46 protein-coding genes are annotated in these 57,671 nt (G+C 42.3%); 17 read left to right on the forward strand and 29 right to left on the reverse strand.

What is annotated here, in order from left to right; genetic code table 11:
* Window positions 1-28: 28 nt before the first annotated feature.
* Window positions 29-2,257 (reverse strand): TonB-dependent receptor domain-containing protein, encoded by a 2,229-nt coding sequence (locus HUZ36_RS10895; protein WP_176032854.1) that lies wholly within the window; start codon window positions 2,255-2,257, stop codon window positions 29-31.
* 139 nt (window positions 2,258-2,396) lie between these two features.
* Between HUZ36_RS10895 and HUZ36_RS10900 the strand changes: the two genes are divergently transcribed.
* Window positions 2,397-2,870, forward strand: a complete 474-nt coding sequence (locus HUZ36_RS10900; protein ID WP_176032855.1) for a DUF4920 domain-containing protein — start codon at window positions 2,397-2,399, stop codon at window positions 2,868-2,870.
* A gap of 7 nt (window positions 2,871-2,877) precedes the next feature.
* Here HUZ36_RS10900 and HUZ36_RS10905 read toward each other — a convergent pair whose 3' ends face one another.
* The 5 genes from HUZ36_RS10905 to HUZ36_RS10925 all read right to left on the reverse strand — a co-directional run bounded on the left by HUZ36_RS10905 (window position 2,878) and on the right by HUZ36_RS10925 (window position 7,552).
* Window positions 2,878-3,366, reverse strand: coding sequence for a hypothetical protein (locus tag HUZ36_RS10905; protein ID WP_176032856.1), 489 nt, complete (start codon window positions 3,364-3,366; stop codon window positions 2,878-2,880).
* Between the two features lie 117 nt (window positions 3,367-3,483).
* Entirely contained in the window at window positions 3,484-4,170 is a 687-nt protein-coding gene (locus HUZ36_RS10910; protein ID WP_176032857.1) for a glycine-rich domain-containing protein, read from the reverse strand.
* 289 nt (window positions 4,171-4,459) lie between these two features.
* Window positions 4,460-6,226: a class I poly(R)-hydroxyalkanoic acid synthase gene (gene phaC / locus HUZ36_RS10915; RefSeq protein ID WP_176032858.1), complete on the reverse strand. Its 1,767-nt coding sequence runs from the start codon at window positions 6,224-6,226 to the stop codon at window positions 4,460-4,462.
* A 60-nt stretch (window positions 6,227-6,286) separates the two neighbouring features.
* Window positions 6,287-6,634 carry a phasin family protein gene (locus tag HUZ36_RS10920; protein ID WP_125253982.1) on the reverse strand — a complete coding sequence of 116 codons (348 nt, stop codon included), beginning with the start codon at window positions 6,632-6,634 and terminating at the stop codon, window positions 6,287-6,289.
* A gap of 168 nt (window positions 6,635-6,802) precedes the next feature.
* Window positions 6,803-7,552, reverse strand: coding sequence for an acetoacetyl-CoA reductase (locus HUZ36_RS10925; RefSeq protein WP_176032859.1), 750 nt, complete (start codon window positions 7,550-7,552; stop codon window positions 6,803-6,805).
* 388 nt (window positions 7,553-7,940) lie between these two features.
* Between HUZ36_RS10925 and HUZ36_RS10930 the strand changes: the two genes are divergently transcribed.
* Complete coding sequence (locus HUZ36_RS10930; RefSeq protein ID WP_147391344.1) at window positions 7,941-8,489, forward strand: hypothetical protein; 549 nt, start codon at window positions 7,941-7,943, stop codon at window positions 8,487-8,489.
* A 446-nt stretch (window positions 8,490-8,935) separates the two neighbouring features.
* Window positions 8,936-10,708 carry an AIPR family protein gene (locus HUZ36_RS10935; RefSeq protein WP_176032860.1) on the forward strand — a complete coding sequence of 591 codons (1,773 nt, stop codon included), beginning with the start codon at window positions 8,936-8,938 and terminating at the stop codon, window positions 10,706-10,708.
* Between the two features lie 340 nt (window positions 10,709-11,048).
* Here the strand turns inward: HUZ36_RS10935 and HUZ36_RS10940 are convergent, their stop codons facing one another.
* Entirely contained in the window at window positions 11,049-12,566 is a 1,518-nt protein-coding gene (locus HUZ36_RS10940) for a winged helix-turn-helix domain-containing protein (RefSeq protein ID WP_176032861.1), read from the reverse strand.
* Window positions 12,567-12,704: 138 nt separating this feature from the next.
* On the opposite strand from HUZ36_RS10940, the gene HUZ36_RS10945 reads away from it, so the two are divergent.
* Complete coding sequence (locus tag HUZ36_RS10945; RefSeq protein WP_176032862.1) at window positions 12,705-14,147, forward strand: serine hydrolase; 1,443 nt, start codon at window positions 12,705-12,707, stop codon at window positions 14,145-14,147.
* A 38-nt stretch (window positions 14,148-14,185) separates the two neighbouring features.
* Here the strand turns inward: HUZ36_RS10945 and HUZ36_RS10950 are convergent, their stop codons facing one another.
* Window positions 14,186-15,814 carry a methyl-accepting chemotaxis protein gene (locus HUZ36_RS10950; protein ID WP_176032863.1) on the reverse strand — a complete coding sequence of 543 codons (1,629 nt, stop codon included), beginning with the start codon at window positions 15,812-15,814 and terminating at the stop codon, window positions 14,186-14,188.
* A 617-nt stretch (window positions 15,815-16,431) separates the two neighbouring features.
* Between HUZ36_RS10950 and HUZ36_RS10955 the strand changes: the two genes are divergently transcribed.
* The 3 genes from HUZ36_RS10955 to map all read left to right on the forward strand — a co-directional run bounded on the left by HUZ36_RS10955 (window position 16,432) and on the right by map (window position 17,934).
* Window positions 16,432-16,806 (forward strand): rhodanese-like domain-containing protein, encoded by a 375-nt coding sequence (locus HUZ36_RS10955; protein ID WP_128732700.1) that lies wholly within the window; start codon window positions 16,432-16,434, stop codon window positions 16,804-16,806.
* A 155-nt stretch (window positions 16,807-16,961) separates the two neighbouring features.
* Complete coding sequence (locus tag HUZ36_RS10960; protein ID WP_128732699.1) at window positions 16,962-17,162, forward strand: ParD-like family protein; 201 nt, start codon at window positions 16,962-16,964, stop codon at window positions 17,160-17,162.
* 1 nt (window position 17,163) lies between these two features.
* Complete coding sequence (map, locus tag HUZ36_RS10965; RefSeq protein WP_176032864.1) at window positions 17,164-17,934, forward strand: type I methionyl aminopeptidase; 771 nt, start codon at window positions 17,164-17,166, stop codon at window positions 17,932-17,934.
* A gap of 163 nt (window positions 17,935-18,097) precedes the next feature.
* Here the strand turns inward: map and HUZ36_RS10970 are convergent, their stop codons facing one another.
* The 4 genes from HUZ36_RS10970 to HUZ36_RS10985 form a co-directional block, all read right to left on the reverse strand.
* Window positions 18,098-18,904 carry a methyltransferase domain-containing protein gene (locus HUZ36_RS10970; RefSeq protein ID WP_176032865.1) on the reverse strand — a complete coding sequence of 269 codons (807 nt, stop codon included), beginning with the start codon at window positions 18,902-18,904 and terminating at the stop codon, window positions 18,098-18,100.
* Between the two features lie 20 nt (window positions 18,905-18,924).
* A complete protein-coding gene (locus HUZ36_RS10975) occupies window positions 18,925-19,680 on the reverse strand; it encodes a Nif3-like dinuclear metal center hexameric protein (protein ID WP_176032866.1) in 756 nt (251 codons plus the stop codon).
* A 127-nt stretch (window positions 19,681-19,807) separates the two neighbouring features.
* A complete protein-coding gene (locus HUZ36_RS10980) occupies window positions 19,808-20,881 on the reverse strand; it encodes an efflux RND transporter periplasmic adaptor subunit (protein WP_176032867.1) in 1,074 nt (357 codons plus the stop codon).
* A 28-nt stretch (window positions 20,882-20,909) separates the two neighbouring features.
* A complete protein-coding gene (locus HUZ36_RS10985) occupies window positions 20,910-24,005 on the reverse strand; it encodes an efflux RND transporter permease subunit (RefSeq protein ID WP_176032868.1) in 3,096 nt (1,031 codons plus the stop codon).
* Between the two features lie 291 nt (window positions 24,006-24,296).
* On the opposite strand from HUZ36_RS10985, the gene HUZ36_RS10990 reads away from it, so the two are divergent.
* A complete protein-coding gene (locus HUZ36_RS10990; protein WP_128730797.1) occupies window positions 24,297-24,761 on the forward strand; it encodes a hypothetical protein in 465 nt (154 codons plus the stop codon).
* Window positions 24,762-24,827: 66 nt separating this feature from the next.
* Here HUZ36_RS10990 and HUZ36_RS10995 read toward each other — a convergent pair whose 3' ends face one another.
* From HUZ36_RS10995 to dinG, 7 genes are all read right to left on the reverse strand, one after another.
* Entirely contained in the window at window positions 24,828-25,622 is a 795-nt protein-coding gene (locus tag HUZ36_RS10995; protein ID WP_147389979.1) for an NPP1 family protein, read from the reverse strand.
* A 100-nt stretch (window positions 25,623-25,722) separates the two neighbouring features.
* A complete protein-coding gene (rsmS, locus tag HUZ36_RS11000; RefSeq protein ID WP_128730799.1) occupies window positions 25,723-25,884 on the reverse strand; it encodes a pleiotropic regulatory protein RsmS in 162 nt (53 codons plus the stop codon).
* Window positions 25,881-26,153 carry a late competence development ComFB family protein gene (locus tag HUZ36_RS11005; protein ID WP_125252383.1) on the reverse strand — a complete coding sequence of 91 codons (273 nt, stop codon included), beginning with the start codon at window positions 26,151-26,153 and terminating at the stop codon, window positions 25,881-25,883. The genes rsmS and HUZ36_RS11005 overlap by 4 nt, the downstream gene beginning before the upstream one ends.
* A gap of 28 nt (window positions 26,154-26,181) precedes the next feature.
* On the reverse strand, window positions 26,182-27,087 hold the full coding sequence (locus HUZ36_RS11010; RefSeq protein WP_128730800.1) for a histone deacetylase family protein: 906 nt from the start codon (window positions 27,085-27,087) through the stop codon (window positions 26,182-26,184).
* Window positions 27,087-27,686, reverse strand: coding sequence for a primosomal replication protein (locus tag HUZ36_RS11015; protein WP_125252381.1), 600 nt, complete (start codon window positions 27,684-27,686; stop codon window positions 27,087-27,089). The genes HUZ36_RS11010 and HUZ36_RS11015 overlap by 1 nt, the downstream gene beginning before the upstream one ends.
* Complete coding sequence (locus HUZ36_RS11020) at window positions 27,683-28,462, reverse strand: TSUP family transporter (RefSeq protein WP_125252380.1); 780 nt, start codon at window positions 28,460-28,462, stop codon at window positions 27,683-27,685. Before HUZ36_RS11020 ends, HUZ36_RS11015 begins: the two co-directional genes overlap by 4 nt.
* Window positions 28,463-28,464: 2 nt before the next feature.
* A complete protein-coding gene (gene dinG, locus HUZ36_RS11025; RefSeq protein WP_125252379.1) occupies window positions 28,465-30,534 on the reverse strand; it encodes an ATP-dependent DNA helicase DinG in 2,070 nt (689 codons plus the stop codon).
* A gap of 165 nt (window positions 30,535-30,699) precedes the next feature.
* Between dinG and HUZ36_RS11030 the strand changes: the two genes are divergently transcribed.
* From HUZ36_RS11030 to HUZ36_RS11045, 4 genes are all read left to right on the forward strand, one after another.
* The gene (locus HUZ36_RS11030) at window positions 30,700-33,036 is read left to right on the forward strand and encodes a DNA polymerase II (protein ID WP_176032869.1); all 2,337 of its coding nucleotides are present in this window, start codon (window positions 30,700-30,702) and stop codon (window positions 33,034-33,036) included.
* Window positions 33,037-33,534: 498 nt separating this feature from the next.
* A complete protein-coding gene (locus HUZ36_RS11035) occupies window positions 33,535-36,300 on the forward strand; it encodes a TonB-dependent receptor plug domain-containing protein (protein ID WP_176032870.1) in 2,766 nt (921 codons plus the stop codon).
* Window positions 36,301-36,504: 204 nt separating this feature from the next.
* Window positions 36,505-36,756 carry a hypothetical protein gene (locus HUZ36_RS11040; RefSeq protein ID WP_128730805.1) on the forward strand — a complete coding sequence of 84 codons (252 nt, stop codon included), beginning with the start codon at window positions 36,505-36,507 and terminating at the stop codon, window positions 36,754-36,756.
* Window positions 36,757-37,435: 679 nt separating this feature from the next.
* Complete coding sequence (locus HUZ36_RS11045) at window positions 37,436-40,318, forward strand: TonB-dependent receptor plug domain-containing protein (RefSeq protein WP_176032871.1); 2,883 nt, start codon at window positions 37,436-37,438, stop codon at window positions 40,316-40,318.
* Between the two features lie 131 nt (window positions 40,319-40,449).
* Here the strand turns inward: HUZ36_RS11045 and HUZ36_RS11050 are convergent, their stop codons facing one another.
* Window positions 40,450-42,786 (reverse strand): DEAD/DEAH box helicase, encoded by a 2,337-nt coding sequence (locus tag HUZ36_RS11050; protein ID WP_176032872.1) that lies wholly within the window; start codon window positions 42,784-42,786, stop codon window positions 40,450-40,452.
* Between the two features lie 111 nt (window positions 42,787-42,897).
* Between HUZ36_RS11050 and HUZ36_RS11055 the strand changes: the two genes are divergently transcribed.
* The gene (locus HUZ36_RS11055; protein WP_147389986.1) at window positions 42,898-43,728 is read left to right on the forward strand and encodes a M90 family metallopeptidase; all 831 of its coding nucleotides are present in this window, start codon (window positions 42,898-42,900) and stop codon (window positions 43,726-43,728) included.
* 216 nt (window positions 43,729-43,944) lie between these two features.
* On the opposite strand, the gene HUZ36_RS11060 is transcribed toward HUZ36_RS11055, so the two are convergent.
* The 6 genes from HUZ36_RS11060 to HUZ36_RS11085 form a co-directional block, all read right to left on the reverse strand.
* Window positions 43,945-45,759 carry a DEAD/DEAH box helicase gene (locus tag HUZ36_RS11060; protein WP_176032873.1) on the reverse strand — a complete coding sequence of 605 codons (1,815 nt, stop codon included), beginning with the start codon at window positions 45,757-45,759 and terminating at the stop codon, window positions 43,945-43,947.
* 130 nt (window positions 45,760-45,889) lie between these two features.
* Window positions 45,890-46,153 carry a GrxA family glutaredoxin gene (locus HUZ36_RS11065; RefSeq protein WP_010378880.1) on the reverse strand — a complete coding sequence of 88 codons (264 nt, stop codon included), beginning with the start codon at window positions 46,151-46,153 and terminating at the stop codon, window positions 45,890-45,892.
* Window positions 46,154-46,245: 92 nt separating this feature from the next.
* On the reverse strand, window positions 46,246-46,524 hold the full coding sequence (locus HUZ36_RS11070) for a peptidylprolyl isomerase (protein ID WP_128730060.1): 279 nt from the start codon (window positions 46,522-46,524) through the stop codon (window positions 46,246-46,248).
* A 60-nt stretch (window positions 46,525-46,584) separates the two neighbouring features.
* Window positions 46,585-48,648 (reverse strand): TonB-dependent receptor plug domain-containing protein, encoded by a 2,064-nt coding sequence (locus tag HUZ36_RS11075; RefSeq protein ID WP_176032874.1) that lies wholly within the window; start codon window positions 48,646-48,648, stop codon window positions 46,585-46,587.
* Between the two features lie 109 nt (window positions 48,649-48,757).
* On the reverse strand, window positions 48,758-49,240 hold the full coding sequence (locus HUZ36_RS11080) for a TlpA family protein disulfide reductase (protein ID WP_147389649.1): 483 nt from the start codon (window positions 49,238-49,240) through the stop codon (window positions 48,758-48,760).
* An 82-nt stretch (window positions 49,241-49,322) separates the two neighbouring features.
* Complete coding sequence (locus HUZ36_RS11085) at window positions 49,323-51,044, reverse strand: GNAT family N-acyltransferase (RefSeq protein WP_176032875.1); 1,722 nt, start codon at window positions 51,042-51,044, stop codon at window positions 49,323-49,325.
* Window positions 51,045-51,159: 115 nt separating this feature from the next.
* Here HUZ36_RS11085 and HUZ36_RS11090 point away from each other — a divergent pair, with 115 nt between their 5' ends.
* Both HUZ36_RS11090 and HUZ36_RS21860 read left to right on the forward strand, forming a co-directional pair.
* The gene (locus tag HUZ36_RS11090; RefSeq protein ID WP_176032876.1) at window positions 51,160-52,086 is read left to right on the forward strand and encodes a 2-hydroxyacid dehydrogenase; all 927 of its coding nucleotides are present in this window, start codon (window positions 51,160-51,162) and stop codon (window positions 52,084-52,086) included.
* A 101-nt stretch (window positions 52,087-52,187) separates the two neighbouring features.
* Complete coding sequence (locus HUZ36_RS21860) at window positions 52,188-52,319, forward strand: hypothetical protein (RefSeq protein ID WP_263972618.1); 132 nt, start codon at window positions 52,188-52,190, stop codon at window positions 52,317-52,319.
* A gap of 63 nt (window positions 52,320-52,382) precedes the next feature.
* Here the strand turns inward: HUZ36_RS21860 and smrA are convergent, their stop codons facing one another.
* On the reverse strand, window positions 52,383-52,964 hold the full coding sequence (gene smrA, locus HUZ36_RS11095) for a DNA endonuclease SmrA (RefSeq protein WP_176032877.1): 582 nt from the start codon (window positions 52,962-52,964) through the stop codon (window positions 52,383-52,385).
* Window positions 52,965-53,055: 91 nt separating this feature from the next.
* Complete coding sequence (locus HUZ36_RS21750; protein WP_088530084.1) at window positions 53,056-53,295, reverse strand: hypothetical protein; 240 nt, start codon at window positions 53,293-53,295, stop codon at window positions 53,056-53,058.
* Between the two features lie 361 nt (window positions 53,296-53,656).
* On the opposite strand from HUZ36_RS21750, the gene HUZ36_RS11100 reads away from it, so the two are divergent.
* Together HUZ36_RS11100 and HUZ36_RS11105 are read left to right on the forward strand one after the other, a co-directional pair.
* Entirely contained in the window at window positions 53,657-55,264 is a 1,608-nt protein-coding gene (locus HUZ36_RS11100; protein WP_176032878.1) for a diacylglycerol kinase family protein, read from the forward strand.
* 267 nt (window positions 55,265-55,531) lie between these two features.
* On the forward strand, window positions 55,532-57,157 hold the full coding sequence (locus HUZ36_RS11105; protein WP_176032879.1) for a methyl-accepting chemotaxis protein: 1,626 nt from the start codon (window positions 55,532-55,534) through the stop codon (window positions 57,155-57,157).
* 137 nt (window positions 57,158-57,294) lie between these two features.
* Here the strand turns inward: HUZ36_RS11105 and HUZ36_RS11110 are convergent, their stop codons facing one another.
* Window positions 57,295-57,663, reverse strand: coding sequence for a hypothetical protein (locus HUZ36_RS11110; RefSeq protein WP_125252348.1), 369 nt, complete (start codon window positions 57,661-57,663; stop codon window positions 57,295-57,297).
* Window positions 57,664-57,671 lie beyond the last annotated feature (8 nt).

The following is a 57,671-nucleotide window of genomic DNA, read 5'->3' on the forward strand; positions in this document are numbered from 1 at the left end:
ATAGACCGCTTAATTAAGAAAATTGATATTAAAATTGGTATCGCACTGTCATTTTAATATTACGACCAAGCTCCGCAGGATCATTGGCTTCACTTGCAGGTGCACGCAAATAGCGCTTATCAGTGAGGTTGTCTACCCCTAAGCGAGCGGAGAAATTTGATAAGCCTCCTGTTCCTTGATACTTGGCATTGAGATTGTAAACAGTATAGGTTTTTGTACCAAACCCTCGCTCTAACATCGCATCATCAAGGCGTTGCTGTGCTCGGTAGTGTAATAGTTGCAGACCTACGTTAATGTTCTCATTTAATTGATAGTTGCTGTTCCAAGTGAGCTTGTCAGCTGGCGCTTCTGAGTAGGGTTGCGACTGATAATCTATTGTGCCGAGATAAAAGTTAGGTACCCCTTCTACATCCATATTCATAGACGCGTACCCCAGGTACATATCAAGTGCAGCAAAGGAGTAGTGCGCCTCAATCTCAACACCATGACTAAATAATTTACCGATATTTTTGGCACTATAATCACGGTGTGTTGCGACGGGAATACCGTTGCTGGGCTCTGGACCTGGCGACCCAAGTTGTTTGGTACCATTGGCATCTATGTAATACATAAATGGAACATTATCGATGTAGTTATCTACTTCGGTATCAAAATACATAACCTTGATACTTAGGTTTTCAGCATAGTGTAAATTTTGCCAATTTAGTCCAAAGCCTATCTCGTAGTTTTGTGATTCTTCCGCTTGTAAATCTGGTTGCGGTTCACTGAAACATATCTTTCCACCAATGTGGCAACGCCATTCATCTTTTTTGTACAGCTCTTGCAGTGAGGGGGCTCGAAAGGCCTGCGCTGTTTTTGCGTACAAATTAAGGTGCTCAGCAGCTTTAATTGTGACACCAAGTTCACCTGAAAGTGCGGAGTCATCATTATCTTGATAGCCGGTAAAATGATCACTAGAGCGGCTGTAATGATCGAATCTTACGCCCCCTGTAAGTAGCAATTTGTCTTGCCACCACTGGCTTTGATCGATTATAGAAATTGACCAATTGGATGCGTCGCTATCACCGTAGTAGGTTGAAAGGTTGGCAGGGTTATCATCCCATTGTTGCTGGTCAAAGCTCTCCGCTTCATATTGGGCCTCAATTGCGAGCTTGTGTTTTACCTTGCCGGTAAAGGTTGATAAGTTCGCCACGCGCAAGCCATGGCGTTTACTCTCACCCGTTTTAGCACTGTCGTAATTGATTTTATTGCTGCCACGCTCGATAAATCCTTTGGTGATTTCGTCATAGGTCTTACGAGAGAAAAACGCTTGGACATCTAGGTCGATTAAGTCATTGTCGGCCTGATAGGTATAGTTAACCATTCCTTCAAGATAATCATTTTTGTAGTCTTCAGCGAGGGTGGGGTAGGCAATTGCCAAGTCCATACGCTGCGCATATGGTTGATCGATTGACTCGGTTTTACTGTAGTCGACTTTACTTGTGAGGCTGTGGTGATCGTTAATGTACCAAGTATTTTTTAGCGCAACGTTTTGTCGTTTGGATTCGTTTTTGATTTTACTGATACGTTGAATATCATCTTCTTCATCAGTATGTTCGTCAGCGACAACATCAATGTCACTATACTTTACTTGTCCGAAAGACAATACGGTATCGCTGTGATCATTTAAGTGGAATATACTGACATTGACATCATTTGCGTCAGCAACAGATAAGTGTGTTACAGACACACTAGCTCCAAGCCCTTGATTATCTTGCAGGTAATCAGCTGCACTTTTAGTGACTAAGCGTATGCTGCCGCCAATGGCACCTGAGCCAACAGTTAGCGAGTCAGCACCTCTTAACACTTGTATTTGTTTAAGCTGATCAGGATTAATGCCAAGGGAGTTAATTTGTGCAATATTTTGGCTACCATCAGAATCAATCTTACGTTTTACATTATCGACGGAGATATGAACCCGCTCACCGTACAGTCCTCTAATTGCAGGCTGTCCTGATAGCGGCGTCACACTGCCTGAAAACTCGACATTGGGTAGCGTTTTAAGTATTTGATTTAGATCTGCGGCTTGCTGCCTTGCGATTTGTTCTTTGGTTAGTGCCGAGACTGATGCGGCAACATCATGATTTTGGGTAGTTAACTTATGACCAAATACCTCAATTTTTTCGATAGTAGTTGATGAGGTGTCAGACGCTGCTGCATCAGCGGAGGCACCATAAAGCGCTGCAAAAATGCAGAAGGAGAGAGTAGAGTATTTCATTTATTAATCCTTAATAAAAACAATTACTATTTGCAGTTGCGGCGTGGATGTTAGATGTTATAAGATCTAATTGCAATAATTAATTACTTATAGTTATATGATTTATAAGGTAAACAGAATTTATTTTTAAGGAGAAAATATGAATAAAATACGTACACTATGTGCGCTATCAGTACTGGTACTTAGTCTGGCAAGCGAAGCTAAAAACATTGAGTTTGGTGGTGGCGCTGATTTGAATAAGCTTGTTGCGGCTACAGAGGTACTTGAAAACGTGAATGAGTTTAAAGAACGTGAGATCACAGTATCAGGCAAGGTAACTAAAGTCTGTAAGAAGCGTGGTTGTTGGATGACACTGCAAGTCGATAACGGTGAAAGTTTGAATGTTAAAGTCCGAGATGGTGATATGGTATTTCCGATGTCAGCAATCGGTAAGCGTGCTTTTGCGACCGGTAGAGTTGAACATTTTAAGCTGGATATTGCAAAAACTAAGCGCTATCTTGCGCATAAAGCGCATGAAAACGGCGAACAGTTCGATGAAACTAAAGTCATAGAGGGAATGGAGCTTATCAGGCTAAAACCGGATGCAGTAACAATTATTCAAGAGAGTGAGTAGGCTGACATCACTTCACCAAAACAGCGTACTCGAAGTCGGTGCGCTTAGACGTGGGGCTGATGACAACCTGATAGGTTTGTGCCCCTAACATAACGTAATTTACTTTGCCTACTTTGAGTGGCTTTGGCGTACTGTCTAAGTCCATCAACCACACACCAGTTTCTGTATCTGGGGCTAAGTTTATTAACGTTCTACCGACATTATTAGGTATGTACAAAGCCGCATTACCGCTTTTGCCCCAAATAGCTTTTAGCTTGCTACTCTCAGATACCAAAGTGTAGTTGGCAGGACCTGAGGGGCGCATATCGGTTTGGTTGACGACTTCACACTGTTCACATTGTATCGAGGTTGCCGATAGATGGGTTTGCAGTTGGCCATTAAAAATAATACCTTCAGCCGCAATTTTCCATATTGGCTGCGTTTCGCTCAGTTGATTGCATCCAAAGAGCAGCAGTGCAGACAAGGCGAGGCTGTAATGTTTATTTATAATGGACACCGGATCACCAAATTACAATAAGTTAAACCGGTACAAATAGTAGCTAATCTTTGCTGTTAATATAAGTGTGCAACGTTAACGAATGTAAAGAGCCTCTATTTTAGTGGAGGGATCAAGCTAGCTGCTACAACCACTACCACAGCTGGAACCACTACTACAACTGGATGCTGAACTATCAGCGCCATCAGCGTTACCATCACCACTTTTTAGTGTCGTACAGCCGATGTTTCCGGCATAAATGGCGAGCGTATCGTCATGTTTCGGTTCAGTTTGATCTGATTGAAATTCAGCTGTTGTATAGTAATACCCGTCGGGTATGTGTAGCTGTGCATCTAATGCAAATAGGATGGGCAGTTGATGTGGTTTTCGTGGCGAAATGCTGGCAATACTGCAACAGGCTCGCCAAGTTTTACGAATACTGAGCTGTGCTTTATTACTGCCTTGCATTGCTTCTGATGGGCAATGATGTAGAAACCTGCCAAAAGCTTGTTGGCAGAACTCATGGTACGTTTTGGTATGCAAAATAAACTCATGCCAGAGTGTATCTACTACTTTTGAGGGCATAGCGAGAGATTGGCCTTTGAGCAATAAATTAGCAAGAAAAAATTGCTTCAAGCCGGATTCTACTTGCGCCAGATCTGTATCTGATAGTGTGGGGTGATACTTACGTAATTTAGGTCTAAGGAAGGTTAGATTGTAATTTTGAATGTACGTTCGACGACGTGTGTCAGTTTTTACCTTTTTATAATGCAATAAGGCAATTAAAACAGCCACTCCAATTAAAGCGTAGATAAAACCTAGCATGTACTTTCCCTATATTTTTGAGAGTTAGCATGACGAAACTCACTAAGGGTGTCAATAATGAAAGCATTTGGTTGAGGGATAAAACTTGAGAGGCTGAGTTTATAGCAGTAGAGATTGGATGCTGTAATACCAATTAGCGTTAATACTTACTCAATTTGACGGAGTAAATCTGACGCTAACTGCGTTAAAACTTCTTATTTAGAACAACTAAATAACCTGAGCACCTTTTGTAAATCCAAATTGCTAGGCACGCATGAATTACTCATGCTCAGGTTATTTATCGTTGAGACTAAATAACGCGTTTGACATATTCGCCTGGTGCATCATAAATACCAGGCTGTTCATCGCTTTGCGCAGCCCTTGCTGGTACAAGTTCTGGTGCTAATTGGTGTAACCACTGTGTCCAGTGAGGCCACCAAGAACCAGTTTGGTGCTGTGCTGATTCAAACCACTGAGTTGGGTCGTCGTTATCTTGCCCGTCAAACCAAAAACCGTACTTATTTGCATCTGGCGGATTGATCACTCCTGCAATATGACCCGATTCGCCAAGCACAAAGGTCACTGAACTACTGAGCCTTTTAGCCCCTTCGTATGTCCCTTGCCAAAGCGCAATATGATCGTCACGCGTAGAGAGAAAGTAGACCGGTTGCTTTACTTTGCCAAGGTCAATTTTAGTGCCTCGGATATTCACTGCTTTGTCTTCGATAAGACCGTTATTGAGATATAGCTCACGTAAGATAAAGTTGTGGCATGCTGCGGTTAGGTTTGTACTATCACTATTCCAATAGAGCAGGTCCAAATCCGCAGGTGTTTTGCCTTTCAGATAGTTGTTGACGAAGTAATTCCAGTACAGGCTGTTTTCTCGCAGCATACTAAAAGAAGTGCCAAGCAAGTGGCCTGACATTACACCATGCTGATTGTTGTACTGCTCAAGTGCACTAATGGTTGGCTCATTGATAAAAGCGCCTATCTCTCCAGGTTGCGAGAAATCTAATATAGTCGTCAGCAGGGTGGCACTTTTCACTCTTTGCTTCATGCGCTTTGCTGCAATATAAGCCATGCAAGTCGTCAGTAAAGTACCGCCAATACAGTAACCCATAGCATGGACTTGGGTTTCGCCGGTTTGTTTTTCTGTTTGCTCTAAAGCGCATAACACGCCGTCAACAACGTAGTCATCAAAAGCAATGTTAGCCATACTTGGATCTGGGTTTTTCCAAGAGATCATCAAAACCGAATAACCCTGTTTGAGTGCCCATTTGACCAGGGAATTGTCAGTTCGTAAGTCAAGTATATAGTACTTATTAACAAAAGGAGGCACGATCAATAGCGGTGTTTTGTGTACTTCTTCAGTACAAGGGTGATATTGGATCAGCTCAAATAAATGGTTTTGAAATACCACTCTACCTGGGGTACAAGCGAGATCCTCGCCAAGGGTATAAGCATTCTCATTGGTCATGCTTATACGCAGCATTTCTGAACTTTTGGCCAAATCTTTTTTCAGTAGTGCTAGACCGTCAAACAAGTTTTGGCCGTTACTCTCAAGCGTTAGCCTAAGCAATTCAGGGTTGGTTGATACAAAATTGCTTGGTGACATCGAATTTACTGACTGTCTGGCAAAAAACGCCAATCGCTCTTTGAGTTTAGGATCAAGGCCCGGGGTATTTTCAATGGTATTTTGCAGTGATTGCCCAAACCAAAGGTAGCTCTGTTTTAGGTAGTTAAACCACGGGTTTTCCTGCCAATCTGCATCAACAAAACGTTTATCTCCACGCTCTGGACTAACAACCTGCGCTTTTTCTCCTGTTGTGTGTGGCATAAAACTATTTTGGAAAATAGCGAATTGAGTTTGCCACCATTCACTTTGTTGTTTTAAGAAAGAATCAGGCTGTTGGTTGATGGCACTGAGCCAGCTCTGAAAATCAGCTTGGTTTTGTTCATTCAATGCCTGTTGCAATGGATGCGCTTTACCTAGGTTGGTGGCGGCCAGTTGCCACAATTCTTGATTATATTGCCACCATGCGGTCAACCCTTGCTCAATATTTGCTTGAGTGCCCATACCGGAAAATCCTTTATTTTTTGAACGGGTAAGGCGACCGAGATCGCCCAGTGTTAGAGGTTATTGCGCTTTTGCTGTTTTTAGTGTTTCTTTGCTTAGAGACTCTAGGCTGTCTTTAAACTCTTGACCTAATTGCGAAAGCTTTTGACCGTCTTGGATCATTTGCTGGCTGAGTACGTTTAGGGCAGTTAACTGACTTGCATTAAAGTCCATCATCGACTTTGCATCTTTGATTTCAGTCGCTTGCTTTAATTGCTCAATTGAGGTTTTAGTGAGTTGCTCTGCACTATGAAGCTGGATTTTAGAGAGCGCTTCGATATTTTTTGCAACAATTTGATTGAACTGTATTGCTGGCGCGAAAAATTGCTCGGTTTGCTCGTTGAATGTTTTAAATAAATCGCTGTACATGATCGTTTCCTTGTTTTGGATTGAGTTAACGCAATAAATCTTGTGAAATCTGGGCTTTAAAAAAGCCAGTACATTTCTTCTCAAAATCTCAGAGTAATAAATTGGTTTTATATAAACCACAATGCCACCAAACATCAGGTACAGCTCATTCCTTTGGTGGTTGCGATATTACTGCATGTATAATCCGCCATTAAGAGAGAGTGTCTCTCCTGTGATATAACTCGCCTGTTTTGATGCCAAGTAGGCTACCGCAGCGGCAACTTCGTCAGGAGTCGCCAGCCTTTGCATGGGCACTTGTGCTTTTATGCTGTTCAATACATCTTCACGCATAGCGCTTACCATGGGCGTTTCTGTATAGCCGGGTGCAACAGCATTGACGGTAACGCCACTTCTAGCACCTTCGTAGGCTAGGGCTTTAGTAAAGCCAATCATGCCAGCTTTAGCGGCAGAATAGTTTGTTTGACCAAACTGGCCTTTTAGTCCATTTACGCTAGAGATGTTTATGATACGACCTTGGCGGTTGGCACACATTGCAGAAAAAACAGGGTTTGTCACATTAAACAAAGAGTTTAGGTTAGTGTTTATGACTTCGCTCCACTGCGTATGTGTCATCTTCTTAAATGCAGAATCTCTGGTAATACCCGCGTTATTGACCAGTAAGTCTATGTTGCCAAACTCTTGTAACACTTGCGTCATCGCAGTGTGGCAATGTTCGGCATTGGTGACGTCTAAAAATAACGGCTTTACGTTTACTGGGTTGATTTGCAACGTATTTAGCCAATTATCAAAGTCAGCCTCATTGCGTCTTTCGCTCGCAACGGCGATAACAAAGAAATCTTTTTCAATGAGTGTTTTTGTAATAGCAGAACCAATACCACCAAAGGCACCGGTAACTACTGCAATATGCTTGTTTTCCATAACGCTCCCGCGAAAAAAGAGGCTATACCAACATACTTCCTAGCCGAGTTAGCTTAACTATCATTTTTGCGCGCTTTTATGACAAATTAGTCGCGAGTTTGTGTCAGTTTGAAGACAGTGGAAACTAAATTAGGAACGAAAATTTAAATAGCCCGAACGTGGGGTAAAAGTGAGTTAGTCAGCTAAAACACCTAAGCGCAAAAGGCGTAATAGCTGCTAGAGAACAAGTTACTACCCCTAGTTCAGGGTAAATAGTCTTAAGTTTATTTTTGATTGACCGATAAAGTAAAACGGAGCTGCGAATAAACGGGGCACAAGGAGATCTAACATTAATTACTTACCCCTGCCGTCAGCATCAAATTAATCGTATTGATCCCAAGGAGTGAAAATGGATATTCGAATACATCAGGGAAGCTTATCACCAAGAGTACCTGACGTTATGTCTAAATCATCAGCTGCATCTCAACCTGTGTCACAAAACGCTCAGTCATTACCTCAAAGTGAAGTTGAAAATGAGAATGAGCAAGATCAGCGTGTGGTGCTCTCAAAGGAGCTTGATGAAGAGGCAACGGGTTATAAGGAAGATAATCCAGTCTTTAAAGAAGACTACGAAAACTTAGAAAAAGCGATGGATCTTATTCAAGCGCAAATTCATACATTGCAAGAGCGTATTGATAAGCTGATGCAATCCCGAGAACAGCGTTTTATGAAAATAAACCACCAACAAGATATTACGCCCGATGACGGAGCCGTTATTGCAGAGCATGTCGGCAGCAAAAAGTATCGTGATAATACGGTGACCGATGAAGTAAAAGAACTTGAGAAGCAACTATCAGAGTTAAAAGGGCAAGAAGCGCAGCTGCGTACTCAGATGTTAAAGGCGATTTTGGCAGAGCGAGAGCGGTTAGAAGAGCTCAAAAGTAAGGGTAAACTGTAAAGTACAGCGAAAAGCTCCCTGCTACTAGTGAATTATTGAAAGTGAATCAGCCTTGCCAACTAGAGACAAGAACTTGGGCATATAAGAGCAGGACTATCCTCAAAATGCCCTAAAGTGAGAAAGAAATAAGCTAATGTATAGTAGCTTACCCCCAAATCTTACCGTTTAAATGAGTGGGTCTATTAGACTCGCCTGACAGGCCGCTTTAAGCGCATAGGTGATGGTTGTGAATGCTACCGCAACTCAACAAAGTGGCCGTTCAACCAACTCATTTTTGCCCCAAAATAATTCAGCACAACAATTTCAAGCACTATGTATTTCCTAATATTGACCAAGTTATACTAATGTCGCAATATGTGCTTAATTGACTAATGTTTTTTAGTTCAACGATAGTATGTAGTTAATATGATCAATTCTACATACATCACTTGATATTCAGGAAATTTATGGCCTTCGTTACAGATTTAACACCAGAGGATAATGCAACCTCTGCCGCTGCAACCGCTAACTTGATGGCAACAAGATTAGGTACAACATTGCGAGAACGCTTTGAATCTTTTATTCATAAACGTGAATGCTCTACAGATCAATCCGACTACAACACAAAAATGGCGAGTCGAGCTATAGCGGCATTTGTTGTTCATCACTTAGGGCAAGTCGATGATAATGTTGCTGGATCTGCTGTGTGCGATAGTTCACAGGATGGTGGGATTGATGCTATACATGTAAACCATACGGAAAAGACGGTTGTTGTTGTACAAGCAAAATTTTCTCAATCAGGTAGCTCAACTTGGACAAACGCAGATTTCCTAGTTTTTAAACAGGCATGTGATCACTTAATAGAAGAAGAATACGATCGCTTCGATCCTATTCTGAGAAACAAACGTGAAGACATAGGTCAAGCTCTTAATTCTATTGACTATAAGTTTCTCTTTGTTATGGCTCATACGGGGAAGCGTGGGGCCGCAAGTACGATTCTATCTGATATGCAGCAGTGGCAGCATGAACTAAACGAAGCTGCATCTTTAGAATCTATACCACCCAATCATGAACTACCATTTCAGGTTCACTTAGTTTCTTCCGAAGATATTACTCAATGGCGACATGCGCAGACATCAGCAACCGTAGATCTAGAAGACATCGAGCTAGAGCAATATGGTAAAATTGACAATCCATACACCGCATTTTTCGGTGTAGTTAGTGGGGATCAAATCGCTGAATGGTGGCAGCAACACTCATCGAAATTGTTTACTAAGAATATTCGTAATTTACTAGGTAATACAGAAGTCAATGAGTCCATCAAGCAAACGGCATTAAGCGACCCAGAACATTTTTGGTTCTATAACAATGGTATTACTGTCCTTGTCCGTTCAGTTGAGCCTCATCGACGTAATAAAACTAACCAACGGGACATGGGGCGATTTAACTTTCGAGATGTAAGTGTGATAAATGGTGCTCAGACAGTCAGTAGCATTGGATCTTTAGAGGGTATTGATGAGGAAACTTTAGCGAATCTAAAAGTTCAAGCTCGATTCATACAGATACCAGACGGAGCATCTGATGACATTATTAACTCCATCACTAGAGCTAATAACCATCAAAACCGAGTTCTTGGTAGAGACTTTGCCTCTCAACATCCTCAACAAGTACGCTTGCGCGATGAACTAATAATTGAAGATTACACATATCAACTACTTAGAAGCGATATCTCTAGTGATTTATTGGGTGACAAGAGTATCGATATTGATGAAGCCTTGGATGCGTTAGCTTGCTTAAGTTGTAGACCATCGACTTTAGCATTATTAAAGAGCCAACGTGGTAAGTTCTTTGAAAACTTAGAAGGTTCAGCATACAAAGCAATATTTAACTCATCTGTTAGTGGGATTAAATTAATAAATGCTGTTATACATCATAGAGTTATCGAGCGTCGAATTAAAGAGTTGCTAGGTCAAACTAATCGACAGTCAGATAAGAAAAAGTACGGAATTCTCACTCATGCTAATCGTGTGTTTGCTGGACACATATTAAAATCTACACCAAATTTACAGCGTGCCACAAATATTCTTCAAGTCGATGAAACACATATTGCTGATGAGTTGACCCGTATTTTATCAGTTACAGAAACACTAATTGAGTCTGAATATCCAACGGCATATCCTGCTCGATTCTTTAGTAATGTGGATAAAATAACTCTCACATTAGAACGAATCAATCAATGATGACATTGCATTGTAGTGGTTAGCAAAACGAGCCACTACTTTGTAGTTAATTGTCGCATTTGGTATATCTTAAGTTATCCGAAATTTTGGCTGCGTCCCAATCAATGTAACTTGGAATTGTCCAAATACGAGTTGAGTGAGTGTCTAATATCGCAATTAGATTTAAGATATTAACTTGCTGCTGAGCAGCCGAGTTTGGCACGATGCAACTGTAAGATATACTCCTTAAAATTGAGTAAGTATTAAGATGAACTGGTATAAGCTCGTTCGTTTTTTGCCAGCCTTAAGCAGGGTTATCTTTATCATTCGTCCCCACTTATCGTTAGATCATGTATCGTGGCTACTTTGGGGTGCGCTTAACCCTTCTCTTTAAGTTTGAGACATTGAGTTGCTGGATAATGATATCTATCAAGTGAGCTTGCTCTGCTGTGAGGTTGAAGGGTAATGCTTTAAACCTAAATTCATCACTAAACCCCAGTAAAATAGCCTGTTTGAAATAGCGCTTGGCCTTAACATTGTGTTGATGGTAAAGGCTAATAAGACCAAGGCTAAATACTAACTCAGGATCTTGGTTACCAGCTTCAATGAGAGTGAGGATGTCATTTTGGTATCTGTTTATCAATTTAGGCTGAGCGGTGAGTAATGATAAATATAATCGGCTAAATAAAGCATATTTCCCCTGTTTTTCAACAGTCAGCGATAAAGTGTCAACGGCTTGTTTATGATGGTATTCACTAAGATAAGAAAGGGCGGTGAACCAATTTAGCGCTTGAGAATGTGAAGCGGTGCTGGCTAATACATTAAGTTGTTGAGTCGCTGTTTTATGTTTTCCTTGTTGCTGCAAAAGCTTTATGTATTCCAGTTGCACCCAAGGAGATGCTTTTACTATGGGACTTACATTGTTATAAACGTTTTCAAACCACTGAGTCATATACATTTTGCGTAGGCAGTTGAGATAGGTAGCAACGATCTTTGGTTCGCTAGAGGAGCTTTCGTAGGCTTGGCGTGCTAACGGGTAGGCATTAATGGTATTGCCTTGTGACAAGTAGGACTCGGCTAAGTTTGCTTTAAGTAAAGGCCAGTCAGGCGTATCAGCGACCATTTCTGTGAGTTGCTGTTGTGCCAGACTATAGCGACCTTGTAGCGCATGGGCTTGAGCTTGAAGTCGCTGCGCTGATGGGCTGGTAGGGGTTAAATCAAGCGCTTTTTTTGCATTTATTAAACTTTGTTCGAGGGCATCTTCAGCTTGATTATATAATTTATAGTCATCCAGTAATGCTTGGCTTAAGCCTTTATAACTATCATTTACAGCTGGCGAGGTATTAATGCTTTGCTGATACAGCGTGATGGCACGTAAATTATCTTCTGCGGTTTCCTGCGCAACATGTTGCTGCGCCACACTCAGCACCGTAACAGTGTTTTCTGCATGCTTTAATGTTGTGAGGAAGTATTGATAAATTCCTAACGCGAAGAGTAGGGCAAAACTAATTGCTGACACCGTGATAATCGAAAACCGTTTTGTGGTCGGCACCAGTGGCTGGTGATTCACTTTCTCTACAGTTGCACTAAGGCGGTATCCAAAGCTGCGTTCAGACACAATATACTCTGGCTGGATGGCATCATCGTTAAGCTGTTTTCTTAATCTCGCTATTTGTTTTTTTATTGCATCATGGGTCACTATTCGCCCAAGCCATACCTGCTGTTCTAGTTGCTGATAAGTCACAAGGTCGGGTGCATGTTCAATTAGGGTGAGCAATAATCTATGGCTCAGAGGTGTCAGTGTGTGACAGGTTTCATTATGGCTGATGGTGCGTGAACTGACATCAAAATGCCATTTTTGATTCAATTGATACTGCAATTTATAAATCCTATTTTTATTATTTTATTGATTTAAAAGCTTTTAATTTTTATGTCACTTAAAGTCACTCAAGCACACTAGCAAGCCAGCAACAGATCCGTAGAGTAAGGTGTGTCATCATAATAAACAAGGATTTACATGAAAGTACTCGTTAATTTACTGTTGTTTTTGTATTTATTTTCCCTGTCTGCTGATGCAGCAGAGCCGTTACAACAGAAGCTAGATAGTTATATCGCGCAGTATCATCAGATTAAAGAGTTCGATGGTGCGGTTTTGATTGCGCAAGGGTCAGACATTTTATTACAGCAGGGTTATGGATTTGCCAATATTGAGTGGCAAATAGCAAACCAGCCCAGTACTAAATTTAAGCTTGCATCGGTGACAAAACAGTTTACGGCTGTTTTGGTTTTACAACAGGTGGAACGAGGTCGTATCAACCTCGATGCTAATATTGTTAGCTATCTGCCGGAGTATCGAAAAGATACTGGAAGGCAAATTACCATACGGCAATTACTTAATCATACGTCGGGTCTTCCTGATGTATTTAGACATCCAGAATTTCGTCGTGTACAAAGCCATAACCCTTACCACAGAGATGAATTTATCAAGATATTCTGTTCGGGTGATTTACGGTTTAAGCCAGGCTCGGCATTTCGTTACAGCAATGCCGGTTACACCATACTTGGGCGGATCCTTGAACGTGTGACAGGAAAAAGTTACTGGCAACTACTTGAAACGCACATATTGTTGCCACTTGATATGAAAGATACAGGATTTGCCGACCATGAGAAATTGATTAAAGGCCTAGCTAGTGGTTACGATACGACGCTAGCGGGCGTAAAACACGCGGACTTTATAGATATGAGCGTGCCTTTTTCAGCAGGTGCAATGTACTCAACAGTGCAAGATATGTATAAATGGGACCGTGCGCTTTATCACGACAAGTTATTAACTCCAGAGCTAAAATCATTGCTGTTTATCCCCTCCAAGCATAGAAATTATGGCTTTGGTTGGGAAATAAACGAACAAGAGGTAGCTAGCCAAACGAGAACACTGGTTCATCACAGTGGCGGAATTCCCGGGTTTGGCGCAAAGATCACAAGAGTGCTGGAAGACCAAACCGTGATCATTTTGTTTGACAATACAGGTGGTGCACCGCTTACAGATATGGTTAATGGCTTACTTGATATACTCGCGGGTAAAGCAGTGCAAGTTCCAAGGTTAAGTGCAGAGCGAACGCTGTTTGCAACCATTACTGCACAAGACGTTGCTGCAGCAATAAAAAGTTATCAGCAACAAGTGCATGAAGGGCTGGGGTTTAGCGAGCGCCGACTAAATCGTTTCGGCTATCAATTACTTGAAGTTGGTGCTTACCATGCGGCTATCGAGTTTTTTAAGTTAAATGTCGCTGCACATCCAAAAAGTGTGAACACCTATGACAGCCTTGCAGAAGCGTATCTCAAGCAGGGTGATAAGAAAAATGCACATGCTATTTATCAACAATTATTGCAATTAGACAGTCAACATGAAACGGCGAGGGCATTTGTGGAATCCAATCGTCGCGCTCAGCAATTACCTTAGCTAATAAGCGCGACGAGAGTTTACGAAGATCTGCGGCCTTAGAGCGTGAATCTATCTACTTGTGCTTTAAGGTCATGAGCCAGTTTACTCATTTCATTACATGCAGTGGCCGTTTGGTTTGCACCTTCGGTCATTTCAACCGCTGAATAGTTGATTGTCTCAATATTTTTGTTCAGCTCTTCTGAAACGACGGATTGTTGATGGCAGGCAGAAGCGATTTGTGTGCTCATGGCAGCAATACTGTCTATTTGGCTTTCAATTTGTTGGATCATGTTACCTGCGACTTCTGACTGCTCTACACAAAGTGCTATTCCTTGTTCACAGCTTTTGGTCGCGATACCCGTTTCTTTTGACTTGGTTTGTAGATCATTAACAATCTCTACAATTTGTGTGGTGGAATCCTGTGTTCTTTGTGCAAGCGAACGCACCTCATCGGCGACAACGGCAAAACCTCGACCTTGCGCCCCAGCACGGGCGGCCTCAATTGCAGCATTTAAAGCCAATAAATTGGTTTGCTCTGCAATTTCTCGGATCACATCAACGACTACATTGATATTGTGAGAGTTCTTTTCAAGGTTATTGGCAAGCTCACCAGCTGAGGAAACGGTTTCTGCAACGTCTGAAATATGACTAATATTGGATTTAAGGGCACTGCTACCCTCTTTGGCTTTATCACTCGCTTGAGTTGCTGACTCAGCCCCCATTTCTGTACTTTTAGCCACTTCACTGATCGCAGCTTGCATTTGAGTCATTGCTGAGGCGACCGATTGTAATTCATTTTGCTGCGTATTCATGCCTTGTGCGTTTTGATAGGAAATAGCATTTACTTCTTCGACCGCAGCGGTTAGTTGAATTGCAGAGTCATTAATCATGGTGATTAAGGCATGTAGTTGCGCACGCATTTTTTCTAAAGACTGAGTCAGCAAGCCCAGTTCGTTGTTACCGAGATCTTCAAGTACAATCGCGTGGTTTAGCTCGCCTCGAGCAATCTTACTTGCAAGTGAAACTGATACCGCTAACGGTGTTTTAATAGCCTTACTCAGCGCTAAACAAATCAGAACAATAGTTATTGCGATTAATAGGCCTGAGATAGCGAGTGTAAATAAAGAACTTTTTACAGCGGCAATAGCCTTGCGCTCAGACTGCTCTACGCTCTTATTATTCAGTGCTTCAAGCTCGGTTAGCTCTGACATGGCTTTAGCAAAAAGTGGGTAGCTATCTAAAATTATACGGTTTGCTTCGGTAGCGTTCCCACTTAAAATTAAACTTTCATAATGATATGTAGCGTCAGCATATCGTTGCCAAGCATAGATAAACTCATTAAAGAGTGCTTTTTCTTCCGCACTAACAGGCAATGATTTATATAAATTAATTTTATCATTTAATGACCTTTTAAGGTCTCTTAGGATCTCTAGCCATTCACTAACCAATTCATTTTCTGGGTTTAAAGCCGTACTAAACTCATCCTTTCTTATTGTAGACAAATCAATCTTTATATTCTTGACTGTCTCTACAGAAGGAATACTCGTTCTGACAATGTAGTTCAGGTTAGCGTTTATTTCATTCATGCCCTTGTAGCTCAAAAGGCCCACGGTAACGAAAATGATAAAGACAGAGGTGAAACTTAAAACTATTTGATTTGCGATAGAGAGTTTTTTTACATTCATTAGTACAGCTCAATAAACCCATTTGCTTATGTTGAAGTTTGATTTTGGATTATATTTTAATCTTTATAAAAATATGAAATTAAATCTTTTTTGCGAATGTTTTAAGTTTGTTCCTTTTGTTGATAAAAGCCTAAATTAAGCGTGGGTTTTTATGCGCAGTTTTGAACTAATTCTTCGAGTAATAAAAAGTAAACTGCTTTTATTTTGGGGTTTTTCTACATTTTTTATTGTTTTACTTTAATGCTAAGCAATCTTTTAAGTGAAAAATTGAATGAAAATTCATGAGGTGATAAATGTTAAAAAACATATGTAAAGGCTAAATTGGTAAACAAAAAAGTGTCAACTTAGTTGGATTCTGAGCTGACCGCTGATTTAAGTCATCTGGATGTTAGTGAGTAGGCAAGTTAACGCATTGATTTTTTTATTTATCTTAAATCACATTTTTGATCTTTGGTATTTCAGTGAGTTAACGACTGATCTTGAGCTAAAATTCTCAAGTATTGATAATGTGTTTCACAGCATTACCTGAAAATCTTTATAAACATTAGTAAATTGTGTGACATTACATTTTGTTACGGTATGTCATGGTAGAAATGATAGCGATAAAGAGGATTGCGATGAAAAAATTGATTATTGGCCTACTCATTTTTGTAAGTAGTGCCTGTTTGGCTCAGTCAACAGACAAAATCACACAGTATCAGCTGTTAGTGAATCAGATGTCTATTTCACCATTTACCATTATTGATGTGAGAAGCGCAGCCGAGTTTAGCGACGGACATATCAAAGGTGCGATTAATATACCGTTTGATGAAATTAACCAACACCAAGAGACACTCTCAAAGCTGCGTGGTGACACTTTGGTGGTGTATTGTCGCTCAGGACGCCGTGCTGGTATTTTTATTGAGGAGCTGCTGCCAAAAGGGTATAAATTGAAGCATTTAGAGGGAGATATGCAAAAATGGCAGGCATCGTCTATGCCGATTGTGAACTAACACCTTTTCAGCGCTAGGGCTCATCTCAACTGCAATAAATATGAAGGCCAATCCTTATGGCTACCTGTGGTAGCCATAAAACAAGGTTGCGTTTGGTACAGCTGTTAGTTTAAAGTACCATACGATTTATATATGATTCATAGTTGGTTTATATTGTGGGTATAGTCAAAATCTCAGATGAATTACATGATGAAGTACGTGAGGCAAGCACGGTTATGTCTCGTTCAATCAATGCACAAGCAGAGTTTTGGATAAAAGTTGGGCGTCTGGCTGAGGAAAACCCCACCATGACATTTATTGAAATCATTGCAGCAGAAAGGCAACGCGTTAAGGCGCGAGAATACCAAGGGAAGTAGTATGCAGCAGGTAACAATCAAAACAGCCGATGAAATTGAGCTGATGCGTGAAAGTAGCAGTTTACTTACGCGAGTGTTTGACTATATCGATAGCTGGATTGAGCCCGGTGTTTCTACGCTGGAGATTAATGACAGAGTTCACAACTTTATTGTGGACAAGCTAAATGCACGTCCGGCAAGTTTAGGTCAATATGGTTATCAATTTGTGCTCAATAGTTCAGTGAACGAGGTCGTGTGCCATGGCGTACCAAGTAAATCGCAATTGCTGAAATCATCAGATATCGTGAACATCGATATTACTTTAGAGAAAAATGGCTTTATCAGTGACTCTAGCAAAATGTATGTGATGCCTGAAGCGCTGTTACCGGCTAGAAGACTCGTTGAAACAACCTACCAAGCCATGTGGGCTGGGATCCGCATAGTAAAACCTGGCGCTAAGCTTGGCGATATTGGTGCGGCGATCCAGCGCGTTGCAGAGCAAGCAGGGTATAGTGTGGTGCGAGAATACTGCGGCCACGGCATTGGTAAAGAAATGCACGAAGGCCCCAATGTTTTACACTACGGTAAGCCAAATACAGGCATGGCGCTAAAACCGGGGATGACCTTTACCATAGAGCCGATGATCAACCAAGGCAATGCTAAAATTAAAACCAAGAAAGACGGTTGGACGGTAGTGACACGAGATAAAAAACTCTCAGCACAATGGGAGCATACCGTACTGGTAACCGAGCAAGGCTATGAAGTATTGACACTTAGAGCAGAGGAAGTGTAAGCCACGGGCGTGCTTACACTTGTATCAATTAATCTTAATACTTGCTCAATTTGAAAGAACAAACCTGACGCTAACATTTTGTCATGCCTATCGCGTAGATACCTTGGCGATAGTAGGGTGCGGCAGCGGTGTTATCGACAAGGTTTTCTCGCCTCAAAATAGATTACTTAATTGGTATTAACATCAGGTGAGTATACCGGCCAATAGAGGCGTATGGCTCTTGGCGATTGTATTTAAGCTCTAACTCAAGCAAAGCATCAAAATCATCATCAGCCTTGTTAAGCTCTCTTAAGTAGTCATGAAAACAGCGTACACCGGTTTTTTGCGCGATAGTTAGCTTAGCTGCTTCTAGCCAAGCCGCCATGTCAGCTTGTTTGATTGGGTTATTTGGGCTGAGCCCTACCTTTTGTTTAACCTTGAGCCCCTTTTGCACATAATCAAAGTTACCGTAGACCATGTTTGCCATTAAATGTGCCTCGTGATTGAAATACATCAAAGAAAGGGCGCCACTTGGTGACACTTGCGCTTTGAGTAAATCAATAGCACTTCGTTGGTCAACCAGCCATTCTAGTACTGCGTGACACATGACCAAGTCGAATTGCCCTAAGCTCAGTTGTGCTATTTCTTGTAATGGCGCACGGATAAAACGCATACGCTCACACAGTCCCGCTTCATTTGCCCGAATTCTGGCAAGTTCAAGCATCTCGTCAGAGATATCGATAACGGTAACATGGTGCCCAAGCGCGGCTAAGTAAAGTGCTAACTGTCCTTGACCTCCTCCCACATCGAGCACCCGTTTATCAGTCGCGTGGCCAAGCCAGTCAAGTTGCGCATGTAGGTCTCGCTGTAACACCGCCTCTCTGATCTTCCCTTTGTTGGTTCCATAGATGTTATTTTTAAACTTATGTGTAAGTTCACCAAAATTTCTATCTGATGGGGCAGGCTTACCTTGATGTTTTCTTTTCGCCATATTGCAATATTTACTTGTACTTAAACCGGATTGTCGATATCGATGAACTCAACATCGAGGTCGTATTGCGCTGCTAAGTATTCGCCGAGCGCTTTGGCACCGTAGCGTTCGGTGGCATGATGTCCGGCGGCGATAAAGTGTATCTGCTGCTCGTTCGAAGAATGGATCGTTTGCTCTGACGCCTCGCCCGTGAGGTAGGCATCTATACCTTGACTTGCTGCAAGGTCAATAAAGCTTTGTCCACCACCAGTACACCAAGCAATGGTGTGAATAAGATGCTCGCCAGCGATGTTTAACAGTGGTTTACGGCCAAGTCTTTCTTCAACAAGTGCTGCAAAATCCGTTGCAGTCATTGATGTTGTTAGTTTGCCTTTAACAGCGACGCTATTTTTATTCCATGGCTCAAGCGGCCTTTCAATTTCAAGCCCTAACAATTTACCAAGCTGAGCATTATTGCCAAGTTCCGGATGAACATCCAAAGGAAGGTGGTATGCAAGCAGGTTAATATCGTTGGCAAGCAACGTTTGTAGCCTACGCTTTTTCATGCCTGTTACACATTGGTCTTCGCCTTTCCAGAAATAACCATGGTGAACCAAAATAGCATCAGCGCCGCGTGCCACTGCTGCGTCAATTAAGGCTTGGCTTGCGGTTACACCTGTAACTATTTTTTGGATTTCCGCTTTCCCTTCTACTTGTAGCCCATTTGGACAATAGTCATTTATTTGAAAAGGTTTTAGCAGTTCTGTTAATTGGTTCACTAATTTGGTTCGTTTCATAACACCCCCTAACGGTTAGATGGTGCTAGTTTACCTGTTTTGTGATGAGATCAAAATTGAGGGGGAGTAAAAGAAAAATGAGCTGCTCATCCTTGAGTGGGCTCATTGGGCTAGTAAACCGGCTTAGTTACGGGTTGGTAACTTCAACATCTTGACCTGTTTGAAGTCGCTCAGCACCACGAATAGCAACCTTATCGCCAGCGCGTAGGCTTTGCGCTTGACGAGGAATAACTTCGACCCATTGGCCTTTTCCATTGCCAATGGTAACGGGAATTTGCTCGGCTTTATTTTGAGCATCGATTTTAACCACATGAGAGCCTTGTTTTCGCAGTATGAGGGCATCGCGATCTACCAAGAGCGTCGGCTGTTTACTGCTGAGCGGCACAGTAACATCAACAAGTTGACCGATTGCCCAGCTATGACTTTGCTCAGCTGTAATGGACGCGCGCACCTCAACAGTTTGTGAGCGTGGATCGGTTGATGGGATCACCGCAGTAATGGTGGCAGTAGTATGTTCAGGGTGTGATAAGTCGCCAGCCTGAATGGGCAATTCGATGCCTTGGTGTAAAAACTTAAGGTACTTTACCGGAACATAAAGGCGAGCTTCAAGGTGGTGAATATCTAAAATTGTTACCAGCTCGTCTGCACGATTAATTTCTCTACCAGCACGTTTGAAACGCTCACTGATCACCCCATTGAATGGGGCGCGAATAGTGGCTCTTGAAAGCTTGTCTTCTATGACGCGAAGTTCAACTTCTGCCAGTGCAATATCAGACAAGGCCAAATCATGTTTATTCTGTACTTCATCAACCTGGCTTTCTGCGGCGCTACTGGTTTTAGCTAGCTTTTTTAACCGTGAGAGCTCTTGTTGATATAAGCGTAAATTAATTTTTGCACGCTTGAGTAGCTCGGTCTGCCTTGCCTTGTCAAGCTCTAACGGCAAGGTGTCCATTCTGACCAGTACTTCGTCTTTGGTTACGGTTGTGCCTGGCTCGACCACATAGAGTAATCTGCCGCTGACGCCAGAAGTGAGGGTCACATCGTTTTTGCCATATAGCGTACCACTTACTTCAATTTCATGGGTTAGTGGCGCTTCGGTCACTGCTTTGGTACTTACGGGGACAACCGCATAGATTTGTGGCGCAATAATACAAGTACAAAGTGCCAATGTTTTAACGGTCTGTTTTATTAGGTTCTTCATGTTGTTCTCACTATTTACTGAGCTGCGACTAAGCTAAGGGAGCTTTGGTTACTCGCTGGTTGCCTTGGCAAGGCGGAGTTTTTCGCCCAAGTTGTAACAAGCTTGGCATGAGCACTAAAGTAAATAGCGCGCTGATTGCCATCCCACCTACGATAACAGTGGCAAGACCACGGTAAATTTCAGAGCCTACTCCAGGCATAAGCATTAGTGGCAGCATACCGAACAAACTCGTTAGCGTACTTAAATATACTGGCCGCGCTCTTAGCAGTACCGCTTGCCTTACTGCGGTTTCTCGACTCATGCCTGAAGCCATGGCAACCCGAGTTTGGTCGACCAATAGAATGGCATTATTGACAACCAGCCCAAGCAGAATAATAAAGCCAATCATGGTCAGTAAGTCTAACGATTGGAAGGTAAATAGGTTCAATATATATAGTGCCAGTACACCACCGGCAATCGCTAGAGGCATAACTAGTAACACCAGTACGCTATCTTTTGCAGATTTAAATAGAGCTGTCATTAATAGGAATAAAATAAACAGTGCCAACACAAAGTTGAGCGCCATTTCGGCCATTGCAGAGTTCATCTTCTGGGCGTTTCCGGCCAAAATCACACCAGCGCTATCAGGCATGCTTGCTCTAACTTTAGGCATAACTTGCTCAGTCAAAATAGTCTGAACTTGTTGCAAGCTCATGTCAGCTGGTGGAGTGACAACGATGCTTACTGTTCGGCGACCATTTACTCGCCGTAACTGAGTTGGACCAACAGTACGCTCAATATTGGCAAGTTCACCAAGCGTTTGAATACCAGAATGTGGAGTTACTATGGGTAATGCCTTCAGCTCTTCTGGGTTCTTCCATGGAATACCGCGTAAGATGACATTCATACGTTCGTTACCATCAAAGTATTCATTGATAAATAAACCTCCAGTGTAAGCTTGAACGGCCTGCGATACATCGCGACGTGTTAACCCCGCTTGCGTGATACGGCGATCGTTTGGTGTAAGCCTTAGCTCTGGCTCAGCCATGTCTAAGCGCGGCTGAGGCCTAGCTGTTGCTTGTGGCAATGCCTCTTTTACGGCTCCTAACGCAACTTCAGCGCCTGTAATTAAGTCATCCATATTTGGGCCGGTGATATCAATATTAATGTCGCGGCCGTCACCACCATTGGCTACCTGGATCATTGAGCCTCGAAAGAAAAAGACTTGCGTATCAGGCAGGTCAACAAAAATTTCCTCTCGCGCTACTTTCATCAATTCTTCGACACGCTGCGGATCGGCAGAATAAATAAACCCCCCGGCGTTAGAGCCAAAAGCATAAAAGTTAAAATCTTTTATTCCGGGCTCCTTTGCGCCTTCGTAATAGGGCATCAAACGCTTTTTTACTCTCAGTAATAACTCTTCTTCCATAAATTGGACATTACCACCAGGAGGCGTTACTAAACTGAAGAAGAAGCCATCTGTTGGTGCTCGGGGCATAAAGTCAGTTTTTGGTAGCATGGTCATTGTTGCAACCACCGAGCCACCAAGTAACACCCCAATCCAAGTGAGTTGCTTAGTTCGGCTATTGGTCAATTTCATGATGAAGTTCGTGAGTTTTTGCCAGTATTGGTGGTAAGGGTCTGTTTTTATTTCACTGTCAGGCCAAAGATGGTTGGCAAGCGGAATGAGTGTGATGGCGCAGAGCATGGACGCAATAACCGCAATAGAGAGTGTCAGTGCTAAATCCGAAAACAGCTGGCCTTCAATACCGGCCATAAAGAGAATAGGTAAAAAGATGGCTACACTTGTAGTCGTTGAAGCAAAGAGCGCGCCAGTCACTTGCGCCGCGCCCTTTAGTGCGGCCTTTTTACTATCAAACCCCTCGGTGCGAAGCCGTGCTATATTTTCCTGCACTATGATGGCAGCATCTAAAACCAACCCCACAGCAAATGCAAGTCCCGCAAGAGAGATCACATTAAGGCTACGGTCAAAAATATTAAGTGTGAGAAATGCCACCATCAGGGAAACAGGAATTGTTACCGCTATAACAACAGTCGCTTTAATCCCTCTGAAAAATAGCCACAGAATTAAACAAGAAAGCAGCACGCCAAGGCCTAAATTTCCTTTCACTAGTGACAGCGCGTTTCGGATATGCACTGAGGCGTCAAAGCTCAGTTCGATAGACAGACCATTTTCTGCTAAAGGACCTTGATTTAACTCATTAATGGCTTGGTTTATCTCATCTAACAATGCCACTGTATTGGCTTCATTTGCTCTTGAAATTCGGATGTAGTAGGCGGGTTTACCGTTGCGCCCACTCATACCTAGACGGTCTGAAAAGGTGCGCTCGACACTGGCAATATCCCCCAAATATATGGGTCTATCACCGGAGTAACCAACGCGCATTTGTGCCATACTTGAAAGGTCGTATTGGCCTGTAAATCTGACTGTATATTGGCGTCTTCCCACATTGGCAAGACCGCCTGAGGTATCCCTAGAACTGGCTAAAACATTACTAATTTGGTTTAGGCTAATGCCCAATGCTGCGGCCTTGTGAGGGTCAAAAGTAATGCGTAACTCTTTGGGGCGCTCGCTGGCAAGGTCGACTCTGGCAACCCCGGGAATACGGGCAAGTCTCGGCTCGATAAATTCATCTATTTGTTTTTGAAATTGCGCCATATCGAAGTCGAGACTATCTGAGTGATAGTCTTTGGGCGTGACGAGTAAAGTGGCCGCGGCTTCGCCATTGTTGCCGCCAGCAAAAACTACAGGGTCAATCGCATCTAAAGGTAATGGCGGAGCTTGATTCAAGCTAGTTAATACGTCCAACATGGCTTGCTGCATATTCGCACCGACAGCGAAAGTGAGCGTGATAGAACCATTACCCCTATTAATATTGGTGTTTATCTCAAGTGCGCCTGGGGTATTTTTAACTGCATTTTCTAGCGGCTCAATTATCACTGACTCAATTTCTTCTGGAGCAGCTTGGCGCCATCCAGAAAAAATAGTGATTTGAGGTTGCTCTATATCTGGTGTTAACTGTATGGGGAGTTTAAAAATACTTAACATTCCAAACAGCATTATGAGTACCAGAATGACAATTACACTCGCTGGATTCTTAAGCGAACTACGTGTTATGTTCATTGCTATACTTCCAATCTTGCTTTTTTTGCATTGTAGTGTGATGTAAAAAAAGTGCCAGTAAAGTAAATCTTACGTTTTTCGAAGTTAGCGTCCAATCGGCGAAAATAAGCGATAAAGTGCATTCTCGTAATACCTTGTAACGCTTTTTTATAGATTGAAAAACTTTTTGATCTGGAATAAACCCGATAGAACTTTGACTAGCACAGAGCTATTAAGTCGTTAAACTAGGGCCAGCGCGATCAGCTCTTTGCAATAGTGTTGATTAGTTAATGAAGTATAAAAGGAGAGTTTATGTTTGTAGCGTTAAAATGGGATCATATTATTGGTGCACATTTTGTTCAGTGGATAGTAGTGGAATGTGGTGGGATAACGGATAAGTTTGGCCTGCCACAGGCATTACCACCTAGACGTGATGTCGCTTATTTCACTGATCCACTTTGCGCAGAACAAGATGCGAAGCATTTTGCTGACTATAAAAATGCTCAGCTGGCTAAGCCGATGAGTAAAGCATATTCGCCAAATTTGAGCGATCATCATGGTTTTTGTCATTATGCGTGGGATCATACCTATTTAGGTGAACTGATAAAACACGCGGTACTATACTGGGAAGACGGCAATCATCTCTCACCACAGCCACATCGAAGTGATATTGCGTATTTCACTGATCCTAATAGCAGTGAGGTAGACAGTATCTTTTTTGCGCAGTATAAATTGACACAAGCTCGTCAGAATACACCTTCGGAAACGATGTCGTAACTGGTATGAGAAGTCTCAGGCTAAGTGCTTTTGAAGCACATAGCCTGTGAGATAGTTCAGTGTAATCTATCTAGAGGCATTAATATCGCTTTGTGTATAGGTAGGGTAACCCTCAGGTTTAAAACGATTTAAATTATTAAGAAAGCGACTATCTTTTACCGGTAAAGTCGCAGAGCCGTAGTCATATTGATTCAGCTTATCACGTAAGTCTATATTTGAGATGTTGTCGCCAGTCATGTGATACCAACTTATTATCGGAGGGGTTACAAAGCGGTGATAACCATTTTCAGCAATCTCATTATGCTTGGCAAAACGAAGTGCATGCGTCAATATGCCATCCTTATGATAGACAATCTTTAAATGACCATTTTCAAATGGCAGCTCTTGAGCCGGTTTCGTAAATAGATCGCCATGAGCGCTATAGCTTCCGTGTGTGACTAACCCATCAAGCGTCCACACCGCTGCATATTCCCAGTCGTGCCGGTGGCCTCCGCCAAAATAGTCAAATACCTGATCTTTCTTAAAATAAAGTGCATAAAAGTGGCCACAATAATCACCGCTTTCGGTCGTTTTGCAGGCGTAGCGATGTACAGTATTTGAGGTATTTAAAAATTGATTGTCGCGGCAATCGCCAGTGATACGTCCAGAAGTTTTTAACCCCGAGTTTTGTTCGCCGGTTCGGCTTATCCCAGCACTTGGGAGGCAACCGTCACCATCAAAATCAAATACCGGCTCTGTACCGTTAATGATGTAAGGGGCGGGGAGTGCTTCATCTAAGGCTATGAAATCATGAGCCTGCGCTATTTGCACGCCAGCAAGCACAATCGCAAGAGATAAAAGAGGTTTATATGGTGTTGTCATATCGCTTTCCTTAATGGGTATAATTGGCGTTAGCAGCCGCTAACGCCGAGATTAGGATCCAAGATTATCGCGGAAGTATGACTTGGTTGTATATAATGTGTTAAGTTTTTTGTTCTGGATTTAATTTATTTTTGAAATCAGACTGAACAATCTCAAGTGCAGCGAGCACTTCTTCAGCAGGGATCTCATGCTGTTCAAGCAACATGATGAGATCAATGGCGAGCTTTACATGGGTTGGAGCTTGTTCTAACGGAGTACTCATTCTTGAAACTGCTTCTTTTTGGCGATTTGGGCAACAGCAAATTCGATGGCGACGTCAACTGCCTTTTCCATTTTTTCTCTTTCTGGTTGCGGGAGGTAAAACTCCATATCTACATCATAGCGAATGTAACGTGAGGGCAGCTGATTTAATACAGTGCAGCAAAAATCAGCCATAACATCTTCATCATAGACTTTATCTAGTTTACGACGAACAATATGCTCAACAACCAGCTTTTCGTAATAATTATGTATATCGTCATGTAATTTCATACCGCCTCCTGCACATTCCTTTTTTAGTTTATATCATAATAGCGGGGTTACCTAACAAAGCCAAAAAGGTTTGTTGATGTACATCTATAAGTTGGTCGATGTTTCTTTGATAGCCACCACCGAGCGCGATAGCTAAGGGGATATTTTGTGTAACGGCACAGTCAATTACAATTGAATCACGGGTGTATACGCCCTCGAGCGAGATATTGAAGTGGCCTAATTCATCGCCTTGGTAAATATCTGCACCAGCATTATATAAAATGATATCTGGCTGATGTATACGTGTAGCTAGCGTTATCGCTTCTTGAACAGTTTCAAGGTATTGTTTGTCTTCTGTTCCCACCGGTAATGCAAAGTCTAAATCTGAATTGGGCTTGATCCTTGGGAAGTTGCTTTCACAGTGAATAGAGCAGGTGACAATGTCATCACGCCCTTTGGCTAGGGCTGCGGTGCCGTCACCTTGGTGGACATCACAGTCAAAGATCAGCACTTTCTCAGCTTGATGTTGTGCAATTAAGGTCGCGGCAACAACTACCCAGTCATTAAAAATGCAAAAACCACTGCCAAATTCACGATGAGCATGATGATAGCCGCCACTTAGGTTGGCTGCAATGCCATGCGTTAGTGCATACTCAGCTGCTGCTAAACTGCCACCCAAAGAAATCAAGGTACGCTCCACAAGTTGTCGGCTCCAAGGAAAGCCCATTCTCTTAATAGCTTTGTCGCTCAGGGTACCTGCTAAAAAGGCATCAACGTAACCGCTGTCATGGCAAAGAAGGAGTGCATCGCGGGTAATCTTTTGCTCAGGCTGCTTGATATGCTCGGCAAACTTGTTGTTATTTAATCGTTGATATAATTTTTGATATTTGCTGATTGGGAAGCGGTGATGCTTTGGTAAAGCTAGGGCGCTGTAAATTGGGTGGTAGTAAAGCATTATCTATTTTGACTTTTTTCTACTTCTTGAATTTTTTGCTCGGTGGCCGTAATGGCTTTTCTGCAACGACCAAGGCGAGCATGGAGGGCTAAAATTTCGGCGTTAAGCTTAGCAGCTTCATTGCCGTTCGCCTTGTCCATTTGTAGCCTTCTCAGGTCTATCATTTCTTGTAATCTACGTTCAAACTCATGATTTTGCGAGAGCTCTTGATATAACTCATGAGAGGATTGCATGATTTTTTGTACGGCTTTTTTATAAACTTTGGCCTTCTTTGGAGTGTTGAGTTTATTTTCTTTGGCCCATACAGGGGTTGATTTTAATACTTTTAACACCGCCTCCATCTGCGAACCTATCCGCTCTATTGCAAATGCAAAAGCGTGACGTTGCTCGCTAGGTGGCAGGTGAGTCATTGCTTCTGAGATCTCATCAACATAATCACTGAGCTTTAAGCTTTTGGTTCGAAACACTCGAGTATCGAATAAGCTCGGTTGCGCCTGCATATAGCGGTTCTTATCAAACCATTTGGCAGCATCAAATTGCACGGCTTGTTGTTTCAAGCGGCTAATTTGCTGTTCTAGTTTGATAAGCCCCACACTCATGAAAAATAAGCCTCAATAATAAGCTTGCCAGCAAGAATAATGACGACGGTATTAAATAACGGTTTGATCAACTTGTTACCAAATTTTATGGCTGAGTGTGCGCCAAGCCATGCGCCAAACATTAAAAATGCCCCCATGGTTACACCCAATAAAAAGTTTACGTGTCCCAAAGCGACAAAAGTGATCAATGAAATAAAGTTAGAAACAAAGTTCATTGAACGAGCAAGGCCGCAGTTCAACAGCAAGCTCATTTTATATAGCATGCTGTTTGAAGCCGTCCAAAAAGTACCAGTCCCTGGTCCTGCCATACCATCGAAGAACCCGAGAGACAGACCTTGAGCCCACTGTTTTATTTTTAGCGCTCGATTAGCTTCGGGCAATGTATGTGAATCGGTTGGGCTTAGTTTGCCGACCAAGCTGTATATTGCAACAACAATAATAATGATAGGTATCAACTTATTTAAAAACTCGATACTAAGAAAATCGACCAGTAGAGTGCCCAATACCGCGCCTATAGCAGTCGCAATAGTAGAACCTATCCAAAAGCTAGGCTTAAACAGCTGCTTTTTATAGTAAGTAAAACTGGCCGTAAGTGAGCCAAAACTGGCGGCAAGTTTATTGGTGCCCAACGTTAAATGTGGTGGAAGTCCGGCTGTCAACAACGCGGGCACAGTTAGTAGTCCACCGCCCCCAGCAATAGCGTCAATAAATCCAGCAGCCAGTGCGACTAAGCAAAGTAACCCCCATGTAGTGGGTTCTAACGCGAGTTCAAACATTATTAATCAATTTGCCTTTTGTAAGGTGGCAGAGTATCAAGCATGGCTTTACCATACCGCTTGGTAACCAAGCGTCTATCTAAGATGGTGATACGGCCGGAATCTGATTCTTTGCGCAGCAGTCTACCACAGCTTTGTACTAATTTCTTCGCAGCATCAGGCACTGTTATAGATAAAAATGGATTGCCGCCTTTACTTTGTATGAACTCGGCTTGCGCTTCCTCAATAGGTGAGGTGGGGACGGCAAAAGGGATCTTGGTTACAATAAGGTTTTCTAGGTACTTGCCGGGGAGATCTAAACCCTCGGATAAACTCTGCGTGCCAAATAAAATACTGCCACGACCCAAGTCGATATTGGCTTTATGGCGGGTGAGCAAAGCATCACGAGACAACTCCCCTTGTACTAAAATATTAAGCTTTTTGCTTCTTAGCTTTTCTACAACGTGATTCATTTGCCAATAAGATGCAAATAACACAAGGTTTGCTTTATTCGTGTCTAGATAATTCGGTAGCGCTTCGCCAAGGTAATCGCTAAATGCTTTATCGGTTGGATCGGTTGGTGTTTTGGGCAAATGCAAGGTGGCTTGATTTGGATAATCAAATGGAGAATCTGCTTTGATATATTTAACCCCAGGTTCTTTTGCCAAGCCACTTTCATGAGCAAAGTGGTCAAAGTTGCCCAGTGCACTGAGTGTTGCTGAACACAACACGGCACCTGCACATTCTCGCCAAAGGTTATCTTTTAGGTAATAGCCTACTTCAATAGGGCAGTCGCACAACAGGTGGTCATGATGATTTTTGTATTCTAAACGCTTAATCCATCTTGCATGGGGGACGCTTTCTCCCTTTTTCGCATAGCTGAACCACAATTTATTCAGCTGCTCTAAACGGTTTATATACTGGCCACTTTCAACAAGCAATGGATCTGCTAAAAATGCTTGTACATCACCATCAGAGACATCCCCAGATAAAGCATCGTGCATTTTTGTGAGGCAACGTAGTGCGTCTTGCGTAGCATCAGCAATATCTTTTGCTTTTACTGTTAGGCTTTCAGGCACCTCTCCATGGCTAAAACGATAGGTGTCATCATCATTGTAAGTAAAATCACTTTGATCGAGAATATCTCGTACTGCTTTTAGATATTTCGCGGCGTCATTGGCGGCATCATTTAACTTAAAGTTTTGTCCTATGGCCTTTTGTGAAACCACAGTGTTGGCCATTTTTCCACTAAACTTGAGGAGCTTTTCAAGCCACTCAATAGTCCCCTTAATTGTTGCTGCAGCAGAGGAAAAATCACGGGTGATATGGGGGAGGTGATGTGCTTCGTCTATCACATAAAAGGTGTCTTCAGGTTCAGGTAAAATAGTCCCGCCACCTAACTCAAGATCTGCAAGTAGTAACGCATGGTTTATTACCAATACATCCATTTGTGCGATCTTCTGTCTTGCTAAATGAAAAGGGCACAAGTGATGAGATTTTAGCTGACGTTGGCAAGCATGTTTATCGCAAGCAATGATGTTCCAGACTTTGTCAGGAATGGTATCTTCCCAACTATCTCGGTCTCCTTGCCAGCGTTTTTCTTGGTAAGCGAGGGCAAGCTCTCTTAAACAGCTTTGTTCGGCTTTTGATAATGGACTACTGGTTGTCGGCATCATGGACAACTGCATTTCATCATCACTTACCGCTGCCATAAGCTTTTGTACACAAATATAGCGCTGGCGACCTTTAACCAAGTCAAACTTAAAATCCAAACCCGAATGAGCCTGCAAAAAAGGCAACTCTTTGTTGATCAGCTGTTCTTGTAAAGCCACCGTTGCCGTTGAAATCACAAGCTTTTTTTTGCTAGAAAGTGCAACCGGTAGCGCGCCTAACAAATACGCGAGAGATTTGCCGGTGCCGGTTCCAGCTTCGATTACACATATACGTTGAGTTCGATGATAATCGCCACTCAGCGTTTTGGCTATTTCGGCAACGAGATAGTTTTGGCTCGGACGCGGGCGAAAGCCATCTAAAGCAGACGCTATTTGCTGATGTGCTTGACGGATGGTTTTTTTTAATTTGTCTGAGAGCATAATGTATCTGGCCTAGTGTGCAAAGATGGAACAAGCCTACCACTTGAACTAAATTTGTGTTTAATCGTTATCCTAATTAGGTCGGTTTAGTTGTAAACGCCTTTATGTTCAATAAACAGGTGGATATAATTACAGTGATTGAGCTATTTTAGGGTGGTATTGGAGTTGGCACAAGCGATATATCAGGGCTTTGTATTATCAAGACAGCAAATACAAGTAAACGGTAAGCTGCGTTTGTGCTATTGGCTTAAGTCACACCAGCATTTGCTGAAGGTATGGGTGGATGGTGAGCAGCCACTATTTTTTATAAAGCTCACGCAGCGCACCAAAGTAACAGAGATCCTCAATCAGAGTCAGGTACGCTTTGACATTTTTTCCAGTCAACTAAAGCACTTTGATCAGAACCCCGTTTGTGTCGTGAAGTTTCGTAGTTTACCTCAGTTCTACGAAGCAAAGCAGCTGCTTGAAAACCAAGTTACATTATATGAAGAAGATATTCGTCATACTGACCGCTATTTAATGGAGCGATTTATTAAAGGAGCTGCTTGGGTCAAGGGGCATGCGACACACAAACAAGGTTACGTTGAAATTACCCAAGCACAATTTAAAGCCTCAGATGATTATCGGCCAAATCTTGACATGCTATCAATAGATATTGAATGCAACGGTGAAGGTGTGTTGTTTTCAATCGGACTTGTTACTAAGCTCGAGCAATTTGTCATCATGATAGGTGAACCACAACCAGCCACCGTTGATGTGATTTGGGTTCATGATGAAATCGCATTATTACAAGAGTTAGTGACGCAAATAAACCGACTGGATCCAGATGTCTTAATTGGCTGGAACGTGATTGAGTTCGATGCAAACATATTAGCTGAGCGTGCACAAGCGAACGGAGTGGTATTGTCTATTGGGCGAGACGGTGGTGCGATGTCGATATTTAAAGGGAATTACACCCGAGTGTTAATTCCGGGCAGAGTTATGCTAGATGGCATAGATATTATGAAAAATGCCACCTACCACTTTGAAACTTTCAAGCTCAGCTTTGTGGCGGAGAAAATACTTGGGCGCACAAAGCTTATTGCGCAAGATGACCGCCTCGAAGAGATCATCCGCCAATTCCATCATGATAAGCCTGCTTTGGCCGCATATAATATGCAGGATTGCCAGCTAGTTTTAGATATATTTCTCAAGCTAAACTTATTGGAGTTTGCGCTTGCGCGCACGCAACTGACAGGACTGGAGCTTGAGAAAATGGGTGGCTCTGTGGCCGCATTTACTAATCTATACTTACCACTATTACATCGAAGTGGTTATATCGCCCCTAATTTATCAGAGCATGGTATTAGCTTTGATAGCCCTGGCGGCTATGTGATGGACTCAAAACCCGGGCTTTACCAAAATATTTTGGTTTTGGATTTTAAAAGCCTTTATCCCTCTATTATTCGCACGTTCTGTATTGACCCTATGGGATTAATTGAGGGGTTACAAGCTCCCAACGACGCAATTGAAGGGTTTAACAAAGGTAAGTTCAGTCGCACTCAACATCATTTACCTGGCTTAGTTGCCTCACTTGCAAGCGCCCGTGAAAAAGCAAAATTGAACAGCGATATGATGTTGTCACAAGCTATTAAAATTATTATGAATAGCTTGTACGGCGTACTAGGATCAAAGGGCTGTCGATTTTACGATCCTCGTCTTGCTAGTTCAATAACGATGCGCGGACATCAAATTATGCAGCAAACTAGAACCTGGATTGAACAGTTAGGATATGAGGTTATCTATGGCGATACGGACTCCACTTTCGTTTGCTTACCTGAGTGTTTAGCGAGTCACGAGTGCCAAGCTGTTGGAAAACAGCTAATGCATACCATCAATGATAAGTGGCGTAATCAATTAGTGGAGCGCTTTGGTCTTGATAGTTATCTAGAAATAGAATTTGAAACGCACTATAGCCCGTTTTTTATGCCGACAATCCGTGGCCAAGAAATTGGCTCAAAAAAGCGTTATGTTGGTCAAGTTGTTGAAGCGGGTGAAAAGAAACTAGTATTTAAGGGGATGGAAACCGTTCGCAGTGACTGGACTGAAATCGCAAAAGAATACCAACAAGCTGTTATTCGAGCGTTGTTTGATGGAGAAGACGCTGTTGTGATTACACACCAATATATTAGTCGTATCTTTGCTGGTGAAGTCGATGAAAAGCTTGTATATCGGAAAAAACTGGGCAAATCAGTGGAGTTATATACCAAAAACATACCACCTCAAGTAAGAGCTGCAAAACAAGCGATTGAAGAAGGGCTTTTAACAAGCGCTAGAAAAGGTACGCAAATACCATATTATTTAAGTACCAACGGACCTAGGTTCGCTGTGCCAGATAAGTTAAAAGATATTGATTACTATCAGTATATTGAAAAACAAATTTTGCCTATCTATGAAATGTTGCCGAACGCTGCACAGCTAAGCATACGCCCCGACGGCCAGCAAAGTCTTAGCTTACTTTAGAACAGTTAAATTCCAATTATAGCAATAGCTTTGCTTCTATATGTTAATTTTGTTGCTGTTTTTGGCTCGGCTTTTTCGCTGTTTACCATTAACATTCACTTCGTTCGCCATACTCTCTTAGTCTATTCTGAGTAGAATTCAAGCTTTGGAGTACGCAAATCGATCAAAAAAGAAAAAAAGTCCGTCATTTTGTTAAGTTACTGTACCTAGTTTGGGGCGTTGACTGGGGTTTTTTAAAAAAAATATATTTTTTTTGAACTTTTTTGATGTTTAATAAGTTACTGTATTTACTAATTATTTTTTTAATTTTTTATGTTAATGCTGGTTCTTCTTTGGTTTAAATTATGAAAATGAATGTTGACCCTATGTTGTTACAGAAAGTAGTATAGCTGCGTCATGCAGTGACTTGTCCCTAAGTTAGTTATGTTCGAGAGTCCTAACTATATGTTATCTAGGGATATATTTTCATGGCACATAAAAATAATCAGGGAGCAATCAATGTTAAATAATAAAGTAAGCAAGGCTGTACGCCTTGGATTAGCGTTTGGAGCAGCGTCAACAGCTGTATTTAGCGCAACCGCAGCTGCAGAAGAAGCATCAGTTGAAAGCGTAGAGCGAATTCAAGTAACCGGTTCTCGTATCAAGCGTACTGACCTAGAAACTGCAATGCCAGTGAGTTCTTTCTCAATGGAAGATATCAAGGCTTCAGGTGTACCTACTCTTGAGCAGTTTGTTCAGCAGCTACCAGTAATCAGCGGTGGTAGTTATGGTTCAAACGTAAATAACGGCGGTAATGGTACAGTTAGTATGAACCTTCGTGGTCTTGGTTCTGACCGTACTTTGGTACTACTAAACGGCCGTCGTTTCAGTGGTGACATTAGTACTATTCCTATGGCTGCAATCGCACGAGTTGATGTACTTCGTGATGGTGCCTCAACTATCTATGGCTCAGATGCGATAGCTGGTGTTGTAAACTTTATCACTGCTAAAAACTACACTGGTACTGAACTAGAGTTCCGTTACCAAGAAACTTCTGAAGGTGATGGCGAGTCAGACTCAATTAGCTTTGTAACCGGTATTGAAGGTGACAAAGGCAGCCTAATCATCTCAGCAGGTTATGACAAGCGTGAAGCTATTTATGGTAAAGACCGTGACTTTTCAAGCTGTCCTCGCCAAGAAGAAGATGGTAAAATCGTATGTGGTGGTTCAACAACCTCTTCACCAGGTACATTCAAGCTAAAAGGCAACACGACTGACAGATTTGTAATGGACGAAAATGGTAATCCAAGACCGTTTGTTACGTCTGATAGCTACAACTATTCTTCTACAAGTATTCTTTATCAACCGCGCGAAACTTATAACCTTTTCGCAGCAGGTCGTTATGAGTTAGCTGAAACAGATTTCTCTTCTATCGAGTTTTTCTCTGAGTCGATGTTCACTCACCGTAGTAACACGACAAATCTAGCGCCAGTAGGTACGTTCTGGGGCATGACGGTTCCTGAAAGTCACCCTAATAATAATACGGGCGATGAGGTTTATGTAAACCGTCGTCTTACTGAGTCAGGAAACCGCCGTACAGACTTTGATGTATATGAGTACCTGATCACAACCGGTTTTGAAGGTGAGTTCTCAAATGGCTGGTATTGGGACTTTAGCTACGGCTTTAACCATCGCCGTGTTAATGAGTTCATCGATGGCCGTGTACACCAAGAGCGCATGAATATGTTGGTAAATCCAGCGCTTTGTAATGCAGCTAACAGCTCAGATGATTCAAAAGCATGTGCTGCTGCTGTTGCTGGTACGCCAGATGGCATTTGGAACCCGTTTGTTGATGGTAGCCTAACTCAGGATATGCTTGATTGGGTGATTGTTCCTCTTACAGACACTAAGATTTCTGAAGACACTCAGCTACAAATTAACATTACGGGTGATTCAGGTGACTTCGAATTACCAGCCGGTGTAATTTCTTGGGCAGCAGGTTACGAGCACCTTACGACTTCTTATGAAGCGATTGTTGACGGTGCATCTGGCCTAGGCGCTATCTATGGTACTGCACCTGGCGGTTCAGTTGGTAAATACAACACCAAAGCTTACTATGTTGAAGCCAATATCCCACTATTAGCTGATGTTGCTTTCGCTGAGCGCTTAGACTTAACCGTTGCTGCTCGACGTACCAAGGTAAATCTAATTGAAGATGCTGAGACGACTAAGAAAATAGCGCTTGAATGGCGTCCTAACTCAGAGTTAATGGTTCGTGCTAACTACTCTGAAGGGTTCCGTACACCGTCGATTACTGACTTATTCCGTCCATTTACACAATCAGCTGATTCATACAGTGATCCGTGTAAAAACTACGGCTCAAACAATGATCTTTCAGCGACATTTAAAGCCAACTGTGCAGCAGACGGCCTTCCTGGTAACTGGGGACAGCCAAACGCTCAATCAGGTTCATGGTGGGGCGGTAACCCTGATCTAGGTCCAGAGACCTCTGAAAGTAAGACCTTTGGTTTTGTATGGTCGCCAGACTTTATCGAAGGCTTTAGTGCTACCGTTGACTACTATGACATTGAGATCAGCAATGTAATCTCTAGCTTAACGCTAGAAACAATTGCTCAGACATGCTACGAGAGTGAAAACTTCTCTTCGCCAGTTTGTAACCTTATCAAAGGCCCTGAGGCATACGGAACTAAAGGTATCAGTCCTCGTCGTAACCTAGATGGCAACCTTGTTGGTGTTGACTTATCAACACAAAACTTAGGTTTCTTCAACTCAAAAGGTATCGACTTTGACTTTAACTACGCAATGGAAGCTCTAGGTGGCAACCTTCGCTTCAAACTTGCAGGTACGCACCTACTAGAACAAACTTCGCTTGAAGCTGAAGGCCTAGAGGTTAAAGACTTAGATGGCTACTACGGTGCTGATATAGCGAATGGTGGACGTGGTGCATTTAATGACTGGCGTGCTAACTTACGTGTGTCTTATGACCGTGATAATTGGGGTCTGGCACACACTATGCAGTACCAAAGTGCTGTTGATGATGTAGCACCAGCAAAAAATCAGCTATCTAGCAGTGTAGGCTCTGTTATTTATAACGACCTATCTGGTTACTATCATGCAACAGATACGTTGACGTTGTCTTTGGGTGTCAACAACCTATTTGACAAGCAGCCACCTTATGTATCGCAAGGTGATAACGGACTGCTTATCCGTGTTCATCGCTTAACTGGCCGTGAATACTATGCAAAAGCAACATTTAAGTTTTAATTTATAAACTTAATAGAAGCGGGGAAGTTTCCCCGCTTTTTTTGTTTATGGACGACCAAAACTGCACAATATAATTTAAGTGTTTTTTTATAATTAATATATTGAAATTAATACAAATTATCGTTAACTTTATTTTGGTAATATTGAATTACTTACCACTTCCCAAAATTCCAGTTAATTACAATAAATAAAGAAGGACTTGTGATGAAAAAAATAATAATTTTGTTTACTACTGCATTTCTATTTGCGTGTAGCTCAACATCTGGAACTAAAAATGATGCAACAACAGCGAGCAAAAAAAGTCAATTAGAGTGCGAGGTCAGCTCTATGACTGGTAGCAAATTAAAGCGCAAGCGCTGTATTGATAAAAAACAAGCCGAATATGAAAAAGAAAATGCGCGGCGCTTAACACGAGAAGCATTAAACAATAGCTCCTCTATAGCGACTGACGGCTAAGTAACCTGAGGGTTAGATAAGGAATGCGTTAACTCCTGGTTTTTAAAATCACATTGTGTTGTTTCCTTATCTAGCCAGAGAGTTTTGGTGATAACACCGCTCCCGCATTCTGCTCTTGCTAAGATTAAGTCGTAATACCAAGTGGGAGCATTTAAGGCTGTTGTCTGGTTGCTCTTACAGACTTCTACTAAGTACCTCTAACAGATTATAAGACTTTTCCCACCGCTTCCTGTTTCCGCTTCAGAAGATATGCTTGGTCAGCTTTTGGCCTGACTCTGTATGCTATAAGTACCAGTTAAGTTAGCACGACAAGTTTATTGTGGTGTTGCTTATGTGTCATTTAGATCTCCTTTATATCGCAAGTGTTCCGATTTTTGGAATTATTTGTTTCTATTAAATTAAATTTTCTTATAAGCCGTGTAAAAGTATGATTTTATTTGATTTTAGTGTGCCATCTTAGATTTTTGGTTGCCAGTTGTACTGAAATCTGTGAAATGCTTGTTGACCCTATGTTAGTGATAAAAGTATTATAAAGGATATTGAACAAAAGTTGCGAAAATGGGTACTTTCTTGTTGCTAAAATTGGAACTCTAATGTTTGCTTACAAGAATGGGTTAGTTCTTATTTAACACTTTGTTTAATAAAAATTTATTTATAAAAATAAAAGCAGGGATCAATCATGTTCAACAATAAAGTAAGCAAAGCGGTTCGCTTAGCAATTGCTTTTGGTGCTGCATCTACAGCAGCATTGGCAAGCACAGCTGTATCAGCTGAAGAAAATACAGAAACAGAAGAAGTCGAACGCATTCAAGTAACTGGTTCGAAAATCAAGCGTATTGCTGCGACAGCACCAACTCCAGTTGTTGTTATCGGTAGGGTAGAGCTTGAAGACGCAGGTGTCAGCAACGTCAACGACTTCCTATCAGAAATGCCATCTGCAGAAGTTGGTTTGAGTCCAGAAAACTCAAATAACTATATCTACGCAAATGGTCTGAATACTACGGATCTTCGTGGTCTAGGTTCTAGCCGCACACTTGTGCTTGTGAATGGTCGCCGTTTTATCGGTGGTTCAGCGGGTGATAACGCCGTTGACTTAAACAACATTGCAACATCAATGATCGAGCGTATCGAAATTTCTACCGGTGGTGCTTCTGCTGTTTATGGTGCAGATGCCGTAGCTGGTGTTGTGAACATCATTACTCGTACTTCTTTCGATGGTCTTGAAATTGATGCTGCGACCACACGCCCATTTGAAGGCGGAGGTGAGCAAACATTTGCATCACTGGTATTCGGTAAAGAGTTTGATGGTGGCGGCTTCATTTTCAACTACGACTTTGCTGACCAAAAACAAATGGCTAAGCGTGACAAGTCATGGTGGTATGACAATCCAGTTTCATCAGTACCAAACCCGAATAACACAGGTGGTGACGATGGTATCCCAGCTCGCATCCCTTATGAAGGCAAAAAACATTACGCACTTTATGATGAGTCAAGTGAGTTCTTCTTAGGTGGCGATCACTGGACATTCGATGAAAACCGAAATCTACGTCCATTTGATAATGGTGATGGCTATATCCCAAGCGATCCAACGTCTTCACTTTACCGTTATTACGCAGGTGAATATAAAGATGGTATCGAAGAAGGTGCTGATGAGTTCTTCCGTACACCACTGACGCGTCATACGTTTAACATCGCCGGTAACTACGAGATAAACGAAAACCATACGCTAAGCTTTGATACAGTTTACTCACTCAGTGAAGCTTTTGGTCAAAGTACCCCAGTGTTCTGGCGTAGTTTGAACATACGTAAAGACAATGCTTTTGTAAAAGATGACCTTCGCCAATTGATGGAAGAGAACGAAGTAGAATCAATTACAATGCGTCGCTTAGCAAATGACTTTGGTCCGCGTAAGTATAATCAAGAGCGTTCGACTTTCCGTACTTCAGTGGGTCTAGACGGTTTCATTAACGATAACTGGTCTTATTCAACGTATTTCCAGCATGGTCGTCTACAGCAAGACACCTCATGGTTCGGTGAAGTAATCACAGAAAACTTTGAGAATGCACTTGATGCTGTAATGCTAAATGGCAACATTGTTTGTGCAAATCGTAATGATGAAGGTGAAGTGGTTGGTGCTATTTCAGGTTGTACACCAATCAATGTAATGGGTGCACCAGGTCAGCATTCACAAGATACGATTGATTATATTACAACGGTAGCAACCGCAGAGCATGGTGGCACGCAAACTAGCTTTGGTGCAACGGTAACTGGTGACTTATTTGAGCTGCCAGCAGGCCCTGTCGGTAGTGCATTTAGCTTTGAATGGCGTAGAGATTCAGCATACGAAGAACCAGGAACAGGCATCCGTAAAGGTCTTATTTTTGGTAATTCAGGCCTTGCGTATTCTGGTTCGCTAAATGTGAAAGAATACTCAACAGAGATTATTTTACCACTAGTTGTTGATCACGAATGGGCGCAAGAGCTTAACTTAGAGCTTGCGTATCGTTACATGGATTACTCATCAACAGGCGGTGATTCAGCGTATAAAGTAGGTCTAACTTACCAGCTGAACGATGACATTCGTTTCCGTGCAACAATGGCTGAATCTGTTCGAGCTCCTAACATCGAAGAGCTATATTCTGCGGCAGGCACACAGTTCTACGGCACTCGCTTTGACCAATGTGCAGCTGATACAATCCAGAACACTGATGAAAAATATCGCGCAAATGTAATCAAGAACTGTGCAGCGGCGGGTATTCCAGAAGGTTGGAGACCATCTCAAGCTTGGACTGATGGCGGTAGTATCGAAGGTAAGCTTGGTGGTAACAACACACTACAAAATGAAGTATCAAGCGATATTGTATTTGGTTTTGTGTACACGCCAACAGCAATCGAAGGCTTCGACATCACAGTTGATTACTGGAGCTTCGAGATTGAAAATGCTATCGAAAACTATAACTATCGTGAGCTAGCTGAAAACTGTTACCGTGCTGATAGTTTAGATAATCCATTCTGTGGCTTTATCACTCGTGATGACAACTTTGAAGTTGTAGACTTCTTCCAAACTTCACTAAACGCAGCTGAAGAGAAGAAGAGTGGTATCGATATCGAGTCTGTTTATGATTTTGAAACTAGCATCGGTGAATTTGGCGTTAAGCTAACTGCAACGTATGTTGAAAACTACGAAATCAATCAAACTGGAAACCCTATCGATCTACTTGTGAATACTGGTGAGCAAGATCACATGAGATGGCGTGCTCGCTTGAATACAAGCTACGAATACGGTGATTTCAGAGCGGTATTAGTCACTAACTACCGTCACAGTGCAGTAAATGACCGTAATGGTTGGAACATCGAACAGCACGATTACAACGATATTCCATCGTACACAACATTCGATCTTTCAATGAACTACCGTGTGCTTGAGAATGTAGACTTACGTTTTGGTATCCAGAACATGTTCGACAGAACACCACCTAGACACCCATTAGCGTTTGAAGACACTAGCTGGTACGATCCAATTGGTCGTCGCGCAACATTTGGTGTAAACATCAAGCTATAATTACGTGTTATAGTATTAAAAAGCCGCTTTAACAGCGGCTTTTTTTATGCCTCAAGAAGCATATTACTTTGAGAAAACTGGAATAAGCGCTAAGTAATCCTATTCCTTGTCTAAGTATTTAGTTGGAAAAGCTAAATAACATCAACGACCTTGCTGGCTCTTCTATAACGGATTTTAAAGCCACTCCAAGCTGGCAATTCCCACTTTTTAGGTGCATCTTTTCTTGCGCCACGGATATATGTTAACTCTATCCTTTTTCCTTTAAAGTTATAGTTGACCGACATGCTCAGTTCTGGAATGGACCAGAATAACGGAAATCTGTCTATAAATGGGTCTAACTCCCACGACTCAACCTCATCGAACTGTAAATCTTGCTCGTCAATGAGAGCAATATCTTCATAACTTTCGATACCCAGTATATTTAACTTTTGGTGCAGAAACCCTTCAACGGTGGGAAGTGATATATCGCGGCTATGGTATTGATAAAATAATTGGGTGTAGCTGATTTTCAATTCTATTTGATTGGCTAATCCTATAAAAAGTGTGTTATTTAGGATAAGCATCACCAATGCCGAAATCGTGTCCTGAGGTGTATTCAAAGGCTTTGTTGTCTGACCTAAGGCTTCTTCGCCGTAAAAGGTAATAAATTCGCCCCAAAGTACATTGTCATCTACATAGGCTGCGTGCAGAACTTCGTTGCCAATACCTATTTTAAGGAGCTGCTTTTTCGTCAACGCAGCATTATGCATTGCAAGCGTTTTTGCTTGTTTAGTGCCTTTTCCTGCCAATGAGAATGTGTCTAGCACCAGTACTGCTTCTGCATTTTCACAGATACGAGTATGGTTTGAGAGAACAACCTCACTTTGTCCATTATTAAAACCATGGCGGCGATTATTTTTATTAATATATACCCAGTTAGGCATTAAGCTCGCCAACTCAAGAAGCAAGTTATCATGGTTGAAACTTGCAGCCTTATCTAATGATGGCAAGGAAAAGTGGTCGCGCAAGTGAGCACTAAATTGTTGGGCTTCTTGAAGCGCATCAGGTGTAATATCGACTAAATCCTCAGCTCCGCCTCTTACAACAGAGATAGCGACTTCTATGTCAGAGCCATAAGGAAAAAGGGTATTTAATCTTGTTTGGCGCTCGGCATCATTTGGGAGTTGATAAACACGAGCCGGAACAGATAATACCGAGAATAAGTCTATTGCGGCTTGGCGCAGTGCATTGCTGTTTAACTTGCTAATGACATAGCCAAATTCAAAGTCGATGGGTAGAGGGTAGAGCTGCTTGCCAAGCTCCGTTGCAATACCACGCGCGTCTATCGCTTCGAGTTTTCTGAGCTGCTGTGTTGCAACTTCAACTGAACGTTCAGGTAAAGGATCGATAAAGTGTAAAGATGAGACACCCTCAGTAGCGCAGCCTGAGGCCAATACCAGCTCTGTCAAAGATCCCCGTTGGATTTCTGGGGGAGTCGCATCAATAAGTGGTGCGTGTTGGCCATATAGCCTAATACACATACCAGCTTGTGTTCGTCCAGCGCGGCCGAGACGCTGCTTAGCTGAATCTTTGCCAATGGCATCTAAGCCTAATACTGTTTTGCCTAAGCGTAAATGTGTGCGGCGCTCTAGACCTGAATCAATTACGCAAGTGACATTAGGAATAGTAAGGGAGGTTTCAGCGACATTGGTTGCCAAGATAATACGGCGCTCCTTATGCGCTGCCAACGCTAGTTGCTGCGCCTTAGGACTGCAGCCGCTATATAACCCTATCGCAATAGCGGGTAATGATTTCACTTTTGATAAACATGCTTGGATCTCGGCTTTGCCCGGTAAAAAGACTAAAATATCGCCGTCGCAGTTTATCAGTGCTTCTTGGCATGCGCTAAAAACGCGCTGCTCCAGCTGCTCTTTATGAGGCATCGCCCGAGGCTCTGGCGCATGAAAATACTCGGCGACAGGGTAAAGCACTCCGCCTGATTCAATAACCTGTGCGTCTAAATAGGTAGCAAGCTTTTGGCTATTTAACGTGGCAGACGTCACAATTAATTTATGAGATTGTGCTTGCTTTAACAAGGCCAGTAGTAAGTCCATATCCCAGCGTCTTTCATGGAATTCATCCAGCATGACGACAGTAAAATCAGCAAGTTTATTATCAAAAAACCACCTTAATGCGACGCCTGGAGTTGCGTAGATGACCTGTGAATCTTCTGAAAACTTACCTTCAAAGCGAATAGCAAAACCAACCTTTTCACCAAGCTTAGACTCACTTTGAGTCGAGACATATTCAGCTAGAGAAGTGCAGGCGATCCGCCTTGGCTCAATAACTAAAACCTTACCGTGCTCTGTCGCCCACAATGGCAGTTGAGTTGACTTGCCAGAGCCTGTTGTGGCGCAGACAACAACAGTATTTTGTTCCCTTAAGGTTTTAGTAAATTGAGGTTGAACGGACTCGATGGGTAAGGACATAACTACTTATTGGCTATTTACATTTTTCGGTATAGTAACAAAATTTGCTTGAAAAATCGGGTGATGGAACCAATTTATCTTTGAAGACTTATTCAAAAATGGCCAAAAACCATGATAGAAATAGCGCTTATTACTGGCCTTATTCTATTTGTTTTCTTGTATTGGAACTGGGATAAAGTTCAGCAATTCAGGTGGCAAAAAAAATATCAAAACCAAGCATTGAGTGGATCTGACAAGCAGGTGTTACTAAAGTACATGCCTATCTATCGCAATATGACAGATGCCGACCGTGAGCAGTTAGAAAAGCATATTGTCTGGTTTCTGGGAGAAAAGCGCGTACTTGGTAGAGATGGGTTAGTGGTATCACGGCTGATGTGTTTAATTATCGCGGCAGATGCGTGCTTACTCGTGCTCAAGCAAGCTTGGCCACTGTATCCCAACGTCAAAGAAGTTTTACTATATCCAAGTAGCTATTATGCCCCGCAAACCTCAAGAGATGGTGCCGGCTTGGTCAGCTTTCATCAAACGGTTCGTCAAGGAGAGTCTTGGCCTGGAGGTACTTTAGTGTTGAGTTGGCACGATGTACTTGAGGGAAATAGATTACCTGAAGATGGTCATAACTTAGTCTTTCATGAATTTGCCCATCAATTGGATCAGCAGACCGGTGTAACCAATGGAACACCCATATTGCCAGCAAAGGTAAGCTATCAGGATTGGGGCAGGGTATTATCGAAGGCGTACCAGCACTTAAAAATGCAGCTGTCCTACAATATGCCTCATGCTATTCATTCATACGGTGCAACAAATGAAGCGGAGTTTTTCGCCGTGGTAACGGAAACATTTATTGAAAAACCCTATGAACTCAAACAGGAAAACCCAGAGCTATACAATTTGTTAAAAGACTACTATCAGTTTGAGCCAAGGGACTGGCAACGATATTAAAGCACTTATACCAATTTGACTTAATACTTGCTCAATTTGAAGGAGTAAATCTGACGCTAACAGCGTTAAAAATTTCTTATTTAGAACGACTAAATAGCAAAATCTTTGTCTTGTTATCGACAAGATTTTCTCGCCTCAAAATAGACCACTTAATTAAGAAAATTGGTATTAAATAAAAAAACCGCTCAACTGAGCGGTTTTTCTTAAGAGCGTCGATTAAGAAAAGCTAATTTCTTTTCTTTCGCGTCGGTCTCTTCTTTGACCTTCTGAGCGACGTTTATCACCGCCGCCACTACGAGGGTCTTTGAAGCTGCGCTTACGATCTCTTGACTCTTCACCTCTGCCCTGACCTTGATCGGCTGGGTGGGTGCTCTTGGTCATGTTCATAGGGCGTTGGCAAATATGAACGCTCTTGAAGTGGCTAAGTACGTCAGCTGGCATGTTTTGTGGTAATTGTACCGTACTGTGTTCGTTGAACAGACGGATTTCACCAATGAACTTGCTAGAGATATCTGCTTCGTTCGCAATAGCACCAACAATGTTCTTAACTTGAACACCATGCTCACGACCCACTTCGATACGGTAAGTGTCCATAGGGCCTGCTGCGCGATCACGGCTACGAGATTTGCGTTCACCACGCTCGCCACGGTTACCGTCTCTATCTCGGCGGTCGCCGCGACGATCATCGCGCTCTCTACGCTCACGTTGTTGAATTTGAATATCTTCAACTTTTAGTGGTGTCTGTTGCTGTGCAAGACACAATAGCGCTGCTGCTAAGTCTTCTTGGCTCAGCTCTAGCTTTTGAGCAAGGCCTGAAGCCACTTTTGAGAAGAACTCAATGTCTTTGTGCTCAAGCGCTGCAGAAATCTTTGTCTCTAATGCACCAATACGCTTTTCTTCAACTACTTTTGCACTTGGTAATTCAACCTGTGCGATATCTGAGCGCGTATGACGCATGATGTTCTTAAGTAAATAGCGCTCGTTGTTCTTAACGAACAAGATTGCCTTACCTTGGCGACCAGCACGGCCTGTACGACCAATACGGTGAACATAAGCTTCACAGTCTTGTGGGATATCGTAGTTAACAACAAGGCTTAGACGCTCTACGTCAAGGCCACGTGCAGCAACGTCAGTTGCGATAACGATATCTAGTAAGCCATTTTTAAGGCGGTCTACTGTGCGCTCACGTGCTTGTTGGTTCATGTCACCATTAAGCGGTGCTGCTGAGAAACCTTCACGCTCTAGTAACTCTGCAAGCTGAACAGTGTCATTACGTGTACGTACGAACACGATAGCACCGTCGTAATCTTCCGCTTCTAAGAAACGTACGATTGCTTTGTTCTTGTGTGCTGTTGCACGCCAGTAAACTTGCTCGATCGTAGATACTGTAGAGTTACGCGGAGTGATCTTAACTTGTTCGGCGTTGTCTAAATACTTATTACAGATTGATTGGATCTGCTTAGGCATAGTCGCAGAGAACAAGCAAGTTTGCTTCTCTTCTGGTGTTTTTTCCATGATGCTTTCAACATCATCGATAAAGCCCATGCGTAGCATTTCATCTGCTTCATCAAGTACAAGCGCATTAAGACCTGAAAGATCAATGGTCTTGCGGTTGATGTGGTCAATCAAACGGCCTGGTGTAGCCACAATAATTTGGGCACCACGACGTAGAGCACTTAGCTGAATGCCATAGCTTTGACCACCATAAAGCGCGAGTACTTCAACGCCTTTAGTATATTTAGCATATTGCTGAAATGCTTCAGCAACTTGAATAGCCAGCTCACGCGTCGGCGTAAGCACAAGAATTTGCGGTTGTTTAACGGATGCGTCTATTTGGTTTAACAATGGCAGTGCAAATGCTGCCGTTTTACCTGTACCCGTCTGCGCTAGTCCCAGTACGTCTTTTCTTTCTAGCAATAACGGTATACATTGAGCTTGGATCTCAGAAGGTGTTTTATATCCTTGCTCTTCGACTGCTTTTAAGATTGCAGGAGAAAGGTCTAAAGATTCAAACGTAACTGGTTCTGACATTAATGCGCCTCAACTATTTTAAAGAGGCGCGCATTGTACAGGAAAGCCACAGCAAATGCTTGCATAAAATCACACTATTTTATATGTGACTGATATTGGTTAAAATTTAACCTAATCAAGTTTGCAAAGTTTATTGATAAAGGCCTAAATTGGCTTTTGCGTATGCTTCAAACTCGGTAAAGCCACCGATATGATCTTGATCGATAAATATTTGAGGTACAGTGGGGCAAGGTTTACCAGCTGACTTCTCTAAGTCGGCTTTGCTCACGCCTTCTTTAATAATGTCGACATAGCGGAAGTTAAAATCATCGCGTTCTTGTGTTAATCGTTCTGCAACTTCTTTAGCTCGAACGCAAAAAGGGCAACCTTCACGACCAAAAATAACAGTAAACATATTCTTTCTCCTCTAATTGAATGACTACAGTATAGAGGAAGCATCCTGAAGGTAAATTGTATTAAAGTGATAGTGCTAATCTAAAAAATCGATTAGCTTCTATAAACCGTTTTAATGAGGTGAAAACCAAATTTAGTTTTTACCGGACCATGTACTTCAAATAACGGCTTTTTGAAGACCACATCGTCAAAGGCCTTTACCATATCTCCTTTATTGAACTCGCCTAGGTCACCACCACGCTTTTTTGAAGGGCAGAGGGAATGTTGTTTAGCCAACTTGCCAAAGTCAGCACCTTTGGCAAGTTTGGCTTTAATCGCTAAACACTCTTTTTCGGTTTTGACTAGGATGTGATAGGCGCACGCTTTAGGCATGAAAAGACTCTCATTGTAAAAATAAAAGCGATCATGCAGGGCTTGTGCGCCTGTGGCAAGTTAAAATGTTACACTAAAGCCGATAGAGGGGCGCATTTCAAAGTCATCATTTTCCTCTTCGATTACTAAGTCGTTGACTGAATTAACTTTGTCATAGTCAAGGTCGACATAGGCGGTGTTGTCTTGTCCGTATGCGTTCATTAGCTCTAAGATGAGTTTGCCATCAAGGCCAAATAATGTCGTTTTACGCTCAAAGCGAATATCGAGGCGGTGATAAGTGTCAAAGCGCTCTGAAAATGGGTCGCCATACACGGGCAAATAGCGGTTCGCAAATTCAGGGTTCTCTTTTACTCCCACAATCGGGGTGTAGGCTTGACCGCTGCGAGCGGTAAAGTTAAAGCCTCCAGACCACTTTTCGCCAAAGTCATAATGAAGCACGGCATTAAGAATAAAAGGGGTATCGGCATAGTAGTCACGCTTAATGCCGGTTAACTCATCCTCACGCTCACTTTTTGCGAGACTGACAGCAACCCAACCATACCAGTCATCGGTTTTGTTTTTGTTAACAATAAAATCAACACCGTACGCTGTACCGGAAGTCCCATTGATGTAGTTTACTTGAGATAAAGGAGCACTTTTAGGCAGGTCGTCCATGGTCTTATAATAGGTCTCAATGGAGTATGACCATTCATCTTTAAGTTCCTGCTTGAAGCCTAAGGTATAGTGCGTTGAACGTTGGGCTTCGAGGTCTGGGTTACCAACTACAGGCAAAATATATTCAAGGTCTTGAATGCGGCTGTAGGTGCCTGCCTTGGCTGAGATCACTGTGTCATCGTTATAGAAGTAATTGAGCGCAAGACGTGGATGGACAATGGTCTCATCACTGTAGTCATAATATTCGCCTACTATTCCTAATTCACTTTGCCATTTTGGGGAAAACTGCCAAACGTGATTAAGCCCAATAAAGGCAGAATCTGTTCCAGCACTCGATGTGCCCTTAATTCTTTCACCTTTATTTAGGTCGCAGTCGGGGTCAAACTCGGTGCAAACATAATTAAAAGCGTCGTAGCGGTAAGTGGACTTTTTGTCGTAATAGCCAGCATCTGCTATTAGGCGATGCTCTTTATGAAGCTTATAATTCGCGCGAATTTTATAGCTGAGCTGCTCTTCTTCAAAATTTTCAAAGTAGCCATCAGATAGCGTCGCACGCTGCCCATATCGCATTATGGCTTTATGATTCAGATACCCCACCCCAGCACGAATGTGTAGATCTTTAGCGTAATGATCCCACAGTATGTTCTGGCTGTTGAATTTGCGAGTGTAGCGAGCGTCACCTTGGTACTCTGGGGTTTTAAGAGCAAGGTGTGATGCACCTGAAAACCCAGCGGCTACAGAGTCCTCCGCACCATTGATATTTATTGAAATCGAATTATTTGCGTTAATATCCCACAACCATTTAGCTTGATAATCGTGATCATCAGGTGGATCGTTAATGATTACTCCCGTCGGTTTGCCATCATCGTCCTCCAGCTCTTCGCCATCATTGAAAAAAAGCGGTAGGGTACTTTTTCTGGCTGAGACATAGAATGCAGAATTTTCCGTTGCTTTACCTTCAACGAAGATACCAGCGTTAAACATGGTTAAATCTAGTGTGGTGGCAATATCTTGGTATTTTGGGTTACGAAGCGTGACGTCAAATACTGCCCCTGTGGCATTACTGTAACTGGTACCAAAGCCAGCTGAATTTAATTGAAAGTCTTGGATAGTATTGCGGTTGAAAATGGAGCTGCCAAAATCATGAAAAATATACCCAGCAGGCATAAAGTCCACTTCAAAGATATTATCATCAGGTGAAGAGCCCCGCACCGCAGGTGCGCCCATAGAGCCACCAGCAGCGACCACACCAGGTAAGGCAAATGCTGCCCTGAGAGGGTCGCCCATGGCTCCTGGCATATCTACAAGTTTTTGTGCATCTTCGGTAATTTCTGAAATAACGGAGCTGCGTTTGTAGATAACTTCAATGTGTTCAATTTTATTTTCCTGTGCTACTGCGCTATTTGCGAGGGTAGTGCAGAGCACCAGGAGTGAAATTTTGCTGAGCGTAAAGTGTGGCGCATGGCGCATGGTAGGCTTCCTATTCATCCTTTGTTAAGATGTGCTTTAGCCTAAATGAAATAAATGTTGATTAGCTTCAGAGAGTTGTAATTAACTGTAAGAGGCTTGCCGCAGTTTCTTACAATCTCGCTCGGATCCCTATCTCAGAAGAGTAGCCAACAGAGCGCTCGGTGATCATAAAATTTTCATCAAGTACATAATACGTAGGGTAAGCCTGTACTTTATAGTCTGTTGCTGTGGCCTGATCACCGAGTAACACGGGCATCTCTAATTGTAGGTCGCTGACAAACTTTGTTACTTCTTCAGTCGAGCGATAATCCAGTGCAATCGCTACCGCTTTGACTTTGCCTTGCTGATGTAATTTGTCAATATTCGGCATGCTCACCCGACATACGCCACACCAAGGTGCAAAAAAATACACGACGCTTTGTTGCCCTTTGAGTTGAATAGAGGAGTAAGTTTGCTTGGACTGTAACATGGGAAGATGAAATGGCGGTGCCATTTGCGCTCCTGAGTCGGGCAGCATGTTTCTTTCTTGGTAGGTGGAAACGGCGAAAAACACCAGCACAATGACGAAAGCTTGGCCAAGTAGTTTGAGCATATACATGATCCCATGATAACAACATACGACAATAAAGACCGCAGTGTAGCGACCTTTATTGCATAGGACCAACGTTTTGGGGTTAACCGTAAGGGTTATCGCCCAGATAGCGTTTTGCTTTTTGGTCTTTCAATTTAGCTAAGTCAACGAGTACCAGACCATCGATACAGTTATTAAAGTCGGGATCTATACTAAAGCTCAGAAAGTTGACCCCTTGCGCTTCGCACAGCTCAGTATACTGTTTAAATAAGGTCGGTACTTGCGCGCCCATATTCGCGAGAATATGTTTGAGCTCAGCAAAGTCCTCTTTAATATCACTGCCACAAAATATTTGCTGATAGCGTGTAAGTTGATCGCTAGTTAGTTTCATCTCATTGTTAGGCGTGGCGATGCCCTCTAAATTGCAGAAGTAATGTTGGTAGTGATATACCAGCATCGCTTTGGCTTCATCAGGTAACGCATTTGATAAGCTTACCGCACCGAACATGTAGCGGTGCTCAGGGTAACGCTTAACAAATGCACCAATGCCATACCAAAGATAATCTAAGCTCTTTCGTCCCCAATATTTTGGCTGTACAAAACTGCGACCAAGCTCTAGCCCTTTTTCAAAATAAGGAGTCATGGCTTCGCTATATGAGAATAGACTGTCTGTATAAAGTCCTGCTTGACCATGCTCTTCTATCACGTGTTTAGCGCTGGCAAGGCGATAAGCACCAACGAGTTCGAGTTGTTTTGTATCCCATAACAACAAGTGGTGGTAGTGCATATCGTATTTATCGATATCACGACGATTTCCACTCCCTTCTCCTACTGCTCTGAACGCGATTTCTCTTAAGCGCCCAAGTTCCCTAAATACCACTGAGCTACCAGTATAGCGATAGACATATATTTGCATCCCGTCGGGGGTTTCTCCTATACATTCACAGGCTTCCACCGCCTTTTTAAGCTCTTTACGATTTTCTGGCATTGCAATCGGCGTTTGAGTTTTGAGTGGAAGGGGCTTTTTACTCGCTAGCCGATAAAGCTGCTTACGGATCAGTGCGACAATTTCTTTGTCTTTGAGATTGTCAATTAGGTAAGAGTCTGGGGGGATGCTTGCACCTATTTCAAATTCTAATGACTTTTGCCTTTGTTTAAACATCTCTTTTACTAGTAGTAAGCTGGCTAAAGGCTTATAAATCATGCTTGTGCCGTAAAACAGCGGGCTGTTTTTAGCTTTAATAAAAATAGGTAAAATGGGACAATTGGCTTTTTTAGCCATGCGCAGAAAGCCTGAGTTCCACTTACAGTCTTTAATGCCTGTTGGGCTCAAACGAGAAACTTCCCCTGCTGGGAAAATAAGTAGTGCTCCTTCAGACTTTAGGTGGTTTTGGATATTTGCAAGCTCTTGCTTTTTACTGGCACCAGAGAGGTTATCCACGGGCAAGAGTAGGGGGTGCATTGGTGTAACCGACATCAGCATACGATTTGCAACCACTTTAAGATCTGGCCGTATCTGGGCAAGTACTTTTATTAGGGCAAGGGCATCCAAAGAGCCAATCGGATGATTTGCAACTATTACGACAGCGTCTTCGCTGGGAATGTGCTCAATTTGTTTTGGTTTAAAGCGAGCATCGAAATCTAATTCATCGAGGACTTGTTCAACGAACTCGAGACCCTCAAGGTGAGGGTATGTGTCGGCAAAAGCGACAAATTCTTGCTCATGTAATAAGTAACCAAGTCCTTTTTTTACTAAACCTTTTACCTTAGGGGAGTTTTCAAGTTGCGGAAGATTTGCTTCAATGACTTTATCTACACTGATCATTTTTCATCACCTGTTGGCGCTTTTTTGCAAGAGTAAAAACTATTAATGACAAGCATGTTGCATTGGTATGTCATTTACTTTGCAGTGATAGTGTGTAATAACAAAAAGGAATCATATGGCTTTACTTATCTGTGTTACTGGACGCAACAATGACAAATTAATCGCTAAACTGAGCGAGCTTTTGCCAAAACAAACGATACTCCAATGGCCTGTTGATGATGCAAGCTTACTAGCGAAGGTTGAGTTTGTTTTGGCATGGAATGCGCCTGAGGTATTATGGTCGCAGCTGCCTAATCTAAAAGTGGTGCATTCCTATGGTGCAGGCATTGATAGTATTCCGGTACAACTATTACCACCGCACGTAGAGGTTGCACGTATTGTTGATCCAAACCTAGCTGATGATATGGCCGAATATGTGCTTGGTCACATTTTGAGTCACAAACTCGGTATCAATATGTATCTTAAGCAACAGGCTCAACAAGCGTGGAAGCCCTGTAGAGCCAAGTCAGGCAGAACGGTAGGTATTATGGGAATGGGTCAGCTTGGCTTAGCTGTGGCTGATAAACTGAATGCTAATCGATTTACCGTAAAGGGGTGGTCGAACTCGGTGAAAAGCCTTGAAGGGATAATACATTTTTGCGGTGACGCTGAGCTTGGTGCATTTTTACAGGATTTAGATTATCTCGTCTGTTTATTGCCACTTACGGAACAAACAAAAGGTATCCTCAATGCCAAAGTTTTTGCTGCCTCTCCTGCTCATTGCGTACTAATTAACGTTGCTCGAGGTCTGCACTTAAATGAGGCGGATTTACTTACAGCTATCACTCAAGAGACTTTTGGTGGAGCTGTTTTAGACGTATTTGAAACAGAGCCTTTGCCAACAGGGCATGCTTTTTGGTCACATCCTAACATTACCGTGACTCCTCACGTTGCTGCATTAACAAGTTTATCTACAGCTGCACTGCAAATTGCAAATAACTATCTTGCGATGACAGAGGGTAGGGAGTTAATGCACATAGTGCAAAAGAAAAAGGGCTACTAGAGAGCTTGAAGGCACGGATAACACTGTATAAAAAAACATCTTGAGAGTTTATGAATGATGCATTAATTTAACAAAAAAACAATAATAAAAAGGTCTAGTCCATGAAGCAAAGTCAAGGTGGCGCGAAACTATCAATAGTCGTCGTTTCGGTTATTTTGTTAGGGGTATCTGCGTGGTTTAATCAAGCAGGTGCCAGTGAGCTTCAAAGAGAGACTGTTACCTTGGGAAAATGACAGAGATGAGGAACAGCATCTGTCTCAGAGGCAAATAGCCGAAGCACTTCGGCTATTTGGGCTTTAGCGCTTGGCGTGACGCTCTCTGTTTTCTTGTTTCTTTTCGTCGCTCTTTCTGAGTAGTACATAAGTAGAACCACTGCCGCCGTGACATTTTAAAGCAGAATGAAAGGCCAGCACTTGTGGAATTTCTTGCAGCCATTTGTTGGTGTAGCTCTTTAACACGGCTGGAAATGGCTTGCTGTTTAAACCGATCCCGTGTCTTATCAATAACACTCGAATGCTTTTCGTATGACAGTCAGTAACGAAATTAAATAAAGCTTGGCGAGCCTCATGAAATGGCTTGCCATGTAGATCTAAAGTCGCATCAATTTGGTACTTACCTAATCTAAGATTTTTATAAACCCCATCCTGCACCCCACTTTTTTTGAATGCGAGCAGGTCATGAGGGTCGAGAAGATCAACATATTCTGTAGAGAGGTAGTTGGGATCGAACTCAAGTTCTTGCTCTGCTGCCTTTCGTTTTGCGAGTTGTGAAATGGTAGGTTCGTTTTTGATACGGCGCAGTTGTGCTTTTTTATCTTGGGCGAGCGGAGTTACGTCGCCCATGGATGCCAAAAATAGCTCTTCATCAGTCATGGCCATACTGCTTCTCCATTAACAAGCAATGATAGCCATGATTTTAGCGCACCAAATTAAATTATGGAACTAGTCGCTGGGAACTAGTCGCTAGGAACTAGTGAACTTCTAGTTGACCGAAAGTATAGACTTTAAAAAGATAAAATGTATTTATCAGAATCAGGCTAAGGTTAGAAATCACACTAGTGTTCATCAGATCAAGGCTAAACGAGATAAAAAGTACGCCACATGCGCACACAGCAGCTACTCTTAGTAGCGTTTTATGGTTAATAAAAAAGGCGCCAAAACCTAAAGTCAGTAATACTAAGTTAAGTAGCCAGTCGAGCTCGTTTGCCATTGTCTGTTTGGTTCTCCAAATATGTCTAAAGGATCGCCATTATGGTGATCAATAATGCTTCATTCAACTGATAAATTTTATAATTATCGCATTAGAAATTTTTATGGATTAATGTCTGCTGAATAGTTATGTACACAATTTTGCATAAGTCGTGCTGAAAGTATTATTAGGTGTAAGTGGCTGAGCAAGGATAACGTGTGGATTTGCTTTTATGGCTATGATTGTAATGGAAAAAACTTTTTATCAGCGTGGATTAATATATGAATATATATACTAAGGTTTAATTACGAGAGTGTATTACAGAACCCTGAAGCGTGATCAGAACAAGCTGAGCGCTATAAAAAATAATTAAGGAAAGGCAATGAAAATGCTCAAGTACTATTTGTTAGCTAGCTGCGTACTGGCTGCGCTGACAATATACAGTTTGGGATCATGGCTAATGCTACCATTAGCTTGGTTTACTGTGTCAGTGTCGTTAGTCACTTTTGCTTATGCGACGAACTATCCACATATATTTAGAAAGCATGGAACAGGAACTATTCCATGGTATGTCACTTGGCTTTTCTGGCCTTATCTTGGTTTTGTGCACTTGTATAATGCAATAGAGCGCGGCAGGGATGTTGTAGATACATTTCAACCGCTAACAGAAGATCTTTTTGTTGCTTGTCGACTTTTCCCAAGTGATGTGGATATGCTCAAAGCGGAGGGTATAGAAGCAATTTTAGATGTAACAGCCGAATTCGACGGCTTAAACTGGTCGGCAGAGCAACAAGGGTTACACTACTTAAATATTCCTGTGCTCGATCATCAAGTACCAACACCAGAGCAATTAGCTCACGCAATGGCATGGATAGAGGCGCAACATAAACTCAATCGTAAAGTTGTGGTGCATTGTGCGCTTGGTCGTGGCCGCTCAGTGTTTTTTTGTACGGCATATTTGTTGTTGACCAACCCACAATATAGTGTTCGTGAAGCTTTAGAAAAAATTCAAAACCAACGGGAAACTGCGCGATTAAACAAGCAGCAACTAAGGGGGCTGACAAAGCTCCATCAAAACAAAAACTTCTCTCATGAGTTAAGTGCAGTGTTAATTGTTAACCCTGTATCGGGCTCAGGAAAATGGTCTGAATACGAAAATGAGATAGTTGGCATGCTGACTGAAAAATATCGCCTGTCGATTAGTCTTACAGAAAAAGACACTGATGTTTCAGTGCTTGCCCAACATTTGGTGTCACAGGTTCAACCCCACATTGTTATTGCAGGCGGTGGAGATGGAACATTAGCCAGTGTCGCTCATGGTATATATCAACAAGACACCTTGTTTGGCATTCTACCACTTGGCACCGCAAATTCTTTGGCAACCGTGTTACTTGGTCCGATGTCAAAGCTTGACCCTGTTAATCAATCGTGTGAAGCCATTTTAGCGGGCAAAACCAAAGCGATTGATATCATGCACTGTAATGGCAGAGCCGCCCTATTAGTTGCTGCAGTTGGTTTTGGTCAGGAAATGATCGAAAGAGCAAGCCGCGAGGAAAAGAATCACTCGGGTCAACTGGCGTACATTCGTGGTTTGTGGCAAGCCGTCAGCGAAAATAAACCCTTTGAATGTCAAGTGAGTTTTGATGGTGGTGAGCACTTTACGATGAAGTGTGTTAGTTTAGTCATTGCTAATGCCGCGCCAAAAACGACAATACTCGCTCAGGGTCATGGCGAGCCTATTTACGATGATGGTCTGTTAGATGTTACTATTTTACCTGCTGAGCCCTCAGGCGCTCAGAATTTAACTGTTGCTGAGCTTATTCTTCCAAAATTAGATGACGCATCATCTAATATACGCACAGCTCAGTGTGAAAAAATAAATATTGCATTTGCGACGGATCAGCATTATGCACTCGATGGCGAAATATTAAGTGCAAAAGACATTGAGATTAAGATCCAGAAGCATGCGCTAGACGTGGCAGTGCCTTAGGCAGCTAGAAACGTGAATTTTTGTTAAAAGGGACTCAACCAGCCCGTGGATATATGAAATATTACACTCTAGAAAGGCTGCATTTAGCTAGTAATGCCAGTCATCAATAGAATATAAAAACTCTTTCAGAAAAGTGTTCATTAGAATTGATCAAAACACTGTGTAATGACCTTAATCAATTCTACATTGTTTAAATTACATTCTTTCTTGAAATAATAAAGTATTGGGTAATACTAAAACTTAGTATTGCCCAATAAGAAAATGTCGATGTTAAATAGGTTTTCAGTTAAAAGCAGGTTGTTGTCGCTTTCAGGCATTCCCGCTATATTTTTTATATTTGCCACCATTTTTACAATCGCTACCCTTTCAAACCTAACCAGTTACATTGACCGCATATATGACGATAGAGTTGTGCCATTAAAGCAGATAAAAGTGGTTTCTGATAATTACGCGGTCGTGATTGTGGATACCTTTCATAAGTTAAGGGGCCAACAACTGTCTGACCGCGCCGCGCTTGAACAAATAGAAGCAGCTAAAAATACGGCGCAGGGTGAATGGAAAAACTACCTTCAAACAGGATTAACAAAGCAGGAGCGAGATTTAGTTAGTGCGTCTGAAAAGGCAGAGCAAGTGGTTGAGAGATTACTCGACGATTACATCGCCAGGGTCAGAGCAAACACCTTTAACTCAATCCCCTATGATGTATTTATCCATGACTTGTACGCAGCGTTTGATCCATTAAGTGAAAGCTATAATGCGTTAATTGAACTACAGCTCACAGAAGCAGATAGTTTACGTAGTATGGGACGTGCTGAAGCGGATGCCACAAAGGCCGCTATGCTCATCTCCTCCGTTGCCATTATTGTTATGATGTTAACGATAGGAATGCTGATTTTTAAATCCATTAATAAGCCACTTACGCGGCTACGGATGCGCATAGGCAACATTGCCAGAGATGCCGATTTGACTCAGAGGGTCATTGTTGAAGGAAACGATGAATTGAGTGAAATTGGGCGCGATTTTAACAGTATGATTTCCAGCTTACATGACTTAGTTAAAAGTTTAGTCACTATGGTAAATAGTTTGTCCAAGACGGCTTGTGAACTGAACACAATCAGTCAATCTATGGTAGGGACATCGCAGCAGCAGGAACAACAAACGGTAATGATTGCAACCGCGACCACTCAAATGAGCAGTGCTATTCAAGAGGTTGCACACAGTGCAATGAACACGGCGAATAAAGCTGAAGTCTCAGGAGAGTTGGCAAAACAAGGTGTTGGGGTTATCTCACAAAATATTCAAACCATCGAAAAGCTTGCTGGTGAAGTTGGAGACAATGCACAACTAATAAAGGCACTGAATGATCAATCAAACGAAATCAATCAAGTGGTATTAATGATCCAAGGCGTCGCAGAACAAACCAATTTACTGGCATTAAATGCAGCGATTGAAGCGGCTAGGGCAGGTGAATCAGGCCGTGGATTTGCTGTGGTGGCTGATGAAGTGAGGCAGCTTGCACATAACACTCAAAAAGCGACTGAATCTATAAGAGAGATGATCTCAAAGCTGCAAGGTACAGCGCAACACGCAGTATCTTCAATGGAAGGAGCACAAAGTAGTGCTGCATCAGGAGTCAATCGAGCCAATGAGTCAGCAAAACTCATGGCAGAGATTAATCAAGCGGTAGATGAAATTGTTGGTATGAATATTCAGGTTTCGACTGCTACAGAAGAGCAGACCACGGTGGTTGCCGAAATTAGTGAGAATATTAACGATTTCAGCAGTAGCATTTCTGAAATTACCAACAGTGCAAAAAGTAATGCTGATGTCAGCAACCATCTTCAGGCTTTATCGGAGCGCCTTAATAAGCAAGTTTCCGTTTTTAAGGTGTAATTCCGATTAGTCTTAATACTTATACCAATTAGACTTAATATTTGCTCAATTTGAAAGAGTAAATCTATATTACTGTTACAGACATAAAAAAACCTCGACAGAGCGAGGTTTTTTTATTCATGATATGTGCAAACCAGTTACACAACACCACGAGGTAGGCGGCAGTCATGGTCTTTTGCAGCAAGCTCTGCAATCCACTGTTCTTCCGCTTTAAAGCCTTCTTCGTTTTCTTTAACGACAGCAAAGCTTACTGATTTTACAGCTGCTTTAGGGGCCTTTTTAGTCGTTTTCGCTTTTTTAGCAGGCGCCTGCGTCGTCTCACTTGCTACAGCTGACCCTGAAGTTAGCTCTTCGGTTAATGCCGCTACCTCTGCAAGGCGCATGTTTTTGCCGCCATCGATGCTATACCAACCTGGTTTCGCAGTGATTTCAGGCTTTTTGCCATGTGCAGCTTCGTACGCAGCTTCGAAAGCGCTTAGTACTTCAGTTTTATCTAGTTTACTCATCGTAGATC

This window comes from Pseudoalteromonas sp. McH1-7 (genome assembly GCF_013366255.1).
In the GTDB taxonomy this organism is placed as follows: domain Bacteria; phylum Pseudomonadota; class Gammaproteobacteria; order Enterobacterales; family Alteromonadaceae; genus Pseudoalteromonas; species Pseudoalteromonas peptidolytica.

What these genes read in the sequence shown, in the direction of transcription:
- HUZ36_RS10895 (WP_176032854.1), bottom strand. Translation starts at nt 2,257, where the DNA reads ATGAAATACTCTACTCTCTCCTTCTGCATTTTTGCAGCGCTTTATGGT.
- HUZ36_RS10900 (WP_176032855.1), top strand. Translation starts at nt 2,397, where the DNA reads ATGAATAAAATACGTACACTATGTGCGCTATCAGTACTGGTACTTAGT.
- HUZ36_RS10910 (WP_176032857.1), bottom strand. Translation starts at nt 4,170, where the DNA reads ATGCTAGGTTTTATCTACGCTTTAATTGGAGTGGCTGTTTTAATTGCC.
- phaC (WP_176032858.1), bottom strand. Translation starts at nt 6,226, where the DNA reads ATGGGCACTCAAGCAAATATTGAGCAAGGGTTGACCGCATGGTGGCAA.
- HUZ36_RS10920 (WP_125253982.1), bottom strand. Translation starts at nt 6,634, where the DNA reads ATGTACAGCGATTTATTTAAAACATTCAACGAGCAAACCGAGCAATTT.
- HUZ36_RS10925 (WP_176032859.1), bottom strand. Translation starts at nt 7,552, where the DNA reads ATGGAAAACAAGCATATTGCAGTAGTTACCGGTGCCTTTGGTGGTATT.
- HUZ36_RS10930 (WP_147391344.1), top strand. Translation starts at nt 7,941, where the DNA reads ATGGATATTCGAATACATCAGGGAAGCTTATCACCAAGAGTACCTGAC.
- HUZ36_RS10935 (WP_176032860.1), top strand. Translation starts at nt 8,936, where the DNA reads ATGGCCTTCGTTACAGATTTAACACCAGAGGATAATGCAACCTCTGCC.
- HUZ36_RS10945 (WP_176032862.1), top strand. Translation starts at nt 12,705, where the DNA reads ATGAAAGTACTCGTTAATTTACTGTTGTTTTTGTATTTATTTTCCCTG.
- HUZ36_RS10950 (WP_176032863.1), bottom strand. Translation starts at nt 15,814, where the DNA reads ATGAATGTAAAAAAACTCTCTATCGCAAATCAAATAGTTTTAAGTTTC.
- HUZ36_RS10955 (WP_128732700.1), top strand. Translation starts at nt 16,432, where the DNA reads ATGAAAAAATTGATTATTGGCCTACTCATTTTTGTAAGTAGTGCCTGT.
- map (WP_176032864.1), top strand. Translation starts at nt 17,164, where the DNA reads ATGCAGCAGGTAACAATCAAAACAGCCGATGAAATTGAGCTGATGCGT.
- HUZ36_RS10970 (WP_176032865.1), bottom strand. Translation starts at nt 18,904, where the DNA reads ATGGCGAAAAGAAAACATCAAGGTAAGCCTGCCCCATCAGATAGAAAT.
- HUZ36_RS10975 (WP_176032866.1), bottom strand. Translation starts at nt 19,680, where the DNA reads ATGAAACGAACCAAATTAGTGAACCAATTAACAGAACTGCTAAAACCT.
- HUZ36_RS10980 (WP_176032867.1), bottom strand. Translation starts at nt 20,881, where the DNA reads ATGAAGAACCTAATAAAACAGACCGTTAAAACATTGGCACTTTGTACT.
- HUZ36_RS10985 (WP_176032868.1), bottom strand. Translation starts at nt 24,005, where the DNA reads ATGAACATAACACGTAGTTCGCTTAAGAATCCAGCGAGTGTAATTGTC.
- HUZ36_RS10990 (WP_128730797.1), top strand. Translation starts at nt 24,297, where the DNA reads ATGTTTGTAGCGTTAAAATGGGATCATATTATTGGTGCACATTTTGTT.
- HUZ36_RS10995 (WP_147389979.1), bottom strand. Translation starts at nt 25,622, where the DNA reads ATGACAACACCATATAAACCTCTTTTATCTCTTGCGATTGTGCTTGCT.
- rsmS (WP_128730799.1), bottom strand. Translation starts at nt 25,884, where the DNA reads ATGAGTACTCCGTTAGAACAAGCTCCAACCCATGTAAAGCTCGCCATT.
- HUZ36_RS11005 (WP_125252383.1), bottom strand. Translation starts at nt 26,153, where the DNA reads ATGAAATTACATGACGATATACATAATTATTACGAAAAGCTGGTTGTT.
- HUZ36_RS11010 (WP_128730800.1), bottom strand. Translation starts at nt 27,087, where the DNA reads ATGCTTTACTACCACCCAATTTACAGCGCCCTAGCTTTACCAAAGCAT.
- HUZ36_RS11015 (WP_125252381.1), bottom strand. Translation starts at nt 27,686, where the DNA reads ATGAGTGTGGGGCTTATCAAACTAGAACAGCAAATTAGCCGCTTGAAA.
- HUZ36_RS11020 (WP_125252380.1), bottom strand. Translation starts at nt 28,462, where the DNA reads ATGTTTGAACTCGCGTTAGAACCCACTACATGGGGGTTACTTTGCTTA.
- dinG (WP_125252379.1), bottom strand. Translation starts at nt 30,534, where the DNA reads ATGCTCTCAGACAAATTAAAAAAAACCATCCGTCAAGCACATCAGCAA.
- HUZ36_RS11035 (WP_176032870.1), top strand. Translation starts at nt 33,535, where the DNA reads ATGTTAAATAATAAAGTAAGCAAGGCTGTACGCCTTGGATTAGCGTTT.
- HUZ36_RS11040 (WP_128730805.1), top strand. Translation starts at nt 36,505, where the DNA reads ATGAAAAAAATAATAATTTTGTTTACTACTGCATTTCTATTTGCGTGT.
- HUZ36_RS11045 (WP_176032871.1), top strand. Translation starts at nt 37,436, where the DNA reads ATGTTCAACAATAAAGTAAGCAAAGCGGTTCGCTTAGCAATTGCTTTT.
- HUZ36_RS11050 (WP_176032872.1), bottom strand. Translation starts at nt 42,786, where the DNA reads ATGTCCTTACCCATCGAGTCCGTTCAACCTCAATTTACTAAAACCTTA.
- HUZ36_RS11055 (WP_147389986.1), top strand. Translation starts at nt 42,898, where the DNA reads ATGATAGAAATAGCGCTTATTACTGGCCTTATTCTATTTGTTTTCTTG.
- HUZ36_RS11060 (WP_176032873.1), bottom strand. Translation starts at nt 45,759, where the DNA reads ATGTCAGAACCAGTTACGTTTGAATCTTTAGACCTTTCTCCTGCAATC.
- HUZ36_RS11065 (WP_010378880.1), bottom strand. Translation starts at nt 46,153, where the DNA reads ATGTTTACTGTTATTTTTGGTCGTGAAGGTTGCCCTTTTTGCGTTCGA.
- HUZ36_RS11070 (WP_128730060.1), bottom strand. Translation starts at nt 46,524, where the DNA reads ATGCCTAAAGCGTGCGCCTATCACATCCTAGTCAAAACCGAAAAAGAG.
- HUZ36_RS11075 (WP_176032874.1), bottom strand. Translation starts at nt 48,648, where the DNA reads ATGCGCCATGCGCCACACTTTACGCTCAGCAAAATTTCACTCCTGGTG.
- HUZ36_RS11080 (WP_147389649.1), bottom strand. Translation starts at nt 49,240, where the DNA reads ATGCTCAAACTACTTGGCCAAGCTTTCGTCATTGTGCTGGTGTTTTTC.
- HUZ36_RS11085 (WP_176032875.1), bottom strand. Translation starts at nt 51,044, where the DNA reads ATGATCAGTGTAGATAAAGTCATTGAAGCAAATCTTCCGCAACTTGAA.
- HUZ36_RS11090 (WP_176032876.1), top strand. Translation starts at nt 51,160, where the DNA reads ATGGCTTTACTTATCTGTGTTACTGGACGCAACAATGACAAATTAATC.
- HUZ36_RS21860 (WP_263972618.1), top strand. Translation starts at nt 52,188, where the DNA reads ATGAAGCAAAGTCAAGGTGGCGCGAAACTATCAATAGTCGTCGTTTCG.
- smrA (WP_176032877.1), bottom strand. Translation starts at nt 52,964, where the DNA reads ATGGCCATGACTGATGAAGAGCTATTTTTGGCATCCATGGGCGACGTA.
- HUZ36_RS21750 (WP_088530084.1), bottom strand. Translation starts at nt 53,295, where the DNA reads ATGGCAAACGAGCTCGACTGGCTACTTAACTTAGTATTACTGACTTTA.
- HUZ36_RS11100 (WP_176032878.1), top strand. Translation starts at nt 53,657, where the DNA reads ATGAAAATGCTCAAGTACTATTTGTTAGCTAGCTGCGTACTGGCTGCG.
- HUZ36_RS11105 (WP_176032879.1), top strand. Translation starts at nt 55,532, where the DNA reads ATGTTAAATAGGTTTTCAGTTAAAAGCAGGTTGTTGTCGCTTTCAGGC.
- HUZ36_RS11110 (WP_125252348.1), bottom strand. Translation starts at nt 57,663, where the DNA reads ATGAGTAAACTAGATAAAACTGAAGTACTAAGCGCTTTCGAAGCTGCG.